49 protein-coding genes (1 of these 49 only partly in view) are annotated in these 57,402 nt (G+C 68.4%); 36 read left to right on the top strand and 13 right to left on the bottom strand.

The features are described 5' to 3' along the window. The 5 genes from glnA to QZW52_RS02515 form a co-directional block, all read left to right on the top strand. Window positions 1-1,073 carry the 3' portion of a type I glutamate--ammonia ligase gene (gene glnA / locus QZW52_RS02535; protein WP_293994874.1) on the top strand. Its footprint begins 343 nt before the window's first position, so only the last 1,073 of its 1,416 coding nucleotides appear in the window; the start codon falls outside the window, past its left edge; its stop codon occupies window positions 1,071-1,073. A 97-nt stretch (window positions 1,074-1,170) separates the two neighbouring features. Continuing rightward, entirely contained in the window at window positions 1,171-1,731 is a 561-nt protein-coding gene (locus tag QZW52_RS02530) for a hypothetical protein (RefSeq protein ID WP_293994873.1), read from the top strand. After that, a complete protein-coding gene (gene glnL, locus QZW52_RS02525; protein ID WP_293994872.1) occupies window positions 1,728-2,819 on the top strand; it encodes a nitrogen regulation protein NR(II) in 1,092 nt (363 codons plus the stop codon). Before QZW52_RS02530 ends, glnL begins: the two co-directional genes overlap by 4 nt. 23 nt (window positions 2,820-2,842) lie before the next feature. Beyond that, a complete protein-coding gene (ntrC, locus tag QZW52_RS02520; protein WP_293994871.1) occupies window positions 2,843-4,330 on the top strand; it encodes a nitrogen regulation protein NR(I) in 1,488 nt (495 codons plus the stop codon). A 78-nt stretch (window positions 4,331-4,408) separates the two neighbouring features. Next, entirely contained in the window at window positions 4,409-4,570 is a 162-nt protein-coding gene (locus QZW52_RS02515) for a hypothetical protein (protein ID WP_293994870.1), read from the top strand. Here QZW52_RS02515 and QZW52_RS02510 read toward each other — a convergent pair. Continuing rightward, entirely contained in the window at window positions 4,543-6,543 is a 2,001-nt protein-coding gene (locus tag QZW52_RS02510; protein WP_293994868.1) for a YhgE/Pip domain-containing protein, read from the bottom strand. The two genes, QZW52_RS02515 and QZW52_RS02510, sit on opposite strands and share 28 nt — an antisense overlap. Before the next feature lie 150 nt (window positions 6,544-6,693). Here QZW52_RS02510 and rpoH point away from each other — a divergent pair, with 150 nt between their 5' ends. Beyond that, window positions 6,694-7,626: an RNA polymerase sigma factor RpoH gene (rpoH, locus tag QZW52_RS02505; protein ID WP_293994866.1), complete on the top strand. Its 933-nt coding sequence runs from the start codon at window positions 6,694-6,696 to the stop codon at window positions 7,624-7,626. Window positions 7,627-7,648: 22 nt separating this feature from the next. Here the strand turns inward: rpoH and QZW52_RS02500 are convergent, their stop codons facing one another. Beyond that, window positions 7,649-9,085 carry an aminotransferase-like domain-containing protein gene (locus QZW52_RS02500; RefSeq protein WP_293994864.1) on the bottom strand — a complete coding sequence of 479 codons (1,437 nt, stop codon included), beginning with the start codon at window positions 9,083-9,085 and terminating at the stop codon, window positions 7,649-7,651. Window positions 9,086-9,195: 110 nt separating this feature from the next. Here QZW52_RS02500 and QZW52_RS02495 point away from each other — a divergent pair, with 110 nt between their 5' ends. Genes QZW52_RS02495 through QZW52_RS02480 form a run of 4 tightly spaced genes read left to right on the top strand, consistent with a single transcriptional unit; the run spans window position 9,196 to window position 12,786 of the window. Continuing rightward, window positions 9,196-9,792 (top strand): LysE family translocator, encoded by a 597-nt coding sequence (locus tag QZW52_RS02495; protein WP_293994884.1) that lies wholly within the window; start codon window positions 9,196-9,198, stop codon window positions 9,790-9,792. An 8-nt stretch (window positions 9,793-9,800) separates the two neighbouring features. After that, window positions 9,801-10,706 carry a DMT family transporter gene (locus QZW52_RS02490; RefSeq protein WP_293994862.1) on the top strand — a complete coding sequence of 302 codons (906 nt, stop codon included), beginning with the start codon at window positions 9,801-9,803 and terminating at the stop codon, window positions 10,704-10,706. Further along, window positions 10,703-11,923: an aminotransferase-like domain-containing protein gene (locus QZW52_RS02485; protein ID WP_293994860.1), complete on the top strand. Its 1,221-nt coding sequence runs from the start codon at window positions 10,703-10,705 to the stop codon at window positions 11,921-11,923. Before QZW52_RS02490 ends, QZW52_RS02485 begins: the two co-directional genes overlap by 4 nt. Further along, window positions 11,920-12,786 (top strand): PhzF family phenazine biosynthesis protein, encoded by an 867-nt coding sequence (locus tag QZW52_RS02480; protein ID WP_293994858.1) that lies wholly within the window; start codon window positions 11,920-11,922, stop codon window positions 12,784-12,786. The genes QZW52_RS02485 and QZW52_RS02480 overlap by 4 nt, the downstream gene beginning before the upstream one ends. Window positions 12,787-12,819: 33 nt before the next feature. Here the strand turns inward: QZW52_RS02480 and QZW52_RS02475 are convergent, their stop codons facing one another. Next, complete coding sequence (locus QZW52_RS02475) at window positions 12,820-13,272, bottom strand: c-type cytochrome (protein WP_293994856.1); 453 nt, start codon at window positions 13,270-13,272, stop codon at window positions 12,820-12,822. 90 nt (window positions 13,273-13,362) lie between these two features. Between QZW52_RS02475 and QZW52_RS02470 the strand changes: the two genes are divergently transcribed. The 12 genes from QZW52_RS02470 to QZW52_RS02415 all read left to right on the top strand — a co-directional run bounded on the left by QZW52_RS02470 (window position 13,363) and on the right by QZW52_RS02415 (window position 23,144). Then, complete coding sequence (locus QZW52_RS02470; RefSeq protein ID WP_293994854.1) at window positions 13,363-14,076, top strand: cytochrome b/b6 domain-containing protein; 714 nt, start codon at window positions 13,363-13,365, stop codon at window positions 14,074-14,076. A gap of 10 nt (window positions 14,077-14,086) precedes the next feature. Further along, complete coding sequence (locus QZW52_RS02465) at window positions 14,087-14,596, top strand: GNAT family N-acetyltransferase (RefSeq protein WP_293994852.1); 510 nt, start codon at window positions 14,087-14,089, stop codon at window positions 14,594-14,596. A gap of 76 nt (window positions 14,597-14,672) precedes the next feature. After that, window positions 14,673-15,572, top strand: coding sequence for an SMP-30/gluconolactonase/LRE family protein (locus QZW52_RS02460; protein ID WP_293994850.1), 900 nt, complete (start codon window positions 14,673-14,675; stop codon window positions 15,570-15,572). 248 nt (window positions 15,573-15,820) lie between these two features. Next, window positions 15,821-16,303 carry an ATP synthase subunit I gene (locus QZW52_RS02455; RefSeq protein WP_293994848.1) on the top strand — a complete coding sequence of 161 codons (483 nt, stop codon included), beginning with the start codon at window positions 15,821-15,823 and terminating at the stop codon, window positions 16,301-16,303. Between the two features lie 27 nt (window positions 16,304-16,330). Beyond that, on the top strand, window positions 16,331-17,227 hold the full coding sequence (gene atpB, locus QZW52_RS02450) for a F0F1 ATP synthase subunit A (protein ID WP_293994846.1): 897 nt from the start codon (window positions 16,331-16,333) through the stop codon (window positions 17,225-17,227). A gap of 133 nt (window positions 17,228-17,360) precedes the next feature. Beyond that, a complete protein-coding gene (gene atpE / locus QZW52_RS02445) occupies window positions 17,361-17,609 on the top strand; it encodes a F0F1 ATP synthase subunit C (RefSeq protein WP_012348532.1) in 249 nt (82 codons plus the stop codon). Window positions 17,610-17,659: 50 nt separating this feature from the next. Next, window positions 17,660-18,130, top strand: a complete 471-nt coding sequence (locus QZW52_RS02440; RefSeq protein ID WP_293994836.1) for a F0F1 ATP synthase subunit B — start codon at window positions 17,660-17,662, stop codon at window positions 18,128-18,130. A 2-nt stretch (window positions 18,131-18,132) separates the two neighbouring features. Then, window positions 18,133-18,666 carry a F0F1 ATP synthase subunit delta gene (locus QZW52_RS02435; RefSeq protein ID WP_293994833.1) on the top strand — a complete coding sequence of 178 codons (534 nt, stop codon included), beginning with the start codon at window positions 18,133-18,135 and terminating at the stop codon, window positions 18,664-18,666. Window positions 18,667-18,734: 68 nt separating this feature from the next. Next, window positions 18,735-20,273, top strand: a complete 1,539-nt coding sequence (gene atpA, locus QZW52_RS02430; RefSeq protein WP_293994830.1) for a F0F1 ATP synthase subunit alpha — start codon at window positions 18,735-18,737, stop codon at window positions 20,271-20,273. Window positions 20,274-20,291: 18 nt separating this feature from the next. Next, the gene (gene atpG, locus QZW52_RS02425) at window positions 20,292-21,173 is read left to right on the top strand and encodes a F0F1 ATP synthase subunit gamma (protein WP_293994828.1); all 882 of its coding nucleotides are present in this window, start codon (window positions 20,292-20,294) and stop codon (window positions 21,171-21,173) included. A 51-nt stretch (window positions 21,174-21,224) separates the two neighbouring features. Next, a complete protein-coding gene (gene atpD / locus QZW52_RS02420) occupies window positions 21,225-22,649 on the top strand; it encodes a F0F1 ATP synthase subunit beta (RefSeq protein WP_293994826.1) in 1,425 nt (474 codons plus the stop codon). A 78-nt stretch (window positions 22,650-22,727) separates the two neighbouring features. After that, complete coding sequence (locus tag QZW52_RS02415) at window positions 22,728-23,144, top strand: F0F1 ATP synthase subunit epsilon (RefSeq protein ID WP_293994823.1); 417 nt, start codon at window positions 22,728-22,730, stop codon at window positions 23,142-23,144. Window positions 23,145-23,212: 68 nt separating this feature from the next. Here QZW52_RS02415 and QZW52_RS02410 read toward each other — a convergent pair whose 3' ends face one another. The 3 genes from QZW52_RS02410 to QZW52_RS02400 are packed head-to-tail and all read right to left on the bottom strand — an operon-like array spanning window position 23,213 to window position 25,294. Then, window positions 23,213-23,749, bottom strand: coding sequence for a TPM domain-containing protein (locus tag QZW52_RS02410; protein WP_293994820.1), 537 nt, complete (start codon window positions 23,747-23,749; stop codon window positions 23,213-23,215). Further along, window positions 23,750-24,664: a TPM domain-containing protein gene (locus QZW52_RS02405; protein WP_293994817.1), complete on the bottom strand. Its 915-nt coding sequence runs from the start codon at window positions 24,662-24,664 to the stop codon at window positions 23,750-23,752. Between the two features lie 36 nt (window positions 24,665-24,700). Then, window positions 24,701-25,294: a LemA family protein gene (locus tag QZW52_RS02400; RefSeq protein ID WP_293994814.1), complete on the bottom strand. Its 594-nt coding sequence runs from the start codon at window positions 25,292-25,294 to the stop codon at window positions 24,701-24,703. Between the two features lie 251 nt (window positions 25,295-25,545). Here QZW52_RS02400 and hemE point away from each other — a divergent pair, with 251 nt between their 5' ends. The 7 genes from hemE to QZW52_RS02365 all read left to right on the top strand — a co-directional run bounded on the left by hemE (window position 25,546) and on the right by QZW52_RS02365 (window position 35,438). After that, window positions 25,546-26,622, top strand: coding sequence for a uroporphyrinogen decarboxylase (gene hemE, locus QZW52_RS02395; RefSeq protein WP_293994812.1), 1,077 nt, complete (start codon window positions 25,546-25,548; stop codon window positions 26,620-26,622). Between the two features lie 123 nt (window positions 26,623-26,745). Continuing rightward, entirely contained in the window at window positions 26,746-27,816 is a 1,071-nt protein-coding gene (locus QZW52_RS02390) for an RNA-guided endonuclease InsQ/TnpB family protein (RefSeq protein ID WP_293994809.1), read from the top strand. A gap of 10 nt (window positions 27,817-27,826) precedes the next feature. Next, entirely contained in the window at window positions 27,827-30,037 is a 2,211-nt protein-coding gene (locus tag QZW52_RS02385) for a primosomal protein N' (protein ID WP_293994807.1), read from the top strand. Between the two features lie 186 nt (window positions 30,038-30,223). After that, window positions 30,224-31,390 carry a GNAT family N-acetyltransferase gene (locus QZW52_RS02380; RefSeq protein WP_293994805.1) on the top strand — a complete coding sequence of 389 codons (1,167 nt, stop codon included), beginning with the start codon at window positions 30,224-30,226 and terminating at the stop codon, window positions 31,388-31,390. Between the two features lie 66 nt (window positions 31,391-31,456). Next, window positions 31,457-32,689 carry a carboxylate--amine ligase gene (locus tag QZW52_RS02375; RefSeq protein WP_293994803.1) on the top strand — a complete coding sequence of 411 codons (1,233 nt, stop codon included), beginning with the start codon at window positions 31,457-31,459 and terminating at the stop codon, window positions 32,687-32,689. A gap of 17 nt (window positions 32,690-32,706) precedes the next feature. Beyond that, a complete protein-coding gene (locus QZW52_RS02370; RefSeq protein WP_293994801.1) occupies window positions 32,707-33,966 on the top strand; it encodes an FAD-dependent monooxygenase in 1,260 nt (419 codons plus the stop codon). A gap of 206 nt (window positions 33,967-34,172) precedes the next feature. Beyond that, a complete protein-coding gene (locus QZW52_RS02365) occupies window positions 34,173-35,438 on the top strand; it encodes a carboxylate--amine ligase (protein WP_293994799.1) in 1,266 nt (421 codons plus the stop codon). A gap of 21 nt (window positions 35,439-35,459) precedes the next feature. Here QZW52_RS02365 and QZW52_RS02360 read toward each other — a convergent pair whose 3' ends face one another. Together QZW52_RS02360 and QZW52_RS02355 are read right to left on the bottom strand one after the other, a co-directional pair. Continuing rightward, on the bottom strand, window positions 35,460-36,278 hold the full coding sequence (locus QZW52_RS02360; RefSeq protein WP_293994797.1) for a carbon-nitrogen hydrolase family protein: 819 nt from the start codon (window positions 36,276-36,278) through the stop codon (window positions 35,460-35,462). Next, complete coding sequence (locus tag QZW52_RS02355) at window positions 36,275-40,444, bottom strand: YhdP family protein (protein ID WP_293994795.1); 4,170 nt, start codon at window positions 40,442-40,444, stop codon at window positions 36,275-36,277. Before QZW52_RS02355 ends, QZW52_RS02360 begins: the two co-directional genes overlap by 4 nt. A gap of 67 nt (window positions 40,445-40,511) precedes the next feature. On the opposite strand from QZW52_RS02355, the gene glnE reads away from it, so the two are divergent. Beyond that, window positions 40,512-43,277: a bifunctional [glutamate--ammonia ligase]-adenylyl-L-tyrosine phosphorylase/[glutamate--ammonia-ligase] adenylyltransferase gene (gene glnE, locus QZW52_RS02350; protein ID WP_293994792.1), complete on the top strand. Its 2,766-nt coding sequence runs from the start codon at window positions 40,512-40,514 to the stop codon at window positions 43,275-43,277. Then, entirely contained in the window at window positions 43,256-43,894 is a 639-nt protein-coding gene (gene rrtA / locus QZW52_RS02345) for a rhombosortase (RefSeq protein WP_293994790.1), read from the top strand. Before glnE ends, rrtA begins: the two co-directional genes overlap by 22 nt. Here the strand turns inward: rrtA and QZW52_RS02340 are convergent. The 3 genes from QZW52_RS02340 to QZW52_RS02330 all read right to left on the bottom strand — a co-directional run bounded on the left by QZW52_RS02340 (window position 43,842) and on the right by QZW52_RS02330 (window position 46,563). Next, complete coding sequence (locus QZW52_RS02340; RefSeq protein ID WP_434738255.1) at window positions 43,842-45,743, bottom strand: potassium transporter Kup; 1,902 nt, start codon at window positions 45,741-45,743, stop codon at window positions 43,842-43,844. The genes rrtA and QZW52_RS02340 overlap by 53 nt on opposite strands. A 126-nt stretch (window positions 45,744-45,869) precedes the next feature. Continuing rightward, complete coding sequence (gene grxC, locus QZW52_RS02335; RefSeq protein ID WP_293994787.1) at window positions 45,870-46,127, bottom strand: glutaredoxin 3; 258 nt, start codon at window positions 46,125-46,127, stop codon at window positions 45,870-45,872. Between the two features lie 25 nt (window positions 46,128-46,152). Continuing rightward, complete coding sequence (locus QZW52_RS02330; RefSeq protein WP_293994785.1) at window positions 46,153-46,563, bottom strand: rhodanese-like domain-containing protein; 411 nt, start codon at window positions 46,561-46,563, stop codon at window positions 46,153-46,155. A 121-nt stretch (window positions 46,564-46,684) separates the two neighbouring features. Between QZW52_RS02330 and gpmA the strand changes: the two genes are divergently transcribed. Continuing rightward, window positions 46,685-47,428, top strand: a complete 744-nt coding sequence (gene gpmA / locus QZW52_RS02325) for a 2,3-diphosphoglycerate-dependent phosphoglycerate mutase (protein WP_293994782.1) — start codon at window positions 46,685-46,687, stop codon at window positions 47,426-47,428. Between the two features lie 70 nt (window positions 47,429-47,498). Here gpmA and QZW52_RS02320 read toward each other — a convergent pair whose 3' ends face one another. Continuing rightward, window positions 47,499-47,861: a DciA family protein gene (locus QZW52_RS02320; protein ID WP_293994780.1), complete on the bottom strand. Its 363-nt coding sequence runs from the start codon at window positions 47,859-47,861 to the stop codon at window positions 47,499-47,501. Between QZW52_RS02320 and QZW52_RS02315 the strand changes: the two genes are divergently transcribed. The 4 genes from QZW52_RS02315 (at window position 47,841) to argJ (ending at window position 53,706) form a co-directional block, all read left to right on the top strand. After that, window positions 47,841-48,872, top strand: a complete 1,032-nt coding sequence (locus QZW52_RS02315; RefSeq protein ID WP_293994778.1) for a M23 family metallopeptidase — start codon at window positions 47,841-47,843, stop codon at window positions 48,870-48,872. The two genes, QZW52_RS02320 and QZW52_RS02315, sit on opposite strands and share 21 nt — an antisense overlap. Window positions 48,873-49,024: 152 nt before the next feature. Further along, on the top strand, window positions 49,025-51,781 hold the full coding sequence (gene secA / locus QZW52_RS02310) for a preprotein translocase subunit SecA (protein ID WP_293994776.1): 2,757 nt from the start codon (window positions 49,025-49,027) through the stop codon (window positions 51,779-51,781). Window positions 51,782-51,808: 27 nt separating this feature from the next. Next, on the top strand, window positions 51,809-52,417 hold the full coding sequence (locus QZW52_RS02305; RefSeq protein WP_293994773.1) for a GNAT family N-acetyltransferase: 609 nt from the start codon (window positions 51,809-51,811) through the stop codon (window positions 52,415-52,417). Window positions 52,418-52,476: 59 nt separating this feature from the next. Next, a complete protein-coding gene (argJ, locus tag QZW52_RS02300; protein ID WP_293994771.1) occupies window positions 52,477-53,706 on the top strand; it encodes a bifunctional glutamate N-acetyltransferase/amino-acid acetyltransferase ArgJ in 1,230 nt (409 codons plus the stop codon). A gap of 6 nt (window positions 53,707-53,712) precedes the next feature. On the opposite strand, the gene QZW52_RS02295 is transcribed toward argJ, so the two are convergent. Then, window positions 53,713-57,402 (bottom strand): immunoglobulin-like domain-containing protein (locus tag QZW52_RS02295; protein WP_293994768.1); only part of this gene is annotated, 3,690 nt, incomplete at its 5' end.

The raw sequence follows: 57,402 nt of genomic DNA, 5'->3' as shown, positions 1-57,402 counted from the left end.
AGGCGTACATGAAGTCCACCGGCCTGGGCGACACCGCCTTCTTCGGCCCGGAACCCGAGTTCTTCGTGTTCGACAGCGTGCGCTGGGGTGCGGACATGTCGGGTTCTTTCTGCTCGATCGAGTCGGAAGAAGCCGCCTGGAACACCGGCAAGGACTACGAGCACGGCAACAAGGGCTTCCGCCCGACCGTCAAGGGGGGTTACTTCCCCGTGCCGCCGGTGGATTCGGGCCAGGACATGCGCTCGGAGATGTGCCTGATCCTCGAATCGATGGGCATCCCGGTCGAAGTCCACCACCACGAAGTGGCGAACGCCGGCCAGATGGAAATCGGCACCCGTTTCAGCACGCTGATCCAGCGCGCCGACTGGGTGCAACTGCAGAAGTACATCATCCACAACGTCGCGGGCGCCTACGGCAAGACCGCCACGTTCATGCCGAAGCCGATCGTCGGCGACAACGGTTCGGGCATGCACGTCCACCAGTCGGTGTGGAAGGATGGCGTCAACCTGTTCGCCGGTGACGGCTACGCCGGCCTGTCGGACTTCGCGCTGTACTACATCGGCGGCATCATCAAGCACGCCCGTGCGCTGAACGCGATCACCAACCCCGGCACCAACAGCTACAAGCGCCTGGTCCCGGGCTACGAAGCCCCGGTGAAGCTGGCCTACTCGGCCAAGAACCGCTCGGCCTCGATCCGCATTCCGTATGTGGCGAACCCGAAGGGCCGCCGCGTCGAAGCGCGTTTCCCGGACCCGCTGATGAACCCGTACCTGGGTTTCGCCGCGCTGCTGATGGCCGGTCTGGACGGCGTGGAAAACAAGATCCACCCGGGCGAAGCCGCCACGAAGGATCTGTACCACCTGCCGCCGGAAGAAGACGCGCTGATCCCGACCGTCTGCTCCAGCCTCGAACAGGCGCTGGAATACCTGGACAAGGGCCGTGCGTTCCTGACCAAGGGTGGCGTGTTCACCGACTCGTACATCGACGCGTACATCGATCTGAAGATGCAGGAAGTCCAGCGCATGCGCATGACGACCCATCCGATCGAATTCGACATGTACTACACGCTGTGATTTTGCTGTGATGTCGCCGTGACCTGATCCCCGATCGGGTCTGGTGCGATGCAGAGGCGGCCTCCGGGCCGCCTTTTTCATGGGGGATACTGCGGCGATGAGCACGACTTTCCTTCACCGCACGCTGCGCACGGCGACCTTTCTTGCCCTGGTGGCCGGTGCCACAACGGCCAGCGCCCAGGAGCGGCCGGTCTACCGCTGCCCTGGCAACCTCTACACCGACCAGTACAGCGCCAAGGAAGCGGCGGAGCTGGGCTGCAAGACGCTGGACGGTGCGCCGGTGACGGTGGTGCAGTCGTCGGTGCGGCGTCCGGCCGGTGGGGGCGGTGGCGGCGGCGGAGAGGGTGGTGGTGCCCGGTCGTCCAGCGGTGCCGCGCCGGCCGGCCGCGCCAGCGGCGAGATGCGCGTTGATCCGGTCCAGCAGCGCAGCCGCGACAGCGACGCCCGGCGCATCCTCGACGCCGAGCTGGCCAAGGAGGAGGAGCGGCTGGCCGCCCTGCGCAAGGACTACAACAACGGCGAGCCGGAGCGCCGCGGCGACGAACGCAACTTTGCCCGCTACCAGGAGCGCGTGGCCGAGATGAAGTCCGCCATCGCCCGCAAGGAAGCCGACATCGCCGCCCTCAAGCGCGAACTCACCAAACTGCCCGCCCTGTGAAACTGCTCAAATCCCCCACCTCCGGCCACGCCTTCGACGCCTTCGATCACTTGGCCACGATGGTGGCGGTGCTGCGACCGGATGGACGCTGCGTCTATGTGAATGCGGCCTTCGAGACGACCCTGGGGCTGCCGCGGCGGGCCTTGCAGCGCGGTCGGGTGTTCGACTGGTTCGTCGATCCGGCCACGCTCAAGGTGACCTTCGACGCGGTGGTGGCCAACGAATTCGCCACCGCACGGCTCGAAGCCCTGCTGCGCCGCCCGCCCAGCGCGACCACGGCCGATCCGCTGCCGGTCCACGCCATCGTCACGCAGATCGACCACGGCGAGCAGGTGCTGCTGGAACTCGTCGAGATCGAGCAGCAGACCCGCCAGGACCGCGAGGCCCGCACGCTCGACCAGGCCCGTGTCACCAAGGAGCTGATCCGCAACCTCGCCCACGAGATCAAGAACCCGCTGGGCGGCATCCGGGGCGCGGCGCAGTTGCTGGAGATGGACCTGGAGAGCAAGGCGCTGCGCGAATACACGCAAGTCATCATCCACGAGGCCGACCGGCTGCAGGCGCTGGTGGACCGGTTGCTGGCCCCGCACCGCCGCCCGCACATGGTGGCCGACGTGAACATCCACGAGGTGCTGGAGCGGGTGCGGGCGCTGATCCTGGCCGAGTTCCCCAAGGGACTGGTGGTGCAGCGCGACTACGACATCTCGTTGCCCGAGTTCCGGGGCGACCGCGAGCAGCTCATCCAGGTCGTGCTCAACATCACCCACAACGCCGCCCAGGCGCTGACCGCGCGGCGGCTGGACGACGGCGATGCCCGCATCGTCATGCGCACCCGTGCGGCGCGGCAGGTGACGATCGGGCGGCAGCGGTATCGGCTGGCACTGGAATTGCATATCGAAGACAACGGACCCGGCGTGCCGCCCGAGATCCGTGATCGCATCTTCTTCCCGCTGGTTTCCGGACGGGAAGGAGGCTCGGGCCTCGGACTGACGCTGGCACAGGACTTCATCCAGCAGCACCACGGCCTGATCGAATGCGAGAGCGAAGCCGGGCGCACGCTGTTCAAGATACAGATTCCTCTGCCCTGAGCGCACACCGCCCAACACCGCCCATGAAACCCATCTGGATCGTTGACGACGACCAATCCATCCGCTTCGTGCTGGAGAAGGCGCTCGCCCGTGAAGACCTGCCGGTGCGCAGCTTCACCAACCCGCGCGACGTGCTGACCGCACTGGAGGACGATGCCCCGCAAGTGCTGGTCAGCGACATCCGGATGCCTGGGGGCAGCGGCATCGACCTGCTCACCAAGGTCAAGGCCCGCTACCCCGGCCTGCCGGTGATCATCATGACGGCGTACTCGGACCTGGACAGCGCCGTCTCGGCCTTCCAGAGCGGCGCCTTCGAGTACCTGCCCAAACCGTTCGACCTGCCCAAGGCCGTGGCGCTGATCCGCCGCGCCGTGGACGAGAGCCTGCGCGAGGAAAGCGTCGATGAGGCCACGGCCGTGGTGCCCGAGATGCTGGGTCAGGCGCCGGCGATGCAGGACGTGTTCCGCGCCATCGGTCGCCTGAGCCAGAGCAACGTCACCGTGCTGATCACGGGCGAGTCCGGTTCGGGCAAGGAGCTGGTGGCGCGGGCGCTGCACAAGCACAGCCTGCGCGCGGGCGGCCCGTTCGTGGCGATCAACACCGCGGCGATCCCCAAGGACTTGCTGGAGAGCGAACTCTTCGGCCACGAACGCGGTGCCTTCACCGGTGCACAGGCCACGCGCCGCGGCCGTTTCGAGCAGGCCGAAGGGGGCACGCTGTTCCTCGACGAGATCGGCGACATGCCGTTCGATCTGCAGACGCGGCTGCTGCGGGTGCTCTCGGACGGCCAGTTCTACCGCGTCGGCGGCCACCAGCCGCTGAAGTCGAACGTGCGCGTGATCGCGGCGACCCACCAGCACCTCGAAGAGCGCGTGCGCGACGGCGCCTTCCGCGAAGACCTGTTCCACCGGCTCAACGTCATCCGCCTGCGCCTGCCCGCCTTGCGCGAGCGGCGCGAGGACATTCCTGCGCTGGCCCGCCACTTCATGCAGCGCAGCGCCAAGGAGCTGGGCGTCGAGTCCAAGCGCCTCTCGGAGATCGCGCTGCAGCAGATCGCGCTGTTCGACTTTCCCGGCAACGTGCGGCAACTGGAGAACCTCTGCCACTGGCTGACCGTGATGGCGCCCGCGCAGACCATCGACCCCAAGGACTTGCCGCCCGAGATCCAGGCGCATGTCCACGCGCTGGCGGCGCAGTCTGCCGCCGGATTGGCGGTGTTGCCGGTGGCGACGGCGGCATCGACTCCAGTGCCGGTGGCCCTGACGGCACCGGCAGTCGCCACTACATCCGCATCCGTCGATGCCTGGCTCGATGGCCTGGAGCGCGAAGCCCGCGCACTGCTGGAGCAGGGCCACCCGCAGGTCTGGGACGATCTGACCCGGTGCTTCGAGGGCCGGCTGATCCAGACCGCGCTGGCCGTCACCAAGGGTCGGCGCATCGAGGCTGCGCACAAGCTCGGCATCGGACGCAACACGATCACCCGCAAGATCCAGGAACTCGGGCTGGAGTGAGCGCGCGGGGTCGGCGGGGCGCCGAAGTTTGACTTGTCGCAAGCGCCTGACGCAGGAGATGGGCGACAGTGCCGGCAAATGCCGATTGCTGCCCATGCTGCTGCCCATGCCGATGACATCGCCCAGCGGCGCGCCATGACGCCGGAGACGCTGCCGCGGTTGGTGCGCAGCTTCGAGGCGCAGGGCGTGCTGGCGGGTATGCCGGCGGCGGCTCAGTCGAAGTCGATGCCGGGGCGGTAGTCCGCCGCCGGGATGACCGTCCAGCGGCCCGCCAGCATCGCCCCCAGCAGCGCCGTGCCGCCACAGACGGCGACCACCGTCCAGTGCGCCAGCCACTGGCCGTCATAGGCCCCGAACATGCTGGCCCGGAAGGCCCGCACGACCCAGGTGAAGGGCAGGTAAGGGTGCAGCGTCTGGAAGAAGGGCGTGGTCAGCTCGATGGGCAGCGTCGCCCCGGCCGAGGACAACTGCACGATCAGCAGGAGGATGCCCAGCACCTTGCCCAGCTCGCCGAACCAGCGGATCAGCGCGAACAGGATCATCAGGAAGGTCAGCGACGCGGCGGTCACGGTGGCGACGAAGGGGCCGATGTCGTGGACGCGGATGTGGAGCACGCCCACCATCATGACCACCATCACCGCCGACTGTCCCAGTACCACCATGGCGGGCCAGACCAGCTTGCCCGTCACTTGCGCCGTGCGCCACAGCGGCGCGGCGGTGTGGGGCAGGCGGCGCAGCTTGAACAGCAGCGCCGCCGACACCGCCCCGATCCACAGCGCCATCGGCACGAAGTTCGGCGCGAACCCCGCCCCATCGCTGCGCACGGGCGCCACGATCTCCAGGGCGGGTTCCACCGAGTCGGCCAGCCCGCGTGCGCTGCCCTCGGGCATCGTCACGTCGGCGGGCAGCGCGTCCACGAGCAGGGCCAATCCGTCGCGCAACTGCGCACTGCCCGTCTCCAGCCGCCCGAGTCCGTTGTGCAACTGGTTGCCACCGCCCTGGAGCTTGCGCAATCCGTCTCCGAGCGTCAGCAGACCGCTGCCGAGCTGCTGCGCACCGTGGGGCAGGGCGTCGAGGCGGCTGTCGTCGGGCAGTGCGGTGGTGATCTGGTGCAGTGCGCCGCTGAACTGGGTGAATCCGCTGGTCAGGGTCTGCAGGCCGGTCTGGAGTTGCTGGGTGCCGCCGAGCAGGCGCTGGTTGCTGTCCCGCGCCTGGCCCAGGCCCAGCCAGAGCTGCCCTGCGCCGTTGTCCAGCGCCAGCGCACCTTCGGACAATCCGTCGCCGATCAGCGGAATCTGCGCGGCGCTGTGCTGCAGTGTCTGGGCGCCGTTCTGGAGCTGGCGTGCGCCCTGCTGGAGCTGCTCCAGCCCTTTGCCCAGCTCGGTCTGCCCTTGGGCGAGGCGCTGCACGCCGGACTTGAGGGGATCGAAATCGTTGGCGGCGGGGCGGTGGGCGTCGAGTGCGCGCAGGCTGGAGGACAACTGCCGCCAGCCGCCCGTGAACTGGGTGCCGGCGTCCGCGAGCTGCGTGGCGCCGCGCTGGGCCTGGGCGGTGGCGTCGCCGGCCCGGTTGATGCCCTGCGTCAGCTCGGCCACGCCTTGCCGGGCCTGGTGGACGCCGTCGGCCAGCAGCCGGCTGCCGTCGCGCAACTGTCCGACCCGCTCGCGCAGCGTCGCCAGATTCAGCTTCGAACCCTCGGCCGAGGCCAGCACCATGTCCCAGCGCCGCTCGTTGAGCGCCTCGTTGACGCGGTGCGCCAGCTCGGGCGCGAAACGCTTGGCGAAGCCGGCGGCGCTGTAGCTGTTGCCCTCGGAGGTGTAGATCACCAGCTTGGCAGCGCCGGCTTCGCGGCCGGGCAGCGCCTGCTCGCTAAAGTTCGGCGGAATCAGCACCGCAAAGTTCAACTCGCCCCGACGCACCGCCAGCTTCGCGGCTTCGGTGTCGTCGAAGCGGTGCCAGTCGAACAGCCCCTGGCGCATCAGCGTCTGGCTGACTTCCTCGCCCATGCGCGTGGCCTGGCCGCGGAACACCACGCCCGTGTCGGCGTTGACCAGACCCGCCCGGAGCGCGCCGGTGCGCGTGCTCGGATCCCACATGCTCGACAGGTAGATCAGCGCATACAGCGCCGGAATGAACAAGGCTCCCGCAACCGCCACGGCAAAACGGCGGTCCCGCACCAGCAGCATCCAGTCCGCCCGTACCAGCAATCTCACCCCGTCCCACCAGTCCATGGGCGGCGTTCGTTTTCGATCGTTCATTGTCACAAGTCTGGCCTTTGCGTGCTTTCTTGGCTTTAGCACTCGCTGAGTGCGAGTGCTAAACTGAAAGGGAACTCCAGGACGCAAGCACAGTCTATGTCCACCATGCAACTGCAATCGTCATCTTCCACCGCACTCTCCATGCGCGACCCGTGGGCGCTGGTGCCCTCGCTGGGCAATCTCGACGCCTACATCAGTGCTGTCAATCGGCTTCCGATGCTCTCGGCTGAAGAAGAATCGGGTCTGGCGCGCAAGCTGCGTGACAAGCAAGATCTGGACGCCGCTGGCCGGATGGTGTTGTCGCACCTGCGGCTGGTGGTGTCGGTGGCGCGCCAGTACCTCGGTTACGGCCTGCCACACGGCGATCTGATCCAGGAAGGCAACGTCGGGCTGATGAAGGCCGTCAAGCGGTTCGACCCCGAGCAGGGCGTGCGGCTGGTCAGTTACGCGCTGCACTGGATCAAGGCCGAGATCCACGAGTACATCCTCAAGAACTGGCGCATGGTCAAGGTGGCCACCACCAAGGCGCAGCGCAAGCTGTTCTTCAACCTGCGCTCGATGAAGCGCCAGTTCAAGGGCGAAGCCGCTGACGGCGACACCCACCGCGCTGGCCTGTCCGAGGCCGAGATCGACCGCGTGGCCGAGCAGCTCAACGTCAAGCGCGAGGAGGTCATCGAGATGGAGACCCGCTTCGCCGGTGGTGACGTGGCGCTCGACCCCAGCGGCGACGATGACGAGGACAACGCCTACGCCCCCATCGCCTACCTCGCCGACGACCGCGACGAGCCGACCCGCGCCATCGAGGCCCGCCGCCGCGACGAACTCGCTGGCCCCGGCCTGCTGCGTGCGCTCGATGCGCTGGACGCCCGCAGCCGCCGCATCGTCGAAGAACGCTGGCTCAAGGTCAACGACGACGGCTCCGGCGGCTTGACGCTGCACGACCTGGCTGCGGAATATGGCGTCAGCGCCGAACGCATCCGCCAGATCGAAGTTGCGGCGATGAAGAAGATGAAGAAGGCGCTGGTCGAACCCGCCTGAGCGGGCCTGCACCCCGCACGCCTCACCGCTGCAGCGCATTCCGTGCCGCAGCGAACGCCCGCCAGAACCCTGCATCCTGCGCCGTCGCGAAGTTGATCCGCATCTGCGTACACGGCTGGCGGCGCGCATGGAACAGGCTGCCGGGCGCCATCAGCCAGTCGTCGTCGAGCAGCCGCTGGGCGAGCTGCTCGGTGTCCACCCCCGTCTCGACCCAGCCGAACAGCCCCTGTGGCGGGCAGACGAACGTGCAACCCGCCCCGAGCGCCAGTTGCACGCTGCGGGTGCGCGCCGCGTCCAGCCGCGCGCAGACCCGCTCCGCGTGGCGGCGCAGTTGCCCCTGCTCCAGGCATACCGCCACCGCCTGCTCCAGCAGCGCCGGCGTGGTCAGGCTCGACAGCAGCTTCACGTCGATCAACCGCTCGACGTGTGCTTCGGGCGCCGCGACATAGCCCACCCGCCAGCCCGGCGCCAGGATCTTGGAAAACCCGCTGACATAGAACGTGCGGCGCAGGCCATCGAGGGCGGACAGGCGTGGTGCGTGGGCCGGGGCGAGGTGGGCGTAGGTGTCGTCCTCCAGGATCTGCAGGTCGTGGTCCTGCGCGAGCTGCAGCAGCCGGTGCGCGGTGGACAAGCTCAGCATCCCGCCCGTCGGGTTGTGCAGCACCGAGACGGTCACGTACAGCCGTGGCCGGTGTTCCTGCGCCAGTGCGTCCATCACTGCGAGATCTGGCCCGTCCGGGCCGCGCGGCACCGGCAGCAAACGCATCCCGAGGTGCGTCAGCCGCGCGTATTCGACCGACCAGCCCGGCTCGTCCACCAGCACCGCATCACCCGCCGTCAGCAGTGTGCGCGACACCAGATCCAGTGCCTGTGTTGCACCGACCGCCGTGATGATCTGCGACGGCGCAGCCCGCACGCCGAAATCGGCGATCCGGTCGGACAGCGCCGCCCGCAGACGTGGATCACCCGCCGGCTCGCCGTACTGCAGCGACGCCGCGGCATCCCCGCGGCCGCGGTCCTCCGTCAGCACCTTGCGCAGCGCGCTGTGCAGCATCGGCAGATCGAGCCAGCTCGGCGGCAGCGTGCCCAGGCCGGGGCCGGGGCGCTGGCTGTTGCGGCCGAGCATGCCGCGGATGAGCGCGCTGGCGTCGAAAGGCACGGTGCGCGGTGCGGGTGTCTGGGCGGCGCGGCTGGCGGCGGGCAGCGGCAGATCGCGCCGCAGTTCCCGCACGAAGAAACCGCGTTGCCTGCGCGCTTCGACCAGCCCTTGCGCGAGCAACTGGTCGTAGGCCGCCACGACGGTGTGCGGGCTGACCGCGTGCCGCTGCGCACAGTCGCGCACCGAGGGCAGCCGGGCGCCGGGCGAGAGCAGGCGGTGGCGGATCTGCTGGGCGAAGTGGGCGGCGAGCTGTTCGGCCAGGGTCTGGTCGCTGTGGCGGCTGAGCTGGGGCGTCGTCATGGTGGCTTTGTGTCGTTGTCTTGACCAATACAGTGGTGGACAGTATTGGTGCAAAGTGTACTGGTACTGTGCTGTTTTGGCGCACTAGACTGGCCACCATGTTCTCCACGATCACCGCAGCCGACTACCTTGCCCTGCTCGCGCTCGGCACGGCCATGTCGTTCACCCCCGGCCCCAACACCACGCTGTCCACCGCGCTGGCCGCCAACCTCGGGTTGCGGCGGGCACTGCGCTTTTGTCTGGCGGTTCCGGTGGGCTGGGCGCTGATGCTGGGGTTGTGCAGCGTCGGGTTGGGGACGGCGATCCAGGCCCAGCCGGTGCTGCGGCTGGGCATCAAGGGGATCGGCCTGGGCTACCTGCTGTGGCTGGCGTGGAAGCTCACGCGCACGGCACAGCTCGGGCAGATCGACCCGGCGCGCCTGCAGATCGGCTTCTGGCAGGGGGTGGCGCTGCAGTTCGTCAACATCAAGGGCTGGATGTTCGCGCTGTCGGTGTCGGCGGGCTGGGTGTTGCCGGGGCCGGTGGGCGAGCGGCTGGTGGTGGTGCTGCCGACGATGGTGGCATTCGCCTTCACGAGCAATTTCACGTATGCGCTGGTGGGTGCGCTGCTGCGGGGCTGGCTGGCGCAAGGGGCGCGGCTGGCGTGGTTCAACCGGGGGATGGCGGCGGTGCTGGTGCTGACCGCCGTGTGGATGGGGCAAGCATGAGCGTGGGCATGAAGCATTTGTCGGCCGAACAGCGCGGCCTGTTGCTGGGCCTGCTCGGGGTGGCGATCTTCGCGCTGACGCTGCCGATGACACGGCAGGCGGTCGGACCGACCGATGCGCCGCAACTGCCGCCGCTGTTCGTCACCGCGGGCCGAGCGGCCGGGGCGGCGCTGCTGAGCGTGGTCTACCTCTGGTTGACAGGCGCATCCTGGCCGACACGGCGCGATGTGCTGCCGCTGGTGGTGTCGGCCCTCGGCACGGTGGTCGGCTTTCCGCTGTTCATCGCGCTGGCGCTGCGCGAGGTGCCTGCGATGCACGCGGCCGTCATCACCGGCGTGCTGCCCCTGTTCACGGCGGCGGTGGCGGCGTGGCACCTGCGCCAGCGGCCGTCGAACGGGTTCTGGGCGTGTGCGGTGCTGGGCTGCGTGCTGGTGCTGGCCTTCGCTGCCGTGCAGGGCGGGGGGCATCTGGTGCCGGCGGACGGTCTGCTGCTGCTGGCGATGGGCAGTGCCGCGGTCGGCTATGTCGCCGGGGCCAAGCTGTCGCAGCGTTGGCGGGCCGAGCATGTCATCTCGTGGGTGCTGGTCATCAGCCTGCCACTGACCGCCCCCGTGGCGTGGTGGACGCAACCCGCCGTGCCGGGCGACATTTCCACCGCCGCCTGGGCCGGCTTCGCCTACGTCACGGTGTTCTCGATGTGGCTGGGTTTCTTCGCCTGGTACCGCGGGCTGGCGCTGGGCGGCATGGTGCGGGTCAGCCAGGTGCAGATGGTGCAGCCCTTCCTCGCGCTGCTGTTGGCGGTGCCGGTGCTGGGTGAACCGTTGCAGGTGATGACGCTGGTGTTTGCTGCTGCGGTGGTCGCGGTGGTGTTCATCGGGAAGAGAATGGCAGTCCACAAGGAACCACGCGCATGACTTTCGAACTCCCCCTCTGGAATCCCGCCCGCCGCGCGGCGCGGATGAACCCGTCCATCCTGCGCGAGATCCTCAAGGTCACCGACCGGCCGGGCATCCTGTCGATGGCGGGTGGCCTGCCGTCGCCGGACACCTTCCCGGTCGAGGCGATGCGCGCCGCCTGCGACAAGGTGCTGCGCGAGACGCCCCGCGAGGCGCTGCAATACGCCGCCAGCGAGGGCTTCACGCCGCTGCGCGAGTGGGTGGCGAACCACCTGCGCGGCCAGGGCATGACCGTGGACGCTGACCAGGTGCTCATCACCACCGGCTCGCAGCAGGGGCTGGACCTCGTGGCCAAGGTGCTGGTCGATGCCGGCGCGCCGGTCGCCGTGGAGGCACCGACCTACCTGGGCGCGCTGCAAGCCTTCGCGCCGATGGAGCCGATCTTCGCCAGCATCCCGAGCGATGCGGACGGCCCGTTGCCGGAGGCGGTGGCGGCGCTGCCCCACGATGCACCCGGCACGCGGTTCATGTACGTGCTGCCGAACTTCCAGAACCCGAGTGGCCGCGTCATGCCCGAGGCACGGCGCGAGGCGCTGATCGCCGCGGCGAAGCAGGCCCGCGTGCCGCTGGTCGAGGACAACCCCTACGGCGACCTCTGGTACGACACTCCGCCGCCGAGGACGCTGGCGGCGCGCTGGCCCGAGGGCGTGATCTACCTGGGGTCGTTCTCGAAGGTGCTGGCACCGGGGCTGCGCCTGGGCTATGTGGTGGCGCCGCGGGAGCTGTTCCCCAAGCTGCTGCAGGCCAAGCAGGCGGCCGATCTGCACACGCCGGGCTTCAACCAGCGTGTGGTGTACGAGGTGATCCGCGATGGTTTCCTCGACCAGCATGTCCCCACCATCCGCGACCGCTACCGCGCCCAGCGCGACGCGATGCGCGAGGCCCTGACCCGCCATCTGCCCGAAGGCAGCGAGTGGACGGCGCCGACGGGCGGCATGTTCTGCTGGGTGCGTCTGCCGGAGGGCTGCGACGCCGTGGCGCTGCTGCCGAAGGCGGTGGAGCAAGGGGTGGCCTTCGTGCCGGGGGCGGCGTTCTATGCCCACGTACCCGATCCGCGCACGGTGCGGCTGTCGTTCGTGACGCTGACACCGGACCAGATCCACACCGCCGTGGCCATTCTCGGCGCGGTGCTGAAGCGCCACCTGACCGAGGACCAGCCGGAGCCGACGCCGTGACGACACCCCTCGACCGCCGCACCGTGGTGCTTGATGTTTTCACCGCGGAGCCACTGAAGGGCAATCCGCTGGCGGTCGTCGTCGATGCCGAGGGCTTGAGCGACGCGCAGATGGCCGCCTACGCCCGCTGGACCAACCTGTCCGAAACGACCTTCCTTCTGCCGCCGACCGATCCGGCCGCCGACTACCGGGTGCGGATCTTCACGCCGGGCGGCGAGCTGCCCTTCGCGGGGCATCCGACGCTGGGCAGTTGCCAGGCGTGGCTGGATGCGGGTGGTGTGCCGCGCCAGACGGGGAGCGTGGTGCAGGAATGCGGGGTCGGGCTGGTGCGGGTGCGGCAGATCGATGGCGCACCGAACCGACTGGCCTTCGCTGCGCCACCGCTACGGCGCAGTGGCGCGGCCGATGCCGGGGTGGTGGCGCAGGTGCTGCGCGCGCTGCGGATCGGCGCGGACGCGGTGCTGGCGGTCAACTGGATCGACAACGGCCCCGGCTGGCTGGGGGTGCGTTTGCACGACGCGGCGGCGGTGCGCGCGCTGGTGCCGGACTTCGCGGCGATGCGCGGGCTGAACGTCGGCGTGGTGGGGGCGTGGCCGGCGGGGAGTGCCGTCGATGTGGAGGTGCGGGCATTCGTGCCGGACCTGGGGGTGCCCGAAGATCCGGTGACGGGCAGCCTGAACGCCGGTCTGGCGCAGTGGCTGATCGGCGCGGGTCTGCTGCCGACGCGCTATGTCGCCGGGCAGGGCCACGCGCTGGGGCGCGATGGCCGGGTGCATGTCGAACACATCGCCGCGGGTGATCTGGCCGGCGTGTGGATCGCCGGGGACGTGACGCGCTGCATCGCGGGAACGCTGCGGCTGTGAACCGCAGGCGTTCTGCAGCGCATCAGCGGTGCGTCACTCCTTGCGGTAGTTGTCGTGGCAAGCCTTGCAGGTCTGCGCAGCGGCACCGAACGCGGTCTTCAATTGCGCCAGATCGCCGGTCTTGGCGGCGGCGTTGAGCTTGCCCATCTCCTCGCCCATCTTGGCCATGCCGGCCTTGAACTTGTCGGCCTCGCTCCAGATTTCCGGCTTGGCACGGGTCTCGCCCTTGTCGGTGCCGGCGATGAAACCTGCGGCGGGCAGCGTGGACAGGTGGGTCAACAGCTCGGTGTTTTCAGCGGCGACCTTGGCGTCGAAGGGAACCTTGCCGCTGGCCATCGCGCCGACGCGGCCGAAGTGGTTGGCCATCACCGTGAAGGCGGCCTTGCGGTACTTGATGGCGTCTTCGGGCTTCTGGAACTGTGCGCTGGCGGGCAGGGCGGCGAACAGGCCGGCGGCGGCACTCAGGGCGATGCAGAGACGTTTCATCGGCGGAACTCCGGGTGGTTGGTGCGACCACATGGCCGCCGAGCCAGTGTAGCCTTGCGGACATGGCCGATTTGGGTGCGAGGTGAAGCGATGGAATCGACACGGAACGCAGTCACTGCGGGGCTGCACCCGGTGCGGGTGTGGGATTGGCCGACACGGCTGTTCCACTGGGCGCTGGTGCTGTGCGTGACGGGCGCGGTGGTGAGCGCCAAGATCGGCGGCAACGCGATGGCGTGGCACTTCCGGTTCGGGCTGGCGGTGCTGGCGCTGCTGGTGTTCCGGCTGGTGTGGGGCGTGATCGGCGGGCACTGGTCGCGCTTCACCAGCTTCCTCTATGCACCGACGACGCTGCTGCGCTATGCGCGCGGGCTGGCCGACCCGCAGGAGCGGCTCGATGTCGGCCACAGCCCCACGGGTGCGCTGTCGGTGTTCGCGCTGCTGGGGCTGCTGGCGGTGCAGGTGGCGACCGGGCTGGTGGCCGACGACGAGATCGCCAGCACCGGGCCGCTGATCCGCTTCGTCGAGTCCGCCACCTCGCTGGCGGCGACCTCCTGGCACAAGTCCTGGGGGCAATGGCTGCTGCTGGGGCTGGTGGCGCTGCACCTGTGCGCGATCGCCGTGTACCGCGTGGTCCACCGCCACGATCTGGTCACGCCGATGCTGGCGGGTGACAAGCACCTGCCACCCGCGGTGGCCGCGCAAGTGCCCGCATCGGCCGACCACGCGGGCCGGTGGGTGCTGGCGCTGGCCGCCTTGTCACTGGGTGTTGCCGCGGCATTGTGGGTGCAGGCACAGGGCGGCTAGACTGCGCTCCATGCACGTCCCCGAGACCCGCCTGATCGTGCCGGACACCCCGGCGCTCATCGAGGCCACGCGCGACATCTTCCGCGAGTACGCTGCCAGTCTGGCAGTCGATCTGTCCTTCCAGGGCTTTGCGCAGGAGTTGCTGGACCTGCCGGGCGAATACGCCGACCCGAACGGCCGCCTGCTGCTGGCGCTGGTGGACGGCGCCGTGGCCGGCTGCGGTGCCTACCGCCGCATCACGGACGTGGACTACCCGAACGCCTGCGAGATGAAGCGCCTGTACGTGCGGCGCGCCTACCGCCGTTTCGGATTGGGTCGGCAGGTGGCGCAGGCCCTCATCGACGATGCCCGGCAGGCGCGCTATTCGTCGATGCTGCTGGACACGCTCGACGACATGGAGGCGGCGCGGGAGCTGTACACCTCGCTGGGCTTCGTCGAGGTGCCGCCGTTCTATTTCAACCCGCTGCCGGGCGCGCATTACCTGTGCGTCGATCTCGACGGTCTGCACAGCCGCTACTGACCGGGTTACAGCGGGGTACCGCGTTAGCATCGCGCCCCGATCCGAATGTCCACCCTTCCCACCCTGTGAGCCGCCCATGGATGCCGACCTGATCCGCGCCGTCAGTCCCCCTTGTCTCCTGGGCGAATCGCCGATGTGGCATCCGCGCGAGCAGGTGCTGTACTGGTGCGACATCCCTGGGCGGCGCCTGCACCGGCTCGATCCCGCCACCGGACAGACGCAGCACTGGGACTTTCCCGTCGAGCCGGCCAGCGTGGCCCCGGCGCTCGACGGCACGCTGCGGCTGGCGATGCGCGACGGGCTGTGGTGCTTCGATCCGGCGACCGGCAAGCGCGAACGGCTGGCCGCGCCGCCCTACGATCCGGCGACCGAGCGGTTCAACGACGGCAAGTGCGATCCGCAGGGGCGTTTCTGGGTCGGCACGGTCTACGAGCCGCGTGACCCGGCGCTGGCTGCGCTGTACTGCTGGGATGGCACCACGCTGAGCCGCCGCGCCGAGGGCATCACGGTGTCCAACGGGCTGGCCTGGAGTGTGGACGGACGGACGATGTACTGGTCCGACACCAAGGCACACGCGGTCTACGCCTTTGACTTCGATCCCGCTGGCGGCGGTTTGTCGAGGCGGCGCACCTTCGCGGAGTTCCCCAAGCGCACGCCGGACGAGCCGCTCGATGCCTATGGCGGACGGCCGGACGGCGCGGCGGTGGACAGCGAGGGCTGCTATTGGGTGGCGATGTTCGAAGGGCAGCGGGTGCTGCGCCTGTCGCCGGATGGCGTGGTGCTGCAGGAGGTGCGGTTGCCGGTGCGGTGTCCGACGATGCCATGTTTTGGCGGTCCGGACCTGAAGACGCTCTACATCACCACGGCCTGTGAGAAGCGCCCGGCAGACGAGTTGGCCGCGCAGCCGCTGGCGGGGTGTGTGCTGGCGCTGCGGGTGGCGGTGCCGGGGTTGCCGGCGCATGTGGCGTGCCCTTGAGCGGTGCAAGCACCACGTCATCCGCTGCCCGCAAAATCTCGCTTTCGCTCCGCCCCGCTGCTGTGGCGTTGTCGCGCACCGGCATGGCCCAGTGTTGTATGGGCCGCACGTTTCGGGTGCGTTGCAGAACTGAAGTGTGGAATGCGTGAGGCAGTGGTGGAGATGTGGGGGTTTCCACGTACAATTCGATGGTTTTGCCGCAACAGCTTCCGAACAACGTGACTCCACGCACACTTCAGCACAACGAAATGCGCGTCGATCCGGATGACTCGGCAGTTGAGGACGGTGAAGAAAGTTTCAAGAGCCTGACGCGAGAAGAGGCGCAAGCCCTTCGCGCAAGACTTCCGCAGGTGTCTCCGTGGCGGGTCGTGGCTGCGCAAGCGGTTGCGGGTGGGGTGATGGCCGGTGCGAGCTGGGCTGTCGCGGGTCGCGGAGAAGTGGTCTGGTCGGCGCTGTATGGCGCGGCCACCGTGGTTGTGCCGACCGCCTTGCTGGCGCGTGGCATGTCCCGTGTGACCCGGCTGTCAGAGGTGAAAGCGAATGTTGCGGCATTCAACTTCATGTTCTGGGAGTTTCTGAAAATTGGTGTCTCGGTGGCCATGCTGGCTGCCGCGGCAAAGGTCGTGCCTGACTTGAGCTGGCCGGCCATGCTGATCACCCTGGTGGTCTGCATGAAGATGAATTGGCTGGCCCTGCTGTGGCAGGGTCGGATGACAACCACTCGGTCTTAAGACAAGACACACGTTCGAGAGAAGACGATGGCTGCCGAAGAACACGTTGCAGAGCATGCACCGACCGCGGGGGAGTACATCTCCCACCACCTGACCCACCTGACCAGCCGTGCCCAGACGGGCATCGCAGATTTCTCGCTGAGCGATCCGGTTCTGAAGCTGGATTCTCTGTTCTTCTCGATCATCCTGGGTGTGCTGGGCTGCTTCCTGCTGTGGAGCGTGGCCCGCCGCGTGACCTCTGGCGTGCCGGGTCGCATGCAGGCGGCCATCGAGTTTCTGGTCGAGATGGTGGATACGCAGGCCAAAGGCATCGTGCATAACGAAGAGTCGCGCAAGGTCGTGGCACCGCTCGCGTTGACCTCGTTCGTCTGGATCTTTCTGCTGAACGCGATGGACTTGCTGCCGCTGGACTTGCTGCCGACGCTGTGGGCCAAGCTCTACGGTGCCATGGGCCATGACCCGCACCACGCCTACTTGCGCACCGTGCCCACCGCTGACCTGTCGGTGACGCTGGGCATGTCGTTCACCGTGCTGCTGGCGTGCCTGTACTACAGCATCAAGATCAAGGGTCTGGGCGGCTGGATTGGCGAGCTGTTCTCGGCCCCCTTCCATGCACACGGCCCGGCGGCGATCCTGCTCGCGCCCATCAACTTCACGCTGCAGATCATCGAATTCGCAGCCAAGACCATCTCGCACGGCATGCGACTCTTCGGCAACATGTTTGCCGGCGAGCTGGTGTTCATGCTGATCGCGTTGATGGGTGCCGTGGGCTTCGGCTCGTTCGGTGGCATCGCACTGTGGTTTGGTCAGATCATCGCGGGCACTGCCTGGGCGATCTTCCACATCTTGATCATCACGTTGCAGGCATTCATCTTCATGATGCTGACCCTGGTCTACGTTGGTCAGGCCCACGACAAGCACTGATCCAGTCGAGAAATCTGGCACAGTCTCGCCGGCTCCACGGAGTCGGTGCGGCTGGCGCCGGTCCTCGGTTCACTTTCCCGTTCCCCGTCCTTTTTTCCTTTCCGTTCGTCAACAACCTCTCTTAGGAGCAATCATGGAAAACGTCCTCGGTCTCGTCGCTCTGGCTTGCGGCATCATCATCGGCCTGGGTGCTATCGGCGCCTGTATCGGTATCGCCCTGATGGGTGGCAAGTACCTCGAAGCTTCGGCCCGCCAGCCGGAACTGATGAACGAACTGCAGACCAAGATGTTCCTGCTGGCCGGTCTGATCGACGCTGCCTTCCTGATCGGCGTCGGTATCGCGATGCTGTTCGCCTTCGCGAACCCGTTCGTCCTGAAGTAATCGGTCTTTCTCGTCGTACGTCATTCCCCTAAACGAGAAAGGTCGAAGCCGTGAATCTGAACGCAACACTGTTGGCGCAGATCGTGGTTTTCGCGATCCTCTGGTGGTTCACGATGAAGTTCGTGTGGCCGCCGATCACGAAGGCCCTCGACGATCGCGCCAAGAAGGTCGCGGATGGTCTGGCTGCGGCTGACAAGGCCAAGTTCGAACTCGCTGGCGCCAACAAGCGCGTCGAGGAACAGCTTGCCCAATCGCGCAACGAGACCGCCAAGCTGCTGTCTGACGCTGAAAAGCGCGCACAGGCCATCGTCGATGAAGCCAAACGCCGCGCTGAAGAAGAAGGCGCCAAGATCGTGTCCGCTGCCAAGGCAGAAGCCGATCAGCAAGCCGTCCAAGCCCGTGAGTCCCTGCGCGAGCAGGTGGCTGGGCTGGCCGTCAAGGGCGCAGAACAGATCCTCAAGCGCGAAGTCAACGCCAGCGTCCATGCTGAGCTGCTGACCCGCCTGAAGACGGAGCTGTAACCATGGCCGAACTCACTACCATCGCACGCCCCTACGCCGAGGCGCTGTTCCAGGTGGCCCGACAGGGCGACGTGGCGGCTTGGGCGCGGCAGATCGAGGCGCTGGCCCAAGTGGCCCAGCATCCGCAAGTGCGCCAGTTCGCCGACAGCCCCAAAGCGTCGGAGGACCAGGTGGTCGATCTGGTCACCACTGCCGCCCAGCTTCCGCTGGCCCCCGGTGTGCAGAACTTCCTGCGCACCGTCGTGGCCAACGGTCGTCTCGTGGCGCTGCCGGCCATCGCCGAGCAGTTTCACGGACTGGTCAGCGCAGCCTCCGGCGTGTCCGATGCCGTCATCTACAGCCCCTACCCGATCGAGCCGGCACCGCTGGCCGAGGTCGTGTCGAGTCTGGAGAAGCGCTTCGGTCGCAAGCTCACCGCCAGCGTCGTGCTGGAGCCTGAGCTGATCGGTGGCATCCGCGTGGTGGTGGGCGACGAGGTGCTCGACACCTCGGTCAAGGCCCGTCTGGAACGCATGAAGGTGGCGCTGAGCGCTTGAATCGAATTCATCCCTGTGTCCGCCGCCGTTCCGCCGGAACGGTGTTCTGACCAGACTGGGAGCAAGCTATGCAATTGAATCCCGCAGAAATTTCTGAACTGATCAAGAGCCGCATCGAGGGTCTTGGCGCCGCCGCCGACATTCGCAACCAAGGCACTGTGGTGTCCGTGACCGACGGTATCGTCCGGGTCCACGGCCTGAGCGATGCCATGCAAGGCGAAATGCTCGAATTCCCGGGCAACGTCTTCGGTCTGGCCCTGAATCTGGAGCGCGACTCCGTCGGCGCCGTGATCCTGGGCGAATACGAAGGCATCTCCGAGGGCGACACGGTCAAATGCACCGGCCGCATCCTGGAAGTGCCCGTCGGCCCGGAACTGCTGGGCCGCGTGGTCAACGCCCTCGGCCAGCCGATCGACGGCAAAGGCCCGATCAACGCCAAGCTCACGGACGTGATCGAGAAGGTCGCCCCCGGCGTGATCGCCCGCAAGTCCGTGGACCAGCCGGTGCAGACCGGTCTGAAGTCCATCGACTCGATGGTGCCGATCGGCCGTGGCCAGCGCGAGCTGATCATCGGTGACCGCCAGACCGGCAAGACCGCCGTGGCGATCGACGCGATCATCAACCAGAAGGGCCAGAAGATGGCCTGCATCTACGTCGCGATCGGCCAGAAGGCTTCGTCGATCAAGAACGTGGTGCGTTCGCTGGAAGCCGCTGGCGCGATGGACTACACCATCGTCGTCGCTGCGTCGGCGTCCGAGTCGGCTGCCATGCAGTACGTTTCGGCCTACACCGGCTGCACGATGGGCGAGTACTTCCGCGACCGTGGTGAAGACGCGTTGATCGTGTACGACGACTTGTCCAAGCAGGCCGTGGCCTACCGCCAAGTGTCGCTGCTGCTGCGCCGTCCTCCGGGCCGCGAAGCCTTCCCAGGCGACGTGTTCTATCTCCACAGCCGCCTGCTCGAACGCGCAGCCCGCGTGAACGCCGACTACGTCGAAGCCTTCACCAAGGGTGCCGTCAAGGGCAAGACCGGTTCGCTGACGGCCCTGCCCGTCATCGAAACGCAAGCCGGTGACGTGTCCGCCTTCGTTCCGACCAACGTGATCTCGATCACCGACGGTCAGATCTTCCTGGAAACCAGCCTGTTCAACGCCGGCATCCGTCCCGCCATCAACGCCGGTATCTCGGTGTCGCGCGTGGGTTCGGCCGCACAGACCAAGCTGATCAAGGGCCTGTCCGGCGGTATCCGTACCGACCTGGCGCAGTACCGTGAGCTGGCCGCGTTCGCGCAGTTCGCGTCGGACCTGGACGAGTCCACCCGCAAGCAGCTCGACCGTGGCGCCCGCGTCACCGAACTGCTCAAGCAGGCGCAGTACTCGCCCCAGCCGATCAGCCTCATGGCTGCCACGCTGTACTCGGTCAACAAGGGCTTCATGGACGACATCGCAGTCAAGCGGATTCTTGCCTTCGAAAGCGGCCTGCACCAGTACCTGAAGACCAGCCACGGCGCACTGCTGAAGAAGCTCGAAGACAACAAGGCGATGGACAAGGACGCGGAAACCGAGCTGCAAGGCGCGATCGCTGCGTTCAAGAAGTCCTTCGCTTAACGCCCGAGGAGCATCGTCATGGCGGCAGGCAAGGAAATACGCGGCAAGATCAAGTCGGTGGAAAACACCCGCAAGATCACCAAGGCCATGGAAATGGTGGCCGCGTCCAAGATGCGCAAGGCGCAAGAACGCATGCGCGCGGCTCGTCCGTACGCTGACAAGATCCGCAACATCACGGCCAACCTGTCGCAGGCGACTCCGGAGTACCACCATCCGTTTGTCGTCAAGAACAGCGGCACGGGTGCGGTGGGCGTCATCGTCGTCACGACCGACAAGGGCTTGTGCGGCGGGATGAACACCAACGTGCTGCGGGCGGTGACGACCAAGCTGCGCGAGTTCGAAGGCGCCAGCACCAAGGTGCAGGCGGTCGCGATCGGCAACAAGGGCTTCACCTTCCTGAACCGCGTCGGTGTCAAGGTCGTGTCGCATGTCACCCATCTGGGTGACACGCCCCACCTCGACAAGCTGATCGGCCCGGTCAAGGTGCTGCTCGACCAGTACGCCGAAGGCAAGCTGGACGCTGTCTACCTCTGCTACACCCGCTTCCTCAACACGATGAAGCAGGAACCGCAGATCGAGCAGTTGCTGCCCCTGGCGGCCGAGCGTCTGGAGCAGTCGGCGTCCGAGAAGCAGGCCCATGGCTGGGACTACCTCTACGAGCCGGACGCCCAGTCGGTCATCGACGACCTGATGGTGCGCTACGCCGAGGCCCTGGTGTTCCAGGCGGTTGCCGAGAACATGGCGTCCGAGCAATCGGCGCGCATGGTGGCCATGAAGGCCGCGACCGACAACGCCGGCACGCTGATCAACGACCTGAAGCTGGTCTACAACAAGACCCGTCAGGCCGCGATCACCAAGGAACTCTCCGAGATTGTCAGCGGTGCGGCGGCGGTGGGTTGACCCAGCCACGCGACGACGAGACGCAACGAACCAAGATTGAAGGAACGAAAAATGGCGAACATTCAAGCCACTACTGGCGCAGTAGGCAAGATCGTTCAGTGCATCGGCGCCGTGGTGGACGTGGAATTCCCCCGCAACCAGATGCCGAAGATCTATGACGCACTGAAGCTGGACGGCAGCGCGCTGACCCTCGAAGTGCAGCAGCAGCTCGGCGACGGCGTGGTGCGTACCATCGCGCTGGGCTCGTCCGACGGCCTGCGCCGCGGTCTGGAAGTGCGCAACACGCGTGGTCCGATCATGGTGCCGGTCGGTCCGGCCACCCTGGGTCGGATCATGGACGTGCTGGGCAGCCCGATCGACGAACGCGGCCCGGTCAATGCCGAGCACACGGCGTCGATCCACCGCAAGGCCCCGGCCTATGACGAGTTGAGCCCGTCGCAAGACCTGCTCGAAACCGGCATCAAGGTGATCGACCTGATCTGCCCGTTCGCCAAGGGCGGCAAGGTGGGTCTGTTCGGTGGCGCCGGTGTCGGCAAGACCGTGAACATGATGGAACTCATCAACAACATCGCCAAGGCCCACAGCGGTCTGTCGGTGTTCGCTGGTGTGGGCGAGCGGACCCGCGAAGGGAACGACTTCTACCACGAAATGGCCGATTCGGGCGTCGTGAACCTGGAGGATCTGGGCAAGTCCAAGGTCGCCATGGTCTACGGCCAGATGAACGAGCCGCCGGGCAACCGCCTGCGCGTGGCCCTGACCGGCCTGACCATCGCCGAGTCGTTCCGCGACGAAGGCAAGGACGTGCTGTTCTTCGTGGACAACATCTACCGCTACACGCTGGCCGGCACCGAAGTGTCCGCGCTGCTGGGCCGGATGCCGTCTGCCGTGGGTTACCAGCCGACGCTGGCCGAGGAAATGGGCCGCCTGCAAGAGCGGATCACCTCGACCAAGGTGGGTTCGATCACCTCGATCCAGGCCGTCTACGTCCCTGCGGATGACCTGACCGACCCGTCGCCTGCCACCACCTTCGCCCACCTGGACGCGACGGTCGTGCTGTCGCGTGACATCGCTTCGCTCGGTATCTACCCGGCCGTGGATCCGCTGGATTCGAACAGCCGCCAGGTGGACCCGAACGTCGTCGGTGAAGAGCACTACAACACGACCCGCTCGGTCCAGCAGGTGCTGCAACGCTACAAGGAACTGCGCGACATCATCGCCATCCTGGGCATGGACGAGCTGGCACCGGAAGACAAGCTGGCCGTGTCCCGCGCACGGAAGATCCAGCGTTTCCTGTCGCAGCCCTTCCACGTCGCCGAAGTGTTCACCGGCTCGCCGGGCAAGTACGTGCCGCTGAAGGAAACCATCCGTGGTTTCAAGATGATCGTGGCCGGCGAGTGCGATCACCTGCCCGAGCAGGCGTTCTACATGGTCGGCACCATCGACGAAGCCTTCGAAAAGGCGAAGAAGATGCAGTGAACCCCGGTGGGCAGCGTGCCGCACGGTGCGCCGCCCCTGGTTTGCTGACTCCTCTTCAACCCCTCACGAAGGAAGCACATGGCAACGATCCACGTTGACGTCGTCTCGGCAGAACACTCGATCTTCTCGGGTGAAGCCAAGTTCGTCGCGCTGCCGGGCGAAAACGGCGAGCTGGGCATCCTCCCCCGGCACACCCCGCTGATCACCCGCATCCGTCCGGGTGCAGTGCGCATCCAGCGCGCGGACACCGGTGAAGAAGAGTTCGTGTTCGTGGCCGGCGGCATTCTCGAAGTGCAGCCCGACCGCGTGACCGTGCTGGCCGACACCGCCATCCGTGGCCACGATCTGGACGAGGCCAAAGCGGTCGAAGCCAAGCGTCTGGCCGAAGAAGCGATGAAGAACGCCAAGAGCGACATCGATCTGGCCCGTGCCCAAGGCGAATTCGCCACCATGGCCGCCCAGATCGCCGCGATCCAGAAGTTCCGCCGCAAGTAAGCAGCCCCGCTGCTTTTCAAGCGCCCCCGCGCCCGCCCAGGTTCATGCCTGAGGCGGGCGTGGTGCTTTCAGCGCAGGTCAGCGCGGTCGGACAGCTCGTTCGGATTGCGCTGGTCGGCCGTGACCGGAAACCAGTGGCGCAGCGCCTCGTCGAGCGCGGACAGCGTGTTCTGCAGCGCTGTTTCATGCCGCCCCAGACGCAGCAGGGGTTGCATCGCGTCGATCAGCGCCCGCCACTGGTCGGGGTCGATGTGGCGGTGCAGTGCGCGATCGGCCACGATCTCGACGGCCCGGTCGGCCAGCAGCAAGTAGACCAGCACGCCGTTGTTGTGTTCGGTGTCCCAGACGCGCAGCTTGCCGAACATCGCCAGCGCCCGTTCCCGTGGACTCGCGCCCTTGCGCAGGTAGCGCCACGGCAACGCCGCCTCGACGCACAGCCGGATCTCGCCGCTGTGGCCCAGCTCGCTGGTGGTGATCCGCGCTTCGAGTCGGGCGAGGGCCGCGGCGTCGAGCACCCGGACGATGTCCGTGCGGTCAGCCCAGAGGTGCCGCAGCCACTGGCGCCAGGCGCGGTGAAAGCGTTCAGCAGACATGGTCTTGTTCATTCACCAGCTTCCAGACGCACCACCACCGCCGAAATCCCCACCGCCACCGGAGGAGAACCCGCCTCCACCCGACGACCCGCCGCCGCCCCAGCCACCGCCACCACCGCCCCAGCCGCCCGGCGACGGAAAGGAGCGCCCGCGGGTGACGCCCGGCGAGACAAACCCCAGCAACCCCACCACCAGGGCCACGACCAGCCCCACCACCGCGGCCATCCCTGCGACGGCGAGGCTAGCGGTCATCAGCCACGTCACACCACCCGCGCCTGCGCCCGTCAGCAGCGGCCCGAGCTTGCGGCCGAACACGCCGACGATGGCCTTGGCGAACATCGGCAGCATCACGACCGTGAGCAAGATCCACATCATCGGGTCCGGGCTGTCCTGGCCTGTGCCGTTCTGGCCGTTGGCCGACGGCGCGGGCAGACCCTCGCCCTTGATCAGCCCCCCCAGCACGCGCACGGCCGACGACAACCCGCCCGCGTAATCGCCTTGACGGAACGCCGGCGTGACCTGCTCGTTGATCACGCGCTTGGCCATCAGGTCGGGGATCGCGCCTTCGAGCGTCTTGGCCACCTCGATGCGCACCTTGCGGTCCTGCGTGGCGACGACGATCAGCAGCCCGTCGCCCACCGTGCGGCGCCCGATCTTCCACGCATCACCGACGCGCTGGGCGTAGGCGGCGATGTCCTCCGGCTGCGTGCTGCGCACGAGCAGCACGACCACCTGCGACCCCGCCTCGCGCTCCAGCGTCTCCAACTGGGTCGTCAGGGCCTGGCGCTGACCGGGCTGCAGCGTACCGGTCTGGTCGATCACCCGGCCGTTCAGCGGCGGCACGGGCAGGATGTCCTGGGCCGCGCTGCCGAAGGCGACCAGCAGCCAGAGCCCCAGCGTCAGCAAACCTCGCAGGAGGGTGGTCATGGTGCGTGGTGCCGGTTCGTGCGGTTGGTGGTGCGGTTACTTGGCGGCGGGCTTGTCGAAGCTCACGGCCGGGGGCAGGCTGATCTGCGCCTCGTTCGCCACCGCCAGGTTGGGCTTGACCTCGTAGTGGAAGACCATCGCCGTCAGGTTGGTCGGGAAGCTGCGGGCGAGCACGTTGTAGCCCTGCACTGTCTTGATGTAGCGGTTGCGCGCCACGGTGATGCGGTTCTCGGTGCCTTCGAGCTGCACGCGCAGGTCCTGGAAGCCCTGGTTGGCCTTCAGGTTGGGATAGTTCTCGGTGACGACCAGCAGCCGGCTGAGCGCACCACTGAGTTCACCCTGGGCGGCCTGGAACTTCTTGAACGCCTCGGGGTTGTTGATCAGCTCGGGCGTGGCCTGGATCGAGGTGGCCTTGGAGCGCGCTTCGATCACCTTGGTGAGCGTTTCCTGCTCGAAATTCGCTTCGCCCTTGACGGTGGCGACGAGGTTGGGCACGAGGTCGGCGCGGCGCTGGTACTGGTTGAGCACCTCGGACCAGCTTCCCTTCACGTCCTCGTCCAGCCGCTGGAAGTCGTTGTAGCCGCAGCCGGTCAGCGCCGCGATGGCGAGCACGCCGGCGAGTCGGCGCATCCAAGTAGCCAGTTGTTCCAACACCATGATGGGTGAGCCTCCAAGACTTCGACGTGTGACGGGTGGTGATGATGCGTGTGCAGCGACCGTGCAGTGGCAGCAGAATGTGTCGTATTTCACGGCATTGCGCACTCCGGGAGCTTACCTCAGCGGAGCGGGGGGTGAACAGTGCGTAGGGATGGGTGCTGAGGCACATCCGGTCTCGCCGCTGCCGTCAGGAGGCTGCACCGGGTGGCTCCTACAATCCCGCCATGTTCGCCCCCCTCCAAAACGACACCTTCCTGCGCGCCCTGCGCCGCCAGCCCACCGAGCACACCCCCGTCTGGCTGATGCGCCAGGCCGGTCGCTACCTGCCGGAGTACCGCGCCACCCGCGCGACCGCCGGCAGCTTCATGGGCCTGGCGACCAACACGGACTACGCCACCGAGGTCACGCTGCAGCCGTTGGAGCGTTACCCGCTCGACGCCGCGATCCTGTTCTCGGACATCCTCACCGTGCCGGACGCGATGGGCCTGGGCCTGAGCTTCGCGCTGGGCGAGGGGCCGAAGTTCGCCAAGGTCGTGCGCGACGAGGCGGCGGTCGCCGAACTCGCCGTGCCGGACATGGACAAGCTGCGTTACGTCTTCGACGCCGTGACCTCGATCCGCAACGCCTTGAACGGTCGCGTGCCGCTGATCGGCTTCTCGGGCAGCCCGTGGACGCTGGCCTGCTACATGGTCGAAGGCGGCGGCAGCGACGACTACCGGCGCGTCAAGTCGCTGATGTACAGCCGCCCCGACCTCATGCACCGCATCCTCGCCATCAACGCCGACTCGGTGGCCGCCTACCTGAATGCCCAGATCGAAGCGGGTGCGCAAGCCGTGATGATTTTTGACAGTTGGGGCGGCGTGCTGGCCGACGGCGCGTTCCAGGAATTCAGCCTCGCCTACACCCGCCGCGTGCTGGCGCAACTCAAGCGCGAACACGACGGCGCCCAGATCCCGCGCATCGTCTTCACCAAGGGCGGCGGCATCTGGCTCGACGAGATCGCCGACCTCGACACCGACGGCATCGGCCTCGACTGGACGATGGACCTCGGCAAAGCCCGCGAGCGCGTCGGCCACAAGGTCGCGCTGCAGGGCAACCTCGACCCGAACGTGCTCTTCGCCAGCCCCGAACAGATCGACGCCCAAGCCTGCCGCGTGCTCGACCGCTTCGGCGCCCACCCTGGCCACATCTTCAACCTCGGCCACGGCATCAGCCAGTTCACGCCGCCCGAGTCGGTCACGGCGCTGGTCGAGGCGGTGCATCGCCATTCGCGGGCGATGCGCATGGATGCCTCTTTTTGAGGCAATCTAGGAAAATGCTTGGCGTGACCCGGACGAAGCGACAAGCCCCGGGGTTCAGCCCGGGGTCGAGCGTTCAAGCCGGAACGGCTTGTCAAGCGACATGTATGGAAATACAGTTGTCGGATGGAAGCCGTGAAGACCCTCAAGCTGCGCATCAAGGACAAGCACGCGGGCGTGCTGTCCTTGATGGCGCGTGAGGTGAACTTCGTGTGGAACTACTGCAACGAGACGAGTGCGCGGGCGCTCCGGGAGCGGCGCGAGTTCTTGAGCGGGTTCGACCTGCAGAAGCTCACGGCCGGGTACTCGAAGTGCGATGGCGTGCGGATCGGTAGCGCCACGGTGCAACTGGTGTGCGAGGAATACGCCACCCGGCGCAAGCAGTTCAAGAAGTCGAGGCTGAACTGGCGGGTGTCGAACGCGAAGTCGGCGAAGCATTCGCTGGGCTGGGTGCCGTTCAAGGCGGGCGGCGCGAAGTACAAGGCCGGGCAGATCGCTTTTCTCGGGCACAGGTTCAGTCTGTGGGACAGCTACGGGCTGAGCCGGTTCGATCTGCGCGCTGGCTCGTTCTCGCAGGACGCGCGCGGCCGGTGGTACCTGAACGTGTGCGTCAAGGTGGACGTGCCGAAGTCGGCCGGCACTGGATCGGTGGGGATCGACCTTGGCCTGAAGACGGCGGCGACGTGCTCGGACGGCGAAGAGCTGGCGTCCGGCCTGTACCGCAAGCATGAGGGCGCGCTGGGGATCGCCCAGCGAGCCGGGAAGAAGGACCGGGTGCGTGCGATCCACGCGAAGATCGCCAACACGCGCAAGGACGCGATGCACAAGTTCAGCACCGGGCTGGTCGAGCGCAACGCGGCGATCTTCGTCGGGAACGTGCAGGCGAAAGCGATGGTGAAGACCAAGATGGCGAAGTCCACGCTGGACGCCGGATGGGCAATGCTGAAAACGATGCTGGAATACAAGAGCCATGGGGCTGGCATCGTCTTTGAAGAGGTGAACGAAGCCTACACAACCCAGACCTGCTCGCGCTGCGGGGGCATACCCGCCAGCAGTCCGAAAGGCAGGACAGGTCTGCGAATGAGGCGATGGACATGCTGCGATTGCGGAGCGGAACACCACCGCGACGTGAACGCCGCCAGGAACATCGCCGCGCGCGGACATGCGCGTCTCGCAGGAGGAATCCCCGTCCTTTAGGGCGGGGAGGATGTCAAAAGCACTTGAACGTGCGCTAACCAGCTTGTCCACAACGTTATCCACAGCTTCGGTGGACATCCCTGCGCTGCCCGCGGACTACCGGCTGCGCGTGCTGGTCGATCTGCCTCGGCACAGCCGGCTGGACGCGGTGCTGGACTACCTCGCGCCCGAGCCGTGGCCGGCAGGCACGCTGGTGCGGGTGCCACTGGGCAAGCGCGAGGTCAGCGGCATCGTGTGGGGGCTGGCCGAGGCACCGGACGCTGGCGCCGACACCACGGACACGCCTGCCCCGACCTTGCGCGCCGTCACGCAGGCGCTGACCGCACTGCCGCCGTTCTCCGCCGGTTGGCTGCGGCTGGTGGGCTTCGCGGCGTCCTACTACCAGCGCAGCCCCGGCGAGGTGGGCCTGAGCGCCTTGCCGCCGGACTTGCGGGATCTGGACGCCGTGCAGTTGGCGCGCCGCCTCAAGCGGCTGGACAAGGCGAGGGTGGCTGCTGCGAAGGCGGCGGCGACAGCGGCGCAGGTGCATCCGCCCGAACGCCCCACGCTGTCGCCCGAGCAGCAGACCGTGCTCGACACCCTGGCTGCCGTGGCCACGGTGGCCGAGGGTCCGCCACAGCCCAGCCTGCTCTTCGGCGCGACGGGCAGTGGCAAGACCGAGGTCTACTTGCGCGAAGCCGAACGGGTGCTCGCCGCGGGTCGGCAGGCGCTGATCCTGGTGCCCGAGATCAACCTCACGCCGCAGCTCGAAGCCCGCTTCGCCGAGCGGTTCCCCGACCGCTGCATCGTCTCGCTGCACAGCGGCCTGACCCCGGCGCAGCGCCTGCAGCACTGGCTGTCGGCGCACCTCGGTCACGCCGACCTGGTGCTGGGGACGCGCATGGCGGTGTTCGCCTCCATGCCACGGCTGGGGTTGATCGTCATCGACGAGGAACACGACCCGTCCTACAAGCAGCAGGAGGGCGCGCGTTACTCGGCCCGCGATCTGGCGGTCTGGCGCGGGCGGAACGAACAGGTGCCGGTGCTGCTCGGCTCGGCCACGCCGTCGCTGGAGAGCTGGTACAACGCCGGCCCGGTGGACGCGGGCGGCGGGCGTTACCGGCGACTGGTGATGCCGAGCCGCATCGGCGGCGGCCACTTGCCGGCGGTGCGGCTGGTGGACCTGAGCCGCATCGCCGCCCAGTTCGGCAAACAGGCGCTGCGGCAACACCCGCTGGCCCCGCCGCTGCTGGCCGCGCTGCGCGAGCGGCTCGACCGTGGCGAGCAAAGCCTCGTGCTGCTCAACCGCCGCGGTTACGCGCCGGTGCTGCACTGCACGAACTGCGGCTGGAAGAGCGCCTGTCCGCACTGCAGTGCCTGGCGGGTGTTCCACAAGCTCGACCGCACCTTGCGCTGCCACCATTGCGGCATCACCGAGCGGGTGCCGCGCGCCTGTCCCGACTGCGGCGACCCGGATATTCAGCCCATGGGTCGCGGCACCGAACGGCTGGAGGAGCAGCTCGCCGACCTGCTGCCCGGCGCCCGCATCGGCCGCATCGACGCCGACAGCACCCGCACCAAGGGCAGCCTGGAAACCCAGCTCGCCCAGGTCCACGCGGGCGAGGTCGATGTGCTGGTCGGCACGCAGATGGTCGCCAAGGGCCATGACTTTCGCCGCATGACGCTGGTGGCGGCGGTGCAGGCGGACGCGGCGCTGTTTTCCAGCGACTTCCGGGCGCCGGAGCGGCTGTTCTCGCTGCTGATGCAGGCGGGTGGCCGGGCCGGCCGGGACGCCGAACTGGCCGGGCGCAGCGAGGTGTGGATCCAGACCTGGCACCCCGAGCACGCGCTCTACGCCGCGCTGCGCCGCCACGACTACGAAGCCTTCGCCGCTGCGCAGCTCGCCGAGCGGGAATCGGCCGGGATGCCGCCGTTTTCATTTCAGGCGTTGCTGCGCGCCGATGCCCGCACACCCGAGGCGGCGCTGGCGTTTCTGGAGGCGGCAGCCCTGCAGGCCCAGCGGTTGCCGGGGGCGCAGGAGGTGCTCGTCTACCCGCCCGTGCCGGCGCCGATCCACCGGGTGGCCGATGTCGAGCGGGCGCAGATGCTCATCGAAGCCTCGGGGCGTGTTGCGCTGCACCGGCTGCTGGCGCAGTGGCTGCCGGATCTGAAAACGTTGTCTTCAGAATCCGCTACACGCGTTCTTCGGTGGTCATTGGACATTGATCCGCTCTCAATTTAGAACAACTGATAGCCAACCCCCTGGATTGATTGTCACATTTGGTTGCTGCGGGGTTCCCGCTGATCAAGAATTTGGTCACGATTGCTGTAAAACCCGGCGTCGATTGATGCGGTGCCGGGACCGTGCCTTCACGGCGGTGGAATTGGGAAACTGGTCCCGTGGATCGATGTTGCAAAGGGGGTGAGCGTGGGAGTTCCGACATGGGAAGTCAGGTTGCGCTCGGTGGTGGAGCTGACCGAACTGGACCGACAGGCTTGGGCGAAGCTCGAAGCGCGTGCGGCCGAGCCGAACGCTTTCATGTCACCGCATTTCGTGCTTCCGGCGCTGACGTATCTGGATGCAGGCGCGTCGGTGGTGTTGATGTGGATCGAGCGGTCGGCGGGTGGCCTGAAAGAGCTGGCGGGTGTCGGGGTGTTCCAGTGCAGTCTGGGGACGCGCGTGTTTCCCTGGCCCCACCTGAGCGCCTACCAGTCGGAGCACACCTACCTGGGCGGGCTGCTGGTGGATGGCGAGTCGGTGCGGCCGGTCGTCGAGGCAATCCAGTCGTACCTGTCGCGCGCCAGTTGCCTCTGGAAGGGGCTGGAGTTGCCCAAGATCCACACCACCGGACCCCTGGCCGAGGCGATCCAGGTGGTGTCCAAGCAGCGTGGTCATCCGGTGCAGATCCTTGGCCCGCAGCCGCGCTCGATGCTGACGCTGGCGCAGTGCGGGGAAGCCTTGCTGCGCGACACCTTGGGCAAGAAGCTCAACGAGATCAACCGCTGCATGCGCCGGTTGGAGGATCTGGGCGAGGTGCAGTGGGAGTGCTTGCGCAAGGAAGGCATCCCCACCGCATCGATCGATGCCTTTCTGGATCTGGAGCACCAGGGCTGGAAGGGCGAGTCCGGCACCTCGCTGCGCTCGACCACCGCTGGCAAGGATTTCTTCCACGACATGGTGGCGCGCTTTGACCGCGATGGCCACCGTGCGCTGTTCACCGAGCTGCGGCTCGGTGGCAAGGTGGTGGCGTCCACGTGCAACTTCGTGTCCGGCAACATGGGATTTGCCTTCAAGGTGGGCTGGGATCCGCAGCACCGCAAGCTCGGCCCCGGCATGCTCAACGAGGTCGAGTTCATCCGGCGCGCCCGCACCCACCCGCATTGCGAGGATCTGCTCTCCTTCGACAGCGGGGCGTCGGCGGACTCGTTCATCAACCGGCTCTGGCCCGACAGCCGCTCGCTGGGGATGTTGGTGATGCCTTCGGGCCGGCTGGCTTCACTGGCCCTGACTGCGACCAAGCGACTGCGTGACTCTCGGCAATCCAGGCAGCCGAAGCCGGAAAATGACGCAATAATCACAGGGGTCAAAGCCTGATTCCTCTCCGGAGTCGAACTGGTACCAGGTGGCGACGCACCTGGTCCACTGTCTCTGACTTCTTGCATGTACAACAACAACGCTCCGGCGGTGGCACGCCTGCCCGCCGTTGTCCTCGCCTGTGTCGGGGCGCCCGAGGGGGATCTCAACGTCGTGCGCTCGCTGGGGGAGCAAGGCGTGCCGGTGGTCGTGGTCAGCGAATACGCCGATCCGCCCAGCCGCTACTCGCGCTACTGCACCGAGTTCGTGCAGGTTCCCGATTTCACCGCGCATCCGCAGGCACTGCTGGGCGTCCTGGCGGCCTTGGCCCGGCGCCATGGTGGGCCGCTGCCGGTGTTTCCTTCGGCAGATCCGGACCTGGAGGTGCTCAACCAGCTCAGCGACGCTGCACGGCCCCATGCGCGCTGGACGCTGGCCGCCCCCGCACTGGTGACGGCGCTGATGGACAAGCGGGCCTTCAGTGTCCTGGCAGAGCGCATGGATCTGCCCGTGCCCCGCAGCTTCACCCCCACCACGCTGGACGAGGCCGAGCGGATCGCGGACCTGCTGACCTATCCGGCCATCGCCAAGCCCTCGCTGCCCGCGTCCTGGAAGCACCCCGCGCTGCCACGCGAACTCCGCACGACCAAGGCTGTCGTGCTGGAATCCCGCGAAGCTTTGCTGCAGGTCTGCCGCACGCTGGCGCCCTGGGGGATGGGGCTGATCCTGCAGGAGTACGTGCCGGGCGACGATGCCGAACACTACGATGTTCACGCCTACATCGACCGGCAGGGGGTGGCGCGGGCCACGTTCTGCGGTCGCAAGTGGCGCATCCAGCCGCCACACGTCGGCAGTGGCTGCTACGTGGAAAGCCTGCACGAGCCGGTGCTGGAGGCACTGGTCCTCGACATCCTGCAGCGTCTGGACTACCGCGGCATCGCCAACCTCAACTTCAAGCGCCACAGCCTCACCGGCGAGTTCAAGCTGCTGGAGATCAACGCGCGGGTGAGCCAGTGGACGATCCTGACCACGCGGGCGGGGGTCAACCTGCCGTGGCTGGCGTACCAGGATGTGTGCGGTCTCTCACCACAGCCACTGCCGCCGCGCTCCACGGGGCTGTGGTACGTCAGTGGCAAGAACGATTTCCGCGCCATCCGCACCTACCTGCGCGAGGGGCTGTGGAGCTGGGGCGGGTATCTGCGCTCGCTGCTGAAGCGGCCGGTGGTCTACCAGGTGCTGTGCCGGGATGATCTGGGTCCGGCGCTGTACCTGACCGGGCGCTGGTTCGCGGAGAAAATGCGACTGCGGTCGCCGTCGTGACCGAAGAAGGAGTCCAGATGTCTGCTGTCCTTGCAGGTGCTTCGGGGTTGCGGCTGGCGGTGATCGGTGCGGGTCCGGTGGGGTTGGCCCTGGCGCTGGCGGCGGCGCGCCGGCTGCCCACCGCCCAGGTGTGCGTCTACGACCGGCTGCCCGTCGGCCACGATGTCAGCGGCGATCCACGCACGCTGGCGCTGTCGCAGGGCAGTGTGCTGGCGCTGCAGCGGCTGGGCGTCTGGGCCGCGATGGCCGAGCGCGCCGAGCCGATCCAGGCCGTGCATGTCTCGCAGCAGCAGCCGGGCCTGCTCGACCTGCTGGGGGGGGGGCCGGCGCCCGAGCTGCTGATCCGGGCGGTGGACGAGGGTGTGCCACAGCTTGGCGCGGTGATTCCCTATGGGGCGCTGGCGGCGCCGATGCGCGCGGCGTGGCTGGCGGCGTGTGCGCAGGCGCCGCAGCGGCTGTCCGTGCGCTGGGGCGAGGCGGTGAGCGGGGTCCGCCCGGTGTCGGGTGGCGTCGAGATCGATGTCGGTGTCGGGGGGGCTGCGGGTGCGCTGGTGGAGCCACACGACCTGGCCGTGGTCGCCGAGGGAGGCGTGTTCGCTGACCAGGCGCGCAAGGCCATCGCCCGTGACTATGGACAGACCGCCTGGGTCGGCACGGTCGGGCTGGAGGGGGGCGAGGTCGGCGTGGCGCACGAACGCTTCACGCCGCAAGGCCCGGTCGCGTTGCTGCCGTTGCCGGGCACCACGCTGGCCGACGACGGCCGCACGGTGCGCCGGCGTGCGGCGCTGGTGTGGTGCGTCGATCAGCGGGACGATGCGGTGGCCGCGCTGACCGAGGCGCAGCGGCTGGCGGTGCTGACCCACTTGCTGCCGGCGCGGGTGGGGCGGCTGGTGTCGATCAGCCCGCTCAAGTCGTTCGCGCTGGGCCTGAACGCCGAACGCACGCTGGTGCAAGGCCGCACGGTGCGGATCGGCAACGCCGCGCAGACACTGCACCCGGTCGCCGGACAGGGGTTGAACCTGGGCCTGCGCGATGCCCACGAACTCGTGGCGCGGCTGGCCCGCCACTCCGATGTGGACCAGGCGCTGCGCCGCGTCGAGTGGCAGCGGGCGCCCGACCGCTGGGCCATGATCGCCGCCACCGATTTCCTGGCACGCAGCTTCACCTGGCCGTGGCCGGGCTTGAGCACGCTGCGCGGGGCAGGGCTGGCGGCGCTGGGACAGGTGGGTCCGCTGAGGTCGCTGCTGGCGCGGCGGATGATGTTCGGCGGGCGTTGATGCCGCGTTGATGCCGCCTGGCTGCCGTGTGGTTCCGGGTACCGATCGGCACGCGCAGGATGACCGTGCGGATTGCGCGGGCGGGTGTCCGCCCCCCCTGTTGGCGGGGAGGGGTGGCCCGCCGATAGGGGATCTGATCCGCTGAAAATGCGATCAAGTTTCAGGCATCTCCAGTCAACGCCTTTTAGAGCGGACCTCCTCCCCACATGAACGCTGCTGACCACCCCCCTGCACAACGCCCCGCGGTCGTCCTGGCCTGCCTCGGCGCCCAAGGTGCCGATCTGAACCTGGTGCGCTCCCTGGGCGAGCAAGGGGTGCCGGTGATCGTCATCGGCGAATACGAGTTTCCGCCCTCGGGCTACTCGCGCCACTGCATCGAATACATCTGCGCCCGCAACTTCACGCGCCGTCCCGAGCACCTGCTGCGCGTGCTGCGCGAGCTGCGGGTGCGCCACGGGCAGGCGCTGCCGGTGTTTCCCACCGCCGACACCGACCTGCGCGCCCTGGTGGCCCTGCACGCCGATCTGGTCGGTACTGCGCTGTGGGTCTCGGCGTCGCCCGACACGGTGAACCGCATGATGGACAAGCGCCGTTTTGCCGCGCTGGCGCAGGCGCTGCGACTGCCTGTGCCGGTCACGCACGCCCCGCGCACGCTCCAGGACGTCGAAGCCCTCAGCCGCGTGGTGGACTACCCGGTCGTGCTCAAGCCCGCGCATCCGACCGCCTGGCAGCGCCCCGGACTCGACCCGGCCATCGCCCGCGCCAAGGCCCTGGTGATCGACACGCCGGACGAGCTGATGCGCGTGTGCTGCCGGATTGCGCCGCACGGACTGGAGGTGGTCGTGCAGGACTACGTGCCGGGCAGCGACGACCTGCACTACAGCGTCCATGCCTGGATACGCCGCGACGGCGAGATCGAGCAGGTGGCGACGACCCGCAAGTGGCGCACTTTTCCCGTCCAGGTCGGCACGGGCTGCCACGTCGAAACCGTCTCGGTGCCGGACCTGGAGTCCGAGTCCCGCGACATCCTGGCCATGCTCAAGCTGCGCGGCATGGTGGTGATGAACTTCAAGCGCGATGCCTGCACGGGCCAGTTCATGCTGCTGGAGGTCAATCCGCGCCTGAGCTGCAACAGCCTGCTGTTGACGCGCGCCGGGTTCAACCTGCCGTGGCGGGTCTACAACGAGGTGTGTGGCGGGCCGGTGGCCGTGGCGGCACCGGCCGAGTGGCGTGTCGGCGTGCGCTATCTGAATGCCAAGGCCGACTTCCGCGCCTTCCGCACGCTGGCGCGCGAGGGCCGCATCGGTTGGGGCGCGTACCTGCGCTCGGTGCTGCGGCCGGGCATGGTGTACCGCGCGTTCGACCTGGGCGACATGGGGCCACCGGTGCAGATGACCGCCGACTGGCTGGCGCTGAAGTGCAAGGGCAGTGGCCGCTGGGTGCGCAACCGGCTGGGCCTGAACGCGACCTGAGCGCCCCCGAGCGCCACTGGCTCAGAGCCGCCGGTGCTGCAGCGCCGGCAGTTGCCGGCGCACACGGTCCAGCAGCACCGGGTCCATCTCGGCCAGCACGACGCCCTCGCCCTCGTCCAGCTCGGCCAGCACGGTTCCCCACGGGTCCACGACCATCGAGTGCCCCCAGGTGCGCCGGCCGTTTTCGTGGTGTCCGCCCTGGGCGCTGGCGATGACGTAGCACTGGTTTTCCACCGCCCGGGCGCGCAGCAGCAGCGCCCAATGCGCCTGCCCGGTCGGCCAGGTGAAGGCGGCCGGCACCACCAGCACGCTGCACGGTGGCTGCATCAGGCGCCGATACAGCTCCGGAAACCGCAGGTCATAGCAGACCGACAACCCCACCCGGTGGACCCCACCGTCGCGCGCCACCGCATCGAAAGCCACCGGCTCCGCGCCCGGCCGCAGGGTGGCGGCCTCGTCGTAGCGGCGCTCGCCGTCGTCGTAGCGGAACAGGTGGATCTTGTCGTAGCGGGCCGCGAGCGCACCGTCCGGCCCGTGGACCAGCGAGGTGTTGGCGGCGTGTTCAGGGTCGCCATCCAGGGCCATCGGCAGCGTGCCGCCCACCAGCCACACCCCCAGCGTGCGGGCGAGTGCCGCCAGCGTGGCCTGGACCGGGCCGTGTCCGGGTGGCTCGGCCACGGCCAGCTTGTCGCGGTCCTGCCATCCCATCAGGCAGAAGTATTCGGGCAACACGACCAGCTCTGCCCCCTGCTGCGCGGCGTGGGTGACGAGTTCGGTGGCGCGGGCGAGGTTGTCGCCGATCCGGGGCGACGAGACCATCTGGATGGCGGCGACTTTCATGGCATCTGGTCCTTTCGGGGCAGGGGATGGGCGTCTTGGGTGCGGTCGATGGGCGTGACCAGTGGCGTGTCCCAGTGGCCGGTGATGTGGAATTCGCGGGTGGCGGCTTCGGCGAGCGGGCGCTGCAGCAGCCACTGGGTCACCAGCGTGCCCAGCCCCACCACCGGGTTCACCACGGCATAGGCCAGCGAGGCCGCCCCGGCGTTGAGGTCCGGCACCACCCAGACCCGCACGTCCTGCGTGGCGCTGCCCAGGCTGGTGCTGCCCTCGGCGAGCACCATGGCCTGCACGCTGCGCACCCGCAGGTTGTGCGTGCGGGCCTGGCCGCGCTGGATCTGCACGTCGCCGTCGAGGTGGTCGAAGCTGAAGCCCTGCTGGTAGAGATCGCGGAAGTCGAGCGAGAGCCGCCGCGTCAGCGATTGCAGGTTGAGCACGCCCAGCAGGCGGCCAGCACCACCGGGATCGGCCTGCAGCCACTGGCCACCAGCGAAGTCCAGCCGCACCGCGCCGCCCAGTTGCGCCAGCGCCAGCGCGGTGGGCGGGCCGGGCCAGTGGAGCTGTCCGCCGATCTGGCCGCGCCCGCCGCGCAGCGTGCCGGGCCAGCCCAGTTGGTCGAGCCACCGCCCGCCGTCGTCCACCTCCAGCCGGAAGGTCAGGCGGCTGGTGCCCGGACCTGCATCGGTGGCGGCGTGGGCGGAGGTGTCCGGGTCGGCGGGGTTCCACTGGCCCACCGCCTGCAGCCGCGCTTCGGGACGCGTGAGCGAGAACTGCTGCAGGTGCCATTCCCCGGTCGCCGTGGTGGGCAACCGAGCCGCCGGGGCGGGGCCACCCTGCAAGGCGAGTCGGCCGAGGTGGCGCTCCCCCACCACGAGGTCATCGACCACCACGTCGAGCGCGGGCAGCGGCTCCGCGCTGGCCGGGCGGTGGACGCCCGCCTCGGCCAGTGGATCGATGGGCAGCGGCAGCGCCAGACGCCCGAGCCGCACCTGCACCGCGCCCGTCCGCCGCGTGAGCTGCCCGGCGAACTGGTCGGTTTCTACGGCACCGCTCCAGACCGGGGCAGCGGGCGTGCCGGTCTGCTGGAGCTGGGCGCGGACGCCGGTCAGGCGGTGGCCGTGCAGCGTGAGGTCCGCCACCTGCAGGCGCACCTGGCGCAGCACGGCGGCCAGCCCACTGTCCGCGCCCGCGGTCGCCGGCTGGCTCTGCTGTTCCAGCCAGCCTTGCCACGCGTCCAGCGACAAGCGCGGCAGCACGACACTGACGCCGAGTCCGCTGTCCGGCCACGGCAGGCCATCGGCTGCGCCCACCTGCACCCGCCCGCCCAGCAGCCGATCGCCGTGATCGCCCTCGAACAGCAGCCGGGTGTGGAGCACCGGTGCTGCGGCCGTGCCTGCGTCGATCTGCAGCCCGGTGTGTGCCGGGTTGGCCTGCGGTGCGAGGCGCACCCGCAGCGGCAGGGCCTGCGCCGCCGGCTTGCGCAGCGGCGCAGGCAGGCGGCTGGTCAGCCCGGTGAGGTCGCTGTCCACCTGCACGGTCGGACCACCCGGGGTGAGGTCGAGCTGGAGCCGGTAGTCGGCTTGTCCATCGAATGCGTGCGCCAGCCGTGCGACAGGGGCGACCGTGTCGAGCGTGCGCAGGCCCTGTGCGGTCGCGCTGCCATGGCCGGCGAAACGCAGCACGCCGGTGTCGTCCAGGTGCCCCTCGAAGGCGAGCGGGCCGCCCGCCACCTGGGCCACGCCCTGCGAGAGCCGGAAACTGTGTTCGGTGAAGTCGAGCTGTGCTTGCAGGTGGTCGAGCGCGGGTGTGTCCGGGCGCATCTGCAGCCGCGTGTCGGCCAGATCGACGTGGCCCTGCACGGTGGTGTCCCCGGCCCGCTGCAGCGGCACGGCGAGTTGCAGTGCCAGCCGGGCGAGTCCATCGCCCTGGGCGGGCGCGAAGGCGTGGTCCAGCCACCCGTCGATCGGGCTGGTGCGCAGGTAGTGCAGCGTGTCGGTGACGGGACCGTGGCCGTGGCCGCGCAGGTGCAGCACGGGGTCGTGGCCGAGGTTGTCGATGCTGCCCTCGATCGCCTCCAGCGCGAAGCGACCACCGCCGGTCTGGCCGAGCCGCGCACGGGTCTGCAGCAGCCGCAGGCGCTGGCCGTCGATGACGAGCTGGCCGGCGCCATCGGTCCAGTGCGGCCAGGCGCTGCCGGGCACGGCGTCGAGGGTGACGCCCTCGAAGTGGCCGCCGAGGGCGAACTCGCCCTGCTCCGGCGCCGGGTAGGGAAAGTCGAGCACGGGACCGCGTACCCGTGCGCGCACGTTCTGCGCCGATCCGCTCAGCACCGCGGCCCGCACGTAGTCGCGCACCGAGGCCGCCAGACCCAGCGGCAGGTAGCGGTGGATGCGGTCGGCGCGGAGCTGGTGGACGGTGGCGTCGAGGTCCAGCGTGCCGGGCAGCCAGCCACTGCGGCCGAAGGTCGGACCACCCGGCGGGCCGCTGCGCCAGTGACCGGAGAACGCGCCGTCCCCGTCGGCGTTGGCAAAGACGGCGTGTCGCACCGCGACCTCGATGGCCGGGCGCGTACCCGGCGCTGCATTGCGCGGGCGGTGCAGTTGCCAGCGCACGTCGGCCTGCAGGTGGTCGAGCGCGACGCGGGGCTGTTCGAACACGCCGGGGAAGTCGAGTTCGCCCGCATGGATGCGCAGATCGGCCTGGCCGCCGAGGTCCGTGGCGTCGAAGCGCACGTGGCCGCCGCGCAGGCCGGGGCGACCCGGCGTGGCGGTCGCGGTGAGGGCGGCGGTGACGGGGGCTGCCGCCAGTTGCAGCGCATCGGCCGCACCGCGGGCGCGCCAGTGGTCGGGGCGCTCCACGTCGCCGGTCCATTCGCAGGCGAGCTGGCGCACCTGGCCGCGCGGGCGGGTGGCGTCCAGCAGCCGCCGCACCGGCTCGGCCAGCGGCACATGCGCCGCCGACTGCGCCAGCAAGCCCAGATCGACCAGTGATGCCGTGAACGTGCCACCCGTCCACGCGCCGGGAGCGCCGCGCAGGGTCAGCTCCAGGTCGGTGGCGGGCCATGCGCTCGGGTCGGGGGTGGCGGTGGTGGCCGTGGCGTCGGCAGGTGGCTGTGACTGGAACGAGAGCTGGTGCGCCCGCACCACGCTGCCCTGGTCGCCATGGCGCACCTCCAGTTGCCCGGCAATGCGCCGCAGCGCCACCGGCGGCAGCCCCTTGGCGACCCGCAGCGTGACCGCCTGCAACTGCAGGTCCGCGGTGGCGCCGGACAGGCGGCCCTGTGCCACGTCGATGCGGGTGGCCAGGCGGCCACGGCCTTCCAGCAGGTCGAACGGCAGATCCACATGCCGACGCAACTGGCTCACATCGACCAGCGGCCAGTCGGCCTGCACGGCGCCCTCCCACTGGCGCCAGTCGCCGGGGTGCTGCAGCCCGGCCATCGACAGCAGCGTGCGCAGCGGGTGGGTCATCTCGGCGCTGACGGTGAAGCGGCTGCCCCAGCCCTGCGGCGGCGTGGCGCTCAGGTGGAGGACGTGGCGGCCCAGCGGGTTGCGCAGGTCCAGGTCCACGCCCGTCAGCACCAGCGGCTCTGCACCGCGCTGCTCGTCCTGCCACGACAGGCTGGCCCCGTGCAGCCGGATCTCGGACTGGCTGAAGAGCCAGTCGGCCACCTGTCCGCCACCGTCCACCGCGTCGGTGCGCTCCAGCGGCAGACCGGCGAGGAACACCCGTCCGCGCACGTCGCGGCGCACCGCCAGGTGCAGCGCGTCGAAGGCCAGCCGCTGCACATGCGGTAGCCAGCGCGTGGGCGAACGCGGCAAGAGCGAACCGGGCGTGATCACGGCCTCGACCCGCGCCAGGCGCAGCGCCTCCTGTCCCCGTGCATCGACCAGGCGCAGGTCGTGCAGCGTCACCACCGGCGCCCACGCATTGCCCGTGACCTGCAGCCCGCCCAGCCGCACCTCCAGCCCCAGCGAGTGGCTCGCCCAGGCTTGCAGCTCAGGTTTCCAATGCGCCAGGCGCGGCAAAATCCCCCACTGCAGGATCAGCCACGCGGTCAACGTCAGGGCAGCCAGGGCAGCCATGCTCCAGAATGCGACGCGCAGCAGCAACCCGCCGGCACGCCGGCTCCAGTGCAGCAGATCGGATGACCAGGGAACCACAGGCATGAATGCAGCCGAACCAGGCGCCGGTGAACGGAACACAGCGAAGCTAGCACAGACCCGAAAGAATGCCATGCAGACCCCCTCCGAGACGGCCGTGACCTCCGTCACCTCCGCCGGTGCTGACCACAGCCGCTACGTGCAGCGGGTGCGCCGGGTGCGCGGTGCCGATCTGGCGCTGCTGGCCGAAGGCGCGCCGCAGCGGCACACCATCCAGTCCACGCTCGACGCCTGGCTGGCGCGGGGCCGCAGCCTCGCCTCTGCGCTGCGGCTGACGCGGCAGTTGGTGATGGAGCGGCTGGTGGTGCTGGATGTCGAGCAGCAGGCCGAGGTCGAGGTCGTCACCCGCGCGATGACCGAGCTGGCCGAAGTGACGCTCGACGCTGCGCTGGCCGCCGCCCGCGCGGAGCAGGACGCCCTGCACGGCACCCCGCGCACCGCCGATGGTGCCCCGATCGATTTCTGGATCGTTGGCATGGGCAAGCTCGGTGCGCGCGAGCTGAACGTGTCCTCCGACATCGACCTGGTCTACGTCTACGAGGCGGATGGCCAGACTGTCGGGCGCCCGCAGGGGGGCGGTGTGCTGTCGGCGCACGAATACTTCTCGCTGGTGGCGCGCTCGCTGCGGGCGCTGATCGGCGACGTGACCGAGGATGGCTTCGTCTTCCGTGTCGATCTGGCGCTGCGGCCCAACGGCAACTCCGGCCCGCCCGTGGTGAGTCTGGCGATGCTCGAAGAGTATTTCCTGGTGCAGGGGCGCGAGTGGGAGCGGTTCGCGTGGCTCAAGAGCCGGGTCGTCGCGCCGCAGGACGCCATCGCGTCGGGCCGGGCGCGGGCGCTGGGCGAGGTGGTGACGCCGTTCGTGTACCGGCGCTACCTCGACTACGGCGTCTTCGAGGGCCTGCGCCAGTTGCACCAGAAGGTGCGCGACGAGGCCAACCGGCGCGCCGCCGGCCGCCCCGAGCGCGCCAACGACGTGAAGCTTTCGCGGGGTGGCATCCGCGAGATCGAGTTCATCGTGCAGTTGCTGCAGGTGGTGCGTGGTGGTCAGTTTCCCGAGATCCGCACCCGCCCGACGCCCAAGGCACTGCAGCGGCTGGCCGGTGTCGGCCTGATCCCGCCCGAGACGGCCGACAAGCTGGCCGCGGCCTACACCTTCCTGCGCCGGATCGAGCACCGCATCCAGTACCTCGACGACCAGCAGACCCACCTGCTGCCTACGGTGGACGCCGATCTGCGCTGGATCGCGGCCTCGATGGGGCTGGCGGCCTGCACTGCCGACACCTGCGAGCTGCTCGACGCCTTGTGTACCCACCGCGAGCTGGTGGCGACCGAGTTCGATGCCTTGCTGCACGAAGGACGCAGCACCCCCGCGCGGGCAGGCACGGGCAGTTGCAGCCGCTGCACCGGCGCACCACCGACGCTGGAGCAATTGCCGCAGGCGCCCGAGCTGACCGCGGCGCTGGCGGAGCGGCTGCGGCTGCTGGTGGCGTCGCCGCGGGTGGCGCTGCTGCGCGACGAGGGGCGCGCGCGGCTGGTGCGGCTGCTGCTGCGGGCGCATCGGCTGGCGCTGGCGCCGGCAGGCGCGGGTGAGGGTGCGCTGTTGCGCTTCATCGACTGGCTGGAGCCGCTGCTGCGCCGCGAGAGCTATCTGGCGCTGCTGGCGGAGCGGGGCGAGGTGCTGGGGCGGCTGCTGCACCTGCTGGGACTGGCGCGGTGGCCGATGCGCTACCTCATGCAGCACCCCGGCGTGATCGACGAACTGGCCGACGCACGGCTGATGCACGAACGGTTTGACGCCACCGCCTATGCCCGCGACCTGGAGGATCGCCACCAGGCCTGGATACGCGCTGGCGAGGCCGACGAGGGGGCGCTGCTCGACACGCTGCGCCGCGCCCACCAGGCCGAGACGTTCCGCACGCTGGTGCGCGATGTCGAGGCCGAGATCACCGTCGAGCAGGTCGCCGACGACCTCTCCGCGCTGGCCGATGCGACGCTGGAGCGCACGCTGCACTGGGCCTGGCACCACCTGCGCACCCGTCACCGCGAGACGCCCTGCTTCGCCGTGGTCGCCTACGGCAAGCTCGGTGGTAAAGAGCTTGGTTACGGCAGCGACCTTGACATCGTCTTCCTCTACGACGACGAGGACACCCGCGCCAGCGAGGTCTACGCCGCCTTCGCCCGCAAGCTCATCACCTGGCTGTCCCTGCGCACGGCGGCGGGCGCCCTCTACGAGATCGACACCGCGCTGCGCCCGAACGGCAACGCCGGGCTGCTGGTCACGTCGGTCGCTGCCTTCGCGCGTTACCAGCAGGGCCGTGGCAGCAACACGGCGTGGACCTGGGAACACCAGGCGATCACGCGGGCGCGCTGGTGCGCTGGTGCGCCCGCGCTGGCCGAGCGGTTCGAGGCGACACGGCGTGCCGTGCTGACGGCGCCGCGGGATCTGGAGGCGCTGAAGCGCGAGATCGCTGCCATGCGCGAGCGGGTGCGCGACGCCCATGCCGTGCGGCCGACGCGCTTCGACGTGAAGCACAGCCGTGGCGGGATGATGGACGCGGAGTTTGCCGTGCAGTGGCTGGTGCTGGCCCACAGCGCCGCGCACCCGGCGCTGCAGGACAACGCCGGCAACATCGCGCTGCTGCAGCGGGCCGAGCAGGCGGGGCTGCTGTCCGCCGGCGTGGGCGTGGCCGCCGCCGATGCCTACCGTGAATTGCGCCGCGTGCAGCACCGGGCGCGGCTCGACGAAGCCCCGACGCAGGTGGACATGGTGGACCTCGGTCCCCTGCGGTCGCACCGCGACGCCGTGCTGGCGCTGTGGCGCGCGGTGTTCGGCTGAGGCCCTCGCTGCACCATGCCTGGCTGGGCGTGGGGCTGCTGCTGGTGCTGCCGAGTCTGGGGGTCGCGCTGCGGCCCGGTCTGGCGCGGCTGGTGCTGGCATGGGTGCCGGCGCTGGCGTGGAGCGAGCCGTGGCGTTGGTGGAGCGCGGCCTGGGTCCACCTGAGCGGGCTGCATCTGCTGGCCAATCTGGCGGGTGCGGCACTCGTGCTGCTGCTGGGTGGGGTGGCGCGGCTGCCACGCGAAGCCGCCTGGGCCTGGGGGCTGGCGTGGCCGCTGACGCACCTGGGCTTGCTGCTGCAGCCGGCGTTGCTGCGCTACGGCGGGCTGTCGGGTGTGCTGCACGCCGGTGTGGCGGTGGCAGCGGTGGCCTTGCTGCGCACGGCGCCGCTGCGGCGGGAGCGGGTGCTCGGGGCGCTGCTGCTGGCGGGGTTGTGCGCCAAGGTGCTGGGCGAGCGGGCCTGGGCGCACACGCTGGTCACGCCGCCCGGCTGGGACATCGCGGTCGCGCCGCTCGCCCACGCCAGCGGCACCGTTTGCGGCGTGCTGGCGGCACTGCTGCTGGTCAGATCTCGACCTTCGACCCCAGCTCCACCACCCGGTTCGTCGGCAGGTTGAGGAAGTCGGCCGCCGCGGCGGCATTGCGGTGCATGTTGGCGAACAGCTTCTCGCGCCACAGCGACATGCCGGCGCCGATCGTGGGCATCACGATGTCGCGCGACAGGAAGTAGCTGGTGTCCATCTCGTCGAGCGGCACGCCGCGTCCGGCGAGCAACTGCAGCGCCTGCGGCACGTCCGGTTCGTTCTTGAAGCCGAAGTTCAGCGTCACCTGCCAGCAGTCGTGGCCGAGTGGCTCCATGCTGATGCGCTGCTCGAAGCCGACCCAGGGGATGTCGTGGTGGCGCACCGTGACGAACAGGTTGTGCGCGTGCAGCACCTTGTTGTGCTTGAGGTTGTGCATGAGCGCATTGGGCGTCAGGCCCGGCTCGGACGACAGGAACACCGCCGTGCCGGACACGCGCACCGGCGGATGCACGAAGATGGCCTCCAGGAAGGACTTCAGGTCGATGGCTTCGTCGCGCAGCCGGTCGCTCATCAGGGCACGGCCCTGCTGCCAGGTCAGCATCAGCGTGAACATCGCGACGCCGATCACCAGCGGGAACCAGCCGCCACCGAACAGCTTGAGCATGTTCGAGGAAAAGAAGGCGAGGTCGATGACGAAGAAGAAGCCGGTGGACATCAGGCTCAGCCACAGCGGGTACTTCCAGCCGTGGCGGATGACGTAGAAGGTCATGATCGTGGTGATCGTCATGTCCAGCGTCACCGCGATGCCATAGGCCGATGCGAGGTTGGTGGAGGTCTTGAACAGCGCCACCGCCAGCACGATGAACGCGAACAACCCCCAGTTGACGAAGGGCACGTAGATCTGGCCGAGGTCGCGCACGGAGGTGTGGACGATCCGCATCCGTGGCAGCAGACCGAGCTGCACCGCCTGCCGCGTCACCGAGAACGCCGCCGTGATCAGTGCCTGCGAGGCGATCACGGTGGCGGCGGTCGCCAGGAACACCAGCGGCAGCGCAGCCCACTTCGGTGCCATCAGGAAGAAGGGGTTCTCGATGGCTTCCGGGTTTTTCAGCAGCATCGCGCCCTGGCCGAAGTAGTTGACCACCAGCGCGGGCATCACGAAGGCGTACCAGGCGATGCGGATGGGCTGCTTGCCGAAGTGGCCCATGTCGGCGTAGAGCGCCTCGCCGCCAGTCACGCACAGCACCACCGCGCCCAGGCCGACAAAGGCCACCATGGGCTGCGCGGCGAAGAAGTGGAACGCATACAGCGGGTTGAGCGCCACCAGCACGCCAGGGTTGTCGATGATGTAGGGCAGCCCGAGCGCCACCAGCACGCCGAACCACACCAGCGTCACCGGCCCGAACGCCTTGCCGATGCCACCGGTGCCGAAACGCTGCACGGCGAACAGGCCGGTCAGCACGAGCAGCGTCAGCGGCAGCACGAAGGGGTGCAGGCTCGGCGAAGCGATCTCCAGTCCCTCGATCGCCGAGAGCACCGAGATGGCCGGGGTGATGACGCCGTCGCCGTAGAAGATGGCGGTGCCGAACATGCCCACGCCCATCAGCGTGCGGTGCAGCCGCGGGCGGTCGCGCACGGCGTGGGTGGCCAGCGCGAGCATGGCGATCAGGCCGCCTTCGCCGTTGTTGTCCGCGCGCAGGATGAGCAGCACGTACTTCAGCGACACGATGACCGTCATGGTCCAGAAGATCAGGGAGAGCACGCCGAGGATGTTGTCTGGCGTGGTCGGGACATGCCCGGCGTGGAAGACTTCCTTGAGGGCGTACAGCGGGCTGGTGCCGATGTCGCCGTAGACGACGCCCAGGGCGCCGAGGGTCAGGGCAGCGAGGTCGCGTGGCGTGGCGCGCTGCGAGTGTGCGGAGGTCACCGGAAGGCGGGCCAATCGTGAGATTCGCCTTGAGTCAAAACCGCGGATTGTGCGCCTGCCCCTCGCAAAAGCCTTGCACCTTGCGCTGAAGGCGGCCAGCAGGTGTTGCCTGCGGCCGTCAGTGGCGGTGCCGACGCGGACTCAGGCGTGCAAAAGCGGCAGCAGTCCGCCCGCGCTGTCGAGTGCCATCAGGTCGTCGCAGCCGCCGATGTGGGTGTCGCCGATGAAGATCTGCGGCACCGAGCGGCGGCCGGTCAAGGCCATCATCTGCGCTTGCTGGTCGGGGTGCAGGTCGATGCGGACCTCGTCGATCTCGGCCACGCCGCGTTGCTTGAGCAGCATCTTGGCGCGCACGCAGTAGGGGCAGACCTGCGTGGTGTACATCTTCACGGGCTTCATGGTGGTGCGTCCTTGCGTTGCGGTGTCAGGCGGATTTCTCGATCGGCAGACCAGCCTCGCGCCAGCCGGCCATGCCGCCTTGCAGCACATGCACGCGCTGGTGTCCGAGTCCGCGCACGGTGGTGGCGGCGCGGCGCGCGCGGGCGCCCGATGCACAGACCAGCACCACGGGCAGCGTCTTGTTGGTGGGCAGGCTCTTGCTGCCTTCCAGCGTCGCCAGGGGCACGCTGCGGGCGCCGACGACGTGGCCGGCGCTGAACTCGGCGCTCTCGCACACGTCGATCACCACGGCCTTTTCGCGGTTGATCATCTGCACGGTTTCGGCCGGGGTCACGGCGTCCGCGCCGCCACCCTTGCCCAGCATGGGCCACAGCAACGCACCACCCGAGGCCGCAGCCGTCAGCAGCCAGATCCAGTTGTCGAAGAGGAAGTTCACAGGGTGTGGGCGCCGGCGGGCCGCCGGCCAAGGTTGCTCAGGACGCCGATTATAGAATTCGCGCCAATTCTTCCGCCTTGCCCGTCTCTCTCTCAACTCGGCCTGCCCGGCCGCTGCTGCCATGTACAAGCTCGTTCTGATCCGCCACGGCGAATCGACCTGGAATCTGGAAAACCGCTTCACCGGCTGGACCGACGTGGAACTCACCCCCACCGGCGTCGAACAGGCCAGGCAAGCCGGCCGCCTCCTCAAGGAAGCGGGCTACGACTTCGACGTGGCCTACACCTCGGTCCTCAAGCGCGCCGTGTGGACGTTGTGGCACGCGCTCGACCAGATGGATCGCACCTGGCTGCCCGTGGTGCATGACTGGCGCCTCAATGAGCGCCACTACGGCGCATTGCAGGGCCTGAACAAGGGCGACATGGCCAAACAATACGGCGATGCGCAGGTGCTGGTCTGGCGTCGCAGCTACGACACGCCACCGCCGTCGCTGGAGGCCGACGATCCGCGCGGTCAGCGCCAGGACGTGCGCTACAGCAAGCTCCAGCCCGACCAGATTCCGCTGACCGAATGCCTCAAGGACACGGTCGCCCGCGTGATGCCGTTCTGGAACGAGTCGGTCGCGCCCGCGATCCGATCGGGTCAGCGCATCGTCATCGCCGCCCACGGCAACTCGATCCGCGCCCTGGTGAAGTACCTCGACAACATCGGTGACGACGACATCGTGGGTGTCAACATCCCCAACGGCATTCCGCTGGTCTACGAACTCGACGCCGATCTCAAGCCCATCCGCAGCTACTACCTCGGCGATGCCGAAGCCGCTGCCAAGGCCGCCGCTGCCGTGGCCAATCAGGGCAAAGCCTGAGATCTCCGAACGCTGCACTGGTGTTTGCTCAGGGCCTTGAAAGGCAGGCCCTGCCATTGCGTGCAAAATCTCACAAAGATGGTGCCTGCACGCGGATCTTGATGGTGCGGGCTGTGCAACCCTGCTGCCGCAGCGCCTGCTCCAGCCGGGGCAGCAACTGCCGCAGCTTGGCGGCGACGGCCGGGTTGGCCACCAGCAAGGTCCAGCTTTCCTGGTCGGTCGGACCCGACCGGACGTGCTGGGCCAGGGCCGGCGGCAGGAACGGGCGCACGGCGTTCATGTGGGCATTGGCGGCGGCCAGCCGTTGCTGCAAGCGCAGCAGGGGTTCGCAGCGGTCCAGTACCTGACCCAGGGGCACAGCGTCCGGCACTGCAGCGGCTGCAGCCGGTTTCGCAAGAGGAATGAAGCGACGATGGATATTCTGATCACCCATGGCGGCTTGGCGCGCACGCGCTCCATGCATGTGCGGCCGGTGCAATTGTGGCTGATCCTGTCGGCGCTCGTGGCCACGATGCTCCTGCTGTCGGGCACCGTCTACCACTTCGTCTTCCTCAAGGCCGTGCGCGATGGCTGGCCGGTGGTGAGCCAGATCGTCGGGCCGGTGCTGGGCCGGGACGCCGTGCAGCGCGAGCGTTACACCCGCGAGAATCTCGATGCCATGGCCCAGAAGGTGGGCGAGCTGCAGGCCAAGCTGCTCAAGCTCGAAGCGGTCGGCGAACGCGTGTCCGGGCTGGCCGGCATCAAGCCCGAGGAGCTGCGGGCGCTGGACGATGCGGGCAAGGCACCGGGTGCGGCCACACCGCTGGCCCATCCGACCGCAGCGGGCACGGGCGCCCGTGGCGGGCCGTTCGTGCCGGCGTCGGGTCGATCCGGTGCGCAGATCGACCAGCTCATGGGTCTGCTGGATGCACAGGCGGATCGCTCGGGTGATGTGTTCGTGCTGGTCGAGTCCCGCCTGCTGGCGCGGCGTCTGGAGTTGCTCATGGTGCCCAGCATCTCGCCGGTGGACGGACCCGTGGGGTCGGGTTTCGGTTTCCGCATCGATCCCTTCAACCGCCGCGCCGCGCTGCACACCGGACTGGACTTTCCCGCACCCACTGGCACACCGATCCACGCCGCCGCGGGTGGCCGCGTGATCGAGGCCGAACGGGACGGCGCCTATGGCATGGCACTGCAGATCGACCACGGCAACGGCCTGGTCACCCGCTACGGCCACACCTCGCAGATCCTCGTGAAGCCCGGCGATCTGGTGCGCCGTGGCCAGCAGGTGGCCCTGGTCGGCAGCACCGGCCGCTCCACCGGACCCCATCTGCACTTCGAGGTGCTGCTGGAGGACGTGCCCCAGGATCCCGCGAAGTTCCTCGCCCGCGGTGAAAGTCTCGGCGCTGCCGAGCGGGCTTCGGCTGCGGTGACCCCGCAGGTCCGGCGCCGCAAGTCCCGGTGATAAACTCAAAAGTTGTCCGAGGGCACGCCTGACCCGCGTGCCGGCCTGGCCTGCCGACGCTGCTGTTCATCCGGCCGCACCTCACCTCCTTCCGATCCCCACCCGCGACATGGGCTGAACCGCCGCGGGTTTGCTGCCTCTGCGTCCACTTCATGTTGCCCAAGCTCCTCACCCAGATTTTCGGCAGCCGCAATGACCGCCTGCTCAAGCAGTACCGGCGCGTCGTCGAGCGCGTGAGCGCGCTGGAAGTGCAATTCGAGAAGCTCTCCGAAGACGAACTGCGCGGCAAGACCAGCGAATTCCGCCAGCGCGTGGCCACCGGCACCTCGCTCGACGACCTGCTGCCCGAAGCCTTCGCCGTCGTCCGCGAGGCCGGCAAGCGTTTCATGCGCATGCGCCACTTCGACGTGCAGCTCATCGGCGGCATGGCCCTGCACAACGGCAAGATCGCCGAAATGCGCACCGGCGAAGGCAAGACGCTGATGGCGACGCTGCCGGTCTACCTCAATGCACTCGCCGGCAAGGGCGTGCATGTGGTGACGGTCAACGACTACCTCGCCGCACGCGATGCCGAGACGATGGGCGGGCTCTACAACTACCTCGGCATGACGGTCGGCGTGAACCTGCCGAACATGTCGCGGGAAGACAAGCAAGCCGCCTACGCCGCCGACATCACCTACGGCACCAACAACGAATTCGGTTTCGACTACCTGCGCGACAACATGGTCTACGAGGTGGCGGACCGCGTGCAGCGGGCGCTGAACTTCGCCATCGTCGATGAAGTGGACTCGATCCTGATCGACGAGGCCCGCACGCCGCTGATCATCTCCGGTCAGGCCGACGACCACACGGACATGTATGTGCGCATCAACGCCGTCGTGCCGCACCTGAAAAAGCAGATCGGCGAAGCGGACCCGCGGACCGGCGAAGGGGTGATCGAGCCAGGTGACTTCACGGCCGACGAGAAATCGCACCAGGTGTTCCTCACCGAAGATGGCCACGAAAAGGCCGAGGCGCTGCTGGCCGAGGCCGGGTTGCTGGTGGCAGGCGCGTCGCTGTACGACGCCGCCAACATCACGCTGGTCCACCACCTTTATGCCTCGCTGCGCGCGCACCACCTCTTCCACCGCGACCAGCACTACGTCTCGCAAAACGGCGAGATCACCATCGTGGACGAGTTCACCGGGCGCCTGATGACAGGTCGCCGCTGGTCGGACGGGCTGCACCAGGCGGTGGAGGCCAAGGAAGGCGTGAAGATCCAGGCCGAGAACCAGACGCTGGCCTCGATCACCTTCCAGAACTATTTCCGCATGTACGCCAAGCTCGGCGGCATGACCGGCACGGCCGACACCGAAGCCTACGAGTTCCAGGAAATCTACGGCCTGGAGACGGTCGTGATCCCGCCGAACCGCCCGATGGTGCGCAAGGACGAGCTGGATCTGGTCTACAAGACCGGCCGCGAGAAGTACGAGGCGGTGGTCAAGGACATCCAGGAGTGCTACGGCCGCGGCCAGCCGGTGCTGGTGGGCACGACCTCGATCGAGAACTCCGAACTCGTCGCCGAGATGCTGACCAAGGTGGGTCTGCCGCACCAGGTGCTCAACGCCAAGCAGCACGCCCGCGAGGCGACCATCATCGCCCAGGCTGGCAGCCCGAAGATGGTGACGATCGCCACCAACATGGCCGGCCGCGGCACCGACATCGTGCTGGGCGGCAACGTCGAGAAGCAGGTGCAGCTCGTCGAAGCCGACCCCGACCTGTCGGACGCCGACAAGGCCGTGCGCGTCGAGCAGCTCAAGCGCGAATGGCAGGGCCTGCACGACCAGGTCAAGTCGCTGGGTGGCCTGCGCATCGTCGCCACCGAGCGCCATGAAAGCCGCCGTATCGACAACCAGTTGCGGGGCCGCGCTGGCCGCCAGGGCGATCCGGGCTCGTCGCGCTTCTACCTGTCGCTGGATGATCCGCTGATGCGCATCTTCGCGGGTGACCGCGTCAAGGCGATCATGGACCGGCTGAAAATGCCCGACGGCGAGGCGATCGAGGCCGGCATCGTCAGCCGCTCGATCGAGAGCGCGCAGCGCAAGGTCGAGGCCCGCAACTTCGACATGCGCAAGCAGTTGCTGGAGTACGACGACGTTTCCAACGACCAGCGCAAGGTGATCTACCAGCAGCGCAACGAGCTGCTGGAGCAGACCGACATCGACGCACAGATCACGCACCTGCGCCGCGGCGCGATGACCGACGTGGTGCGGACGTTCGTGCCGGTCGAGAGCGTCGAGGAGCAGTGGGATCTGGACGGGCTGGAGAAGACGCTGCGCGAGGAATGGCAGCTCGACGTGCCGCTCAAGGCCCAGGTCGAGTCCAGCCAGGAAGCCACCGACGAGGACATCGTCGAGGCGGTGCGCGTGGCCGCGGATGCCGCCTACAACGCCAAGGTGGAGATGGTCGGCGCTACCCAGTTCGGCAACTTCGGCCGCATGGTGCTGCTGCAGGCGATCGACACCCACTGGCGCGATCACCTCTCGGCGCTGGACTACCTGCGCCAGGGCATCCACCTGCGCGGCTACGCCCAGAAAAACCCGAAGCAGGAGTACAAGCGCGAGGCGTTCGAACTCTTCAGCCAGCTCCTGGATGTGGTAAAAATGGAGGTGACTCGTCTGCTGATGACGGTGCGTATCCAGAATCCGGAAGAAGTGGCACAGGCGGCGGTGGCCATCGAAGAGCGTGCAGAGCACCTCGCCAATGTCACCTACACCCATCCCAACGAAGATGGCAGCGTCTCGCAAGAAGCCGCCGATCCCTCCGAGCAGCCGCTGTCCGAGCAACTGATGCAACGCACTGGCCGCAACGATCCCTGTCCCTGCGGCAGCGGCAAGAAGTTCAAGCTCTGCCACGGCAAATTGACCTGAACCTTGGCCGCCCGCGCCGAGAAGCCCATGACGCCTGATACCTTTCGCCGAAGCCCGGAAACCATTCCGGGTCGCCGCGTCCGCCTGGAGAAGATCCACCCCCGCCACGCTCCGGCCTTCCATGCCAGCGTGCAGCGTTCGATGGTCGATCTGGACTTCGTCGCCTGGGGCCACCACCACTGGAACGCTGTCGCCGCACTCGAACACTGCGAGCGCCAGCGCGACTGGGTGGACAGCGAAGGCGAGGGCGTGATGTACCTGGCCTTCGAGTACGACACCGGCACCTACGTGGGCTGTGTCGATCTGCACAGCGCCGATTTCGGCGTCCCACGCTGTCAGCTTGGCTTCGTTGGCTGCAGCCGCCAGCGTGGACGCGGCCTGATGCGCGACGCGGCGCTGGCGCTCATGGACTGGGCCTACAACCGCGGCATGGCGCGCATCGAGGTGTGGTGCGACGTGCGCAACACGCGCGCGCTGGCGTTCACCGAGAGTCTGGGCTTGCAGCGCGAAGGTCTCATGCGCAAGGTGGAGCGCGACGCGCGTGGCCAGTTGTGCGACCAGCACCTGCTGGCCCGCCTGTCCACCGACAGCCTCCCTACAATCGCCGTTTCGCGCGACAGCGTGGCCACTGCCTGACACTGATCGGCAAGCGGGGGCCGCGTCTGCGCTCCTCTTGCTTCGACTGTCAGAGTGCCATGCCCGTCAACCTCACCGCTCCCAACCCCCAGGACTTGCACCCGGTCGCCGGCGTGCAGCTCGGCACCACCATGGCCGGCGTGCGCAAGGCCAACCGCCGTGACCTGACTGTCGTGCTGCTGGAGCCCGGCAGCAGTGTCGCGGGGGTGTTCACCAAGAACCGCTTCTGTGCCGCACCGGTGCAGATCTGCCGCGACCACCTCGCCGCCGGCCCCGCCAAGCGCGCCATCGTCATCAACACCGGCAACGCCAACGCCGGCACGGGCGACGACGGCCTGGTCCGCGCCCGCACCGTGTGCGTGGCGCTCGCGCAGATGCTGGACATCGCGCCCGAGGAGGTGCTGCCGTTCTCGACCGGCGTGATCATGGAGACGCTGCCGAGCGAGCGCATCCTCGCCGGTCTGCCGGCGGCGCTGGCCGATGCGCGGCCGGACCACTGGGCCGAAGCCGCCGCCGGCATCATGACCACCGACACCTTGCCCAAGGCGGCGTCGCGGCAGGTCGTGATCGGCGGCAAGACCGTGACCGTGACCGGCATCAGCAAGGGCGCCGGCATGATCCGCCCGAACATGGCCACCATGCTCGGTTTCGTCGCCACCGACGCCGCGATCGACCCCGCGCTGCTGCAGCCGCTGGTGACGGAGGCCGCCAACCGCAGCTTCAACCGCATCACCATCGACGGCGACACGTCCACCAACGACAGCTTCCTGCTGATCGCCACGCACCAGGCCGGCAACCCGGCCATCACCGCGCTGGACTCGGTGGATGGCCAGGCGCTGCGCGCTGCGGTCGTTGCCGTGTCGCAGCAACTCGCGCAGGCCATCGTGCGCGACGGCGAGGGCGCCACCAAGTTCATCACCGTGTGCATCGAAGGTGGTCGCACCGAGGACGAGTGCCTGCAGGCCGCCTACGCCATCGCCCATTCGCCGCTGGTCAAGACCGCATTCTTCGCCAGCGACCCGAACCTCGGCCGCATCCTGGCCGCCGTCGGCTATGCGGGCATCGCCGACCTCGACCAGACGCGGATCGACCTGTACCTCGACGAGGTGCATGTCGTCCACCAGGGCGGGCGCCGCGCCGCGTACCGCGAAGAAGACGGCCAGCGCGTGATGCAGCAAGCCGAGATCACGGTGCGCGTCGGGCTGAACCGTGGTGACGCCGCCGCCACGGTCTGGACCTGCGATTTCTCGCACGAGTACGTCACGATCAACGCCGACTACCGGAGCTGATGCGGCTCAGCAGGTGTGCAGCGCGTCGGCGTGCTGCTGGATGAGCGTCTGGGCCAGGTGTGCATCGATCGAGGTGCCGCCACCCAGGCAATCCGCCGGGCCGGACGAGGTGCCGCAGGCAGGTGCCGGCGGTGCAGGGGCCGCGGCCGGCGCGGATGTGGAGGACGTGCTGCCACAGCCTGTGCTGCTCCAGTTTGCCAGCGCGTCGTGGCTGCTACCGCTGCCCAGCACGTCACCCAGGTGCAGATTGGAGTTGCTGCCGCAGGTGCCGGTCGTGCCTGTGCCTGTGCTTGTGTCTGCGCTGGTGTTGCTGCCGCCACTGGGGTCGCTGTGGTGATCCGCCAGTGTCCAGGACAGCACGCCACCACTGAGACAGGAGGGCGTATCGGTGTGTGCGGGCGTCGGTTCCGGTGCGGGCGCAGGCGTGGGCGCTGGTGCGCAGGTGCCGTTGAACGACGCGCTGCCGTCGGCGTTGACGCTCAGGGTCATCTGGCCGCCGCGGGTGTCGCCGTCGCGGTCGGTGACGGTGAAGGACAGCACTTCCTGGTAGTCCGCCCGTGCGCCGGCCGGGGCCTGGTAGGTGTAGTGGCCGGTCTCCATGTCGAAGGTGAACTCGCCGCCGGTCGCCGTCTTGAACGTGACCGTGTCGGAGACGCTCGTGGCCGGATCCCAGGCGTGGTGGACACCGTTGACGACGATGTCGCTCAGGTGGCCGCCGTCCGCGCCGGTGACGCTGTGCAGGCCGCCATCGACCACATCCCCCGTGATGGCTGGCGCCACGGTGTGCGCCAGGACGGCATCCAGTTGCGTGAAGCTGGTGATGAGCAGCGGCGAGAGGTCGTCGGTGCCCGTGAGTCCGTTCCACGCCACCGGCTCCAGCGCCGACACCGGCACGTCCTTGCCCAGCCCGATGGCATACGACTGGATGTCATGCTGGTCGAGGAAACTCTGCCAGACCTGCTGCTCGCCGGTGTCGATGCCCACGTCGCTGGTCGGCAGGTTCGGCCGTCCGTCGGAGAAGAAGTACGCGACGTTGTGGCCGCCGTCGAGGTGGCCGGGATCGGTGAAGGCACTGCGGGCGGTGTCGAGGGCGGCGTCGTAGTTGGTGTTGCCACTGGCGGACAGTGACGCCAGGGTGGATTTCGCCTCGGCTGCCGTCATCCAGTGGTCGCCGCGTTCGGCGCCGGTGGTCGAGAACGTCACCAGCCGCACCGCCACCTCGCCCTGGTTGTCGTAGGAGTCGATCAGCTTGGTGATGGACTGGATGGCGCTTTGCAGGCGGGTTGCGCCGTTGATGCCGTCGCAGGTGTTCATCGAGCCGGACACGTCCAGCGTGATCAGCAGGTTGTTCTGCACCAGGCTCAGGTCGGCGCTGCGGGCGGTGCAGAACGGCGTCGGCGAGTCGTCGCGCACCGTCACGTCGAGCGTGGCCGTGCTGGTGGACTGGCCGTCGCTGACCTGCACGCCCAGCGACAGCGTGAGCGTGTCCTCGGTGTTGCGCACCGGGTGGTCGAGCGGGGCCTGCAGATCGACTGTGTAGTGACCCTGCGTGTCGATGGTGGCGCTCAGGACCACCTGACCGCCCGCCATGCCGACCAGCGGGTGGTCGGCCGAGCCGTCGCCGCTCCAGGTCAGCGCCTTGCCGCCGCTGGCGTACAGGCCGGTGGGCGCTTCCAGCGTGAAGGTGAGGCTGGGGCTGTCCACGTCGCTGAACTGCAGGGTGCCGCTGGCGTGGGTGGCGTGGGATTCGGTGGCCGAGTCGGGGTGTCCACCGGCCAGCCCTTCCTCGCTGACGGCGGCGGTGGCGCCGTGCAGGGTCGGGGCATCGTTGACCGGCGTGATCGACAGCGTGAGGTGCGAGACGGTGGTGAGCGCGCCATCGCTGATGCTGCACGAGACCTCGGGCACCGGGCCGGCGTAGTCCTTGTCCGGGGTGAAGGTGTAGCGGCCGTCGGCTTCGACCACCAGGGTGCCGATGCCGGGCAGCGTCGCGGTGGTGCCGACCGGGTGGTGGACATCGCCCCAGGTGTAGCCGGTCACGCTCAGCGGATCGCCGTCGGGGTCGCTGTCGTTGGACAGGACGTTGCCGTGCAGCGGCTGGTCTTCGCGGGTGGTGCCGACATCGGCCTGTGGCGTGGGGGCGTGGGCGGTGTCGGTGATGCTGGTCGTCACGGCGTAGGCCGAGGGATTGCCGCGGATGGCCTCGAAGCCGCCGCCCGAGAGGGTGCCCAGGGTGATGGTGAAGGTCTCGGTGCCCTCGGCTGCGGCATCGGGCAGGGTGGCGATGTCGAAGTGGGCGCTGGTCTGGCCGGCGGGGACCGTGACCGTGGTGACGCGGGTGTAGTCGGTGCCGTCGGTGGCGGTGCCGGCGTAGTGGAGCTTGATCACCACGTCGGTGATGGCAGCCTGCGACAGCGTGACGGTGTAGCCGGCGGCGACTTCACCTTCGAGGACATGGCCGGGACCGGCGAGCGAAACCTGCACCGTGTCTTCGCCACCGGGCGTGGCGCCACCGGGGCCGACATCATCGACCAGGCTGGTGGTGACGGAGGTGGCCAGCGGATGGGCCAGCACGGATTCGAAGCCTCCACCGGTGATCGCGCCGAGGGCGACGACGATGTTTTCCGTGCCTTCGGCGAGTGCGTCGTCGCGGGTGGGCAGGTCGAAGTGGGCCGAGGTCTGGCCGGCCGGTACCGTGATGGTCAGCACCGGGGTGTAGTCCGTGCCCGCGGTGGCAGTGCCGGCGTAGGTCAGCGTGATCTGCACATCGGTCTGGGCTGGCTGCGACAGCGTGACGGTGTAGCCGCTGGCGGTTTCACCTTCGATCACCGAACCTGGGCCGGTGAGCGACACCAGCACGGTGTCGTGGGCGTCGGGCGGGTGGCCACCGCCGGGGGCTTGCGGGCCGGCGTCGTCGTGCAGCAGGGTCGTGACCGAGGCTTGGGCCGGGTTGCCGGCGATGGACTCGAACCCGCCACCGGAGATCTGGCCGAGTGCCACGGTGATGGTTTCGGTGCCTTCGGCGAGCGCATCGTCAATCGTTGCGATGTGAAACGTGGCCGACGATTGGCCGGCCGGGATCGTCACATTGCTGGTCTTGACATAGTCCGTGCCGTCGGTGGCGGTGCCGGAGTAGACCAGCCGCACGACGACATCGGTGACGGCAGGCTGGCTCAGCGAGACGGTGTAGCCGCCGGTGGTTTCGCCTTCGACCACGCTGTCGGGTCCGGTGATGGACACCAGCACGCGGTCGGCGTCATCTGGTGTGCCGGGGCCATTCGGCGCCAGCGGGCCGGTGTCGTCGAGGATGCAGGTCGTGACCGAGGCATGCGCCGGATCTGTCGCGATGGCCTCGAACGAGCCGCCGCTGATGGCGCCCAGCGTGACCGCGAACTGCTCGGTTCCTTCGGCCAGTGCATCGTCGGTGGTGGCGATGCCGAACGAGTAGGACGTGACGCCCGCCGGAATCGTCACCGACGCCACCTTGGTGTAATCCGCGCCGCTTTCGGCCGTGCCCGAGTAGCTCAGTTGCACGGTGACGCTGCTCGTGGCTGCCTGTGACAGCGTGATGGTGTAGCCGGAGGCGACTTCGCCTTCGACGACGGAGCCGGGGCCGGTGATGGAGACGAGGCAGGTGTCCTCGGGGCCTCTGGGGCCGGTGTCGTCCTGGAGCGTGGTCGTGAGGGTGGACTGGGT

This window comes from Sphaerotilus sp. (assembly GCF_013299175.1).
Taxonomy (GTDB): Bacteria; Pseudomonadota; Gammaproteobacteria; order Burkholderiales; family Burkholderiaceae_C; genus Sphaerotilus.
Note: the sequence above shows the minus strand (reverse complement) of the source record. Positions and strands in the feature narration are given on the sequence as shown.

What these genes read in the sequence shown, in the direction of transcription:
- QZW52_RS02375 (WP_293994803.1), top strand. Translation starts at nt 31,457, where the DNA reads ATGTACAACAACAACGCTCCGGCGGTGGCACGCCTGCCCGCCGTTGTC.
- atpG (WP_293994828.1), top strand. Translation starts at nt 20,292, where the DNA reads ATGGCGGCAGGCAAGGAAATACGCGGCAAGATCAAGTCGGTGGAAAAC.
- QZW52_RS02435 (WP_293994833.1), top strand. Translation starts at nt 18,133, where the DNA reads ATGGCCGAACTCACTACCATCGCACGCCCCTACGCCGAGGCGCTGTTC.
- QZW52_RS02490 (WP_293994862.1), top strand. Translation starts at nt 9,801, where the DNA reads ATGAAGCATTTGTCGGCCGAACAGCGCGGCCTGTTGCTGGGCCTGCTC.
- QZW52_RS02305 (WP_293994773.1), top strand. Translation starts at nt 51,809, where the DNA reads ATGACGCCTGATACCTTTCGCCGAAGCCCGGAAACCATTCCGGGTCGC.
- QZW52_RS02355 (WP_293994795.1), bottom strand. Translation starts at nt 40,444, where the DNA reads ATGCCTGTGGTTCCCTGGTCATCCGATCTGCTGCACTGGAGCCGGCGT.
- grxC (WP_293994787.1), bottom strand. Translation starts at nt 46,127, where the DNA reads ATGAAGCCCGTGAAGATGTACACCACGCAGGTCTGCCCCTACTGCGTG.
- argJ (WP_293994771.1), top strand. Translation starts at nt 52,477, where the DNA reads ATGCCCGTCAACCTCACCGCTCCCAACCCCCAGGACTTGCACCCGGTC.
- QZW52_RS02315 (WP_293994778.1), top strand. Translation starts at nt 47,841, where the DNA reads ATGGATATTCTGATCACCCATGGCGGCTTGGCGCGCACGCGCTCCATG.
- gpmA (WP_293994782.1), top strand. Translation starts at nt 46,685, where the DNA reads ATGTACAAGCTCGTTCTGATCCGCCACGGCGAATCGACCTGGAATCTG.
- QZW52_RS02530 (WP_293994873.1), top strand. Translation starts at nt 1,171, where the DNA reads ATGAGCACGACTTTCCTTCACCGCACGCTGCGCACGGCGACCTTTCTT.
- QZW52_RS02470 (WP_293994854.1), top strand. Translation starts at nt 13,363, where the DNA reads ATGGAATCGACACGGAACGCAGTCACTGCGGGGCTGCACCCGGTGCGG.
- QZW52_RS02500 (WP_293994864.1), bottom strand. Translation starts at nt 9,085, where the DNA reads ATGACGACGCCCCAGCTCAGCCGCCACAGCGACCAGACCCTGGCCGAA.
- hemE (WP_293994812.1), top strand. Translation starts at nt 25,546, where the DNA reads ATGTTCGCCCCCCTCCAAAACGACACCTTCCTGCGCGCCCTGCGCCGC.
- QZW52_RS02320 (WP_293994780.1), bottom strand. Translation starts at nt 47,861, where the DNA reads ATGGGTGATCAGAATATCCATCGTCGCTTCATTCCTCTTGCGAAACCG.
- QZW52_RS02365 (WP_293994799.1), top strand. Translation starts at nt 34,173, where the DNA reads ATGAACGCTGCTGACCACCCCCCTGCACAACGCCCCGCGGTCGTCCTG.
- QZW52_RS02415 (WP_293994823.1), top strand. Translation starts at nt 22,728, where the DNA reads ATGGCAACGATCCACGTTGACGTCGTCTCGGCAGAACACTCGATCTTC.
- atpD (WP_293994826.1), top strand. Translation starts at nt 21,225, where the DNA reads ATGGCGAACATTCAAGCCACTACTGGCGCAGTAGGCAAGATCGTTCAG.
- QZW52_RS02360 (WP_293994797.1), bottom strand. Translation starts at nt 36,278, where the DNA reads ATGAAAGTCGCCGCCATCCAGATGGTCTCGTCGCCCCGGATCGGCGAC.
- glnE (WP_293994792.1), top strand. Translation starts at nt 40,512, where the DNA reads ATGCAGACCCCCTCCGAGACGGCCGTGACCTCCGTCACCTCCGCCGGT.
- rpoH (WP_293994866.1), top strand. Translation starts at nt 6,694, where the DNA reads ATGCAACTGCAATCGTCATCTTCCACCGCACTCTCCATGCGCGACCCG.
- QZW52_RS02515 (WP_293994870.1), top strand. Translation starts at nt 4,409, where the DNA reads ATGCCGATTGCTGCCCATGCTGCTGCCCATGCCGATGACATCGCCCAG.
- QZW52_RS02400 (WP_293994814.1), bottom strand. Translation starts at nt 25,294, where the DNA reads ATGCGCCGACTCGCCGGCGTGCTCGCCATCGCGGCGCTGACCGGCTGC.
- QZW52_RS02405 (WP_293994817.1), bottom strand. Translation starts at nt 24,664, where the DNA reads ATGACCACCCTCCTGCGAGGTTTGCTGACGCTGGGGCTCTGGCTGCTG.
- QZW52_RS02390 (WP_293994809.1), top strand. Translation starts at nt 26,746, where the DNA reads ATGGAAGCCGTGAAGACCCTCAAGCTGCGCATCAAGGACAAGCACGCG.
- QZW52_RS02455 (WP_293994848.1), top strand. Translation starts at nt 15,821, where the DNA reads ATGCGCGTCGATCCGGATGACTCGGCAGTTGAGGACGGTGAAGAAAGT.
- QZW52_RS02410 (WP_293994820.1), bottom strand. Translation starts at nt 23,749, where the DNA reads ATGAACAAGACCATGTCTGCTGAACGCTTTCACCGCGCCTGGCGCCAG.
- atpA (WP_293994830.1), top strand. Translation starts at nt 18,735, where the DNA reads ATGCAATTGAATCCCGCAGAAATTTCTGAACTGATCAAGAGCCGCATC.
- QZW52_RS02460 (WP_293994850.1), top strand. Translation starts at nt 14,673, where the DNA reads ATGGATGCCGACCTGATCCGCGCCGTCAGTCCCCCTTGTCTCCTGGGC.
- atpE (WP_012348532.1), top strand. Translation starts at nt 17,361, where the DNA reads ATGGAAAACGTCCTCGGTCTCGTCGCTCTGGCTTGCGGCATCATCATC.
- secA (WP_293994776.1), top strand. Translation starts at nt 49,025, where the DNA reads ATGTTGCCCAAGCTCCTCACCCAGATTTTCGGCAGCCGCAATGACCGC.
- atpB (WP_293994846.1), top strand. Translation starts at nt 16,331, where the DNA reads ATGGCTGCCGAAGAACACGTTGCAGAGCATGCACCGACCGCGGGGGAG.
- QZW52_RS02370 (WP_293994801.1), top strand. Translation starts at nt 32,707, where the DNA reads ATGTCTGCTGTCCTTGCAGGTGCTTCGGGGTTGCGGCTGGCGGTGATC.
- QZW52_RS02465 (WP_293994852.1), top strand. Translation starts at nt 14,087, where the DNA reads ATGCACGTCCCCGAGACCCGCCTGATCGTGCCGGACACCCCGGCGCTC.
- ntrC (WP_293994871.1), top strand. Translation starts at nt 2,843, where the DNA reads ATGAAACCCATCTGGATCGTTGACGACGACCAATCCATCCGCTTCGTG.
- QZW52_RS02475 (WP_293994856.1), bottom strand. Translation starts at nt 13,272, where the DNA reads ATGAAACGTCTCTGCATCGCCCTGAGTGCCGCCGCCGGCCTGTTCGCC.
- QZW52_RS02485 (WP_293994860.1), top strand. Translation starts at nt 10,703, where the DNA reads ATGACTTTCGAACTCCCCCTCTGGAATCCCGCCCGCCGCGCGGCGCGG.
- QZW52_RS02385 (WP_293994807.1), top strand. Translation starts at nt 27,827, where the DNA reads ATGTCAAAAGCACTTGAACGTGCGCTAACCAGCTTGTCCACAACGTTA.